The sequence below is a fragment of the Nocardia sp. NPDC051981 genome (assembly GCF_040680715.1).
Lineage (GTDB): Bacteria > Actinomycetota > Actinomycetes > Mycobacteriales > Mycobacteriaceae > Nocardia.
Genome location: NZ_JBFAXK010000009.1, coordinates 57,517 through 114,675 on the forward strand (window position 1 = coordinate 57,517; position 57,159 = coordinate 114,675).

The 57,159-nt window shown below is 68.9% G+C and carries 52 protein-coding genes and 1 pseudogene (2 of these 53 cut by a window edge); 24 read left to right on the forward strand and 29 right to left on the reverse strand.

From position 1 onward, the window contains the following. Window positions 1–118 carry the 3' end of a hypothetical protein gene (locus AB0L60_RS18010; protein ID WP_364614743.1) on the forward strand. Its footprint begins 632 nt before the window's first position, so the window shows 118 of its 750 coding nt (coding positions 633–750); its start codon lies beyond the left edge, outside the window; the stop codon is at window positions 116–118. 6 nt (window positions 119–124) lie between these two features. Here AB0L60_RS18010 and AB0L60_RS18015 read toward each other — a convergent pair whose 3' ends face one another. After that, window positions 125–781: a methyltransferase domain-containing protein gene (locus AB0L60_RS18015; protein ID WP_364614746.1), complete on the reverse strand. Its 657-nt coding sequence runs from the start codon at window positions 779–781 to the stop codon at window positions 125–127. 75 nt (window positions 782–856) lie between these two features. Between AB0L60_RS18015 and AB0L60_RS18020 the strand changes: the two genes are divergently transcribed. Beyond that, complete coding sequence (locus tag AB0L60_RS18020) at window positions 857–1,972, forward strand: alcohol dehydrogenase catalytic domain-containing protein (protein ID WP_364614749.1); 1,116 nt, start codon at window positions 857–859, stop codon at window positions 1,970–1,972. A gap of 21 nt (window positions 1,973–1,993) precedes the next feature. On the opposite strand, the gene AB0L60_RS18025 is transcribed toward AB0L60_RS18020, so the two are convergent. From AB0L60_RS18025 to AB0L60_RS18040, 4 genes are all read right to left on the reverse strand, one after another. Then, window positions 1,994–5,233, reverse strand: coding sequence for a protein kinase (locus tag AB0L60_RS18025; RefSeq protein ID WP_364614752.1), 3,240 nt, complete (start codon window positions 5,231–5,233; stop codon window positions 1,994–1,996). A gap of 171 nt (window positions 5,234–5,404) precedes the next feature. Further along, window positions 5,405–6,151, reverse strand: a complete 747-nt coding sequence (locus tag AB0L60_RS18030) for a hypothetical protein (protein WP_364614755.1) — start codon at window positions 6,149–6,151, stop codon at window positions 5,405–5,407. A 73-nt stretch (window positions 6,152–6,224) separates the two neighbouring features. Beyond that, the gene (locus tag AB0L60_RS18035) at window positions 6,225–7,142 is read right to left on the reverse strand and encodes an MFS transporter (RefSeq protein WP_364614758.1); all 918 of its coding nucleotides are present in this window, start codon (window positions 7,140–7,142) and stop codon (window positions 6,225–6,227) included. Continuing rightward, a complete protein-coding gene (locus tag AB0L60_RS18040; RefSeq protein WP_364614761.1) occupies window positions 7,142–7,360 on the reverse strand; it encodes a hypothetical protein in 219 nt (72 codons plus the stop codon). The genes AB0L60_RS18035 and AB0L60_RS18040 overlap by 1 nt, the downstream gene beginning before the upstream one ends. Window positions 7,361–7,511: 151 nt before the next feature. Here AB0L60_RS18040 and dapB point away from each other — a divergent pair, with 151 nt between their 5' ends. The 3 genes from dapB to AB0L60_RS18055 all read left to right on the forward strand — a co-directional run bounded on the left by dapB (window position 7,512) and on the right by AB0L60_RS18055 (window position 9,458). Next, window positions 7,512–8,252, forward strand: coding sequence for a 4-hydroxy-tetrahydrodipicolinate reductase (gene dapB, locus AB0L60_RS18045; RefSeq protein ID WP_364615245.1), 741 nt, complete (start codon window positions 7,512–7,514; stop codon window positions 8,250–8,252). Window positions 8,253–8,314: 62 nt separating this feature from the next. Beyond that, complete coding sequence (locus tag AB0L60_RS18050; protein WP_364615248.1) at window positions 8,315–8,755, forward strand: hypothetical protein; 441 nt, start codon at window positions 8,315–8,317, stop codon at window positions 8,753–8,755. Window positions 8,756–8,810: 55 nt separating this feature from the next. Continuing rightward, window positions 8,811–9,458: a hypothetical protein gene (locus AB0L60_RS18055; protein WP_364614764.1), complete on the forward strand. Its 648-nt coding sequence runs from the start codon at window positions 8,811–8,813 to the stop codon at window positions 9,456–9,458. Window positions 9,459–9,719: 261 nt separating this feature from the next. On the opposite strand, the gene puuE is transcribed toward AB0L60_RS18055, so the two are convergent. From puuE to AB0L60_RS18085, 6 genes are all read right to left on the reverse strand, one after another. Then, entirely contained in the window at window positions 9,720–10,637 is a 918-nt protein-coding gene (gene puuE / locus AB0L60_RS18060; protein WP_364614767.1) for an allantoinase PuuE, read from the reverse strand. Further along, window positions 10,634–11,665, reverse strand: a complete 1,032-nt coding sequence (alc, locus tag AB0L60_RS18065) for an allantoicase (protein WP_364614770.1) — start codon at window positions 11,663–11,665, stop codon at window positions 10,634–10,636. Before alc ends, puuE begins: the two co-directional genes overlap by 4 nt. Continuing rightward, complete coding sequence (locus AB0L60_RS18070) at window positions 11,662–12,876, reverse strand: aldolase/citrate lyase family protein (RefSeq protein WP_364614773.1); 1,215 nt, start codon at window positions 12,874–12,876, stop codon at window positions 11,662–11,664. Before AB0L60_RS18070 ends, alc begins: the two co-directional genes overlap by 4 nt. Beyond that, complete coding sequence (locus AB0L60_RS18075) at window positions 12,873–13,619, reverse strand: aspartate/glutamate racemase family protein (RefSeq protein ID WP_364614776.1); 747 nt, start codon at window positions 13,617–13,619, stop codon at window positions 12,873–12,875. Before AB0L60_RS18075 ends, AB0L60_RS18070 begins: the two co-directional genes overlap by 4 nt. Window positions 13,620–13,694: 75 nt before the next feature. Further along, on the reverse strand, window positions 13,695–14,402 hold the full coding sequence (locus AB0L60_RS18080; protein WP_364615251.1) for a GntR family transcriptional regulator: 708 nt from the start codon (window positions 14,400–14,402) through the stop codon (window positions 13,695–13,697). 115 nt (window positions 14,403–14,517) lie between these two features. After that, window positions 14,518–14,964 (reverse strand): MarR family transcriptional regulator, encoded by a 447-nt coding sequence (locus tag AB0L60_RS18085; protein WP_364614779.1) that lies wholly within the window; start codon window positions 14,962–14,964, stop codon window positions 14,518–14,520. Window positions 14,965–15,050: 86 nt separating this feature from the next. On the opposite strand from AB0L60_RS18085, the gene AB0L60_RS18090 reads away from it, so the two are divergent. From AB0L60_RS18090 to AB0L60_RS18100, 3 genes are all read left to right on the forward strand, one after another. After that, the gene (locus AB0L60_RS18090; protein WP_364614782.1) at window positions 15,051–16,535 is read left to right on the forward strand and encodes a DHA2 family efflux MFS transporter permease subunit; all 1,485 of its coding nucleotides are present in this window, start codon (window positions 15,051–15,053) and stop codon (window positions 16,533–16,535) included. 4 nt (window positions 16,536–16,539) lie between these two features. Continuing rightward, on the forward strand, window positions 16,540–17,124 hold the full coding sequence (locus AB0L60_RS18095; RefSeq protein WP_364614785.1) for a DUF6817 domain-containing protein: 585 nt from the start codon (window positions 16,540–16,542) through the stop codon (window positions 17,122–17,124). A gap of 194 nt (window positions 17,125–17,318) precedes the next feature. After that, entirely contained in the window at window positions 17,319–17,507 is a 189-nt protein-coding gene (locus AB0L60_RS18100; protein ID WP_364614788.1) for a hypothetical protein, read from the forward strand. A 144-nt stretch (window positions 17,508–17,651) separates the two neighbouring features. Here the strand turns inward: AB0L60_RS18100 and AB0L60_RS18105 are convergent, their stop codons facing one another. From AB0L60_RS18105 to AB0L60_RS18115, 3 genes are read right to left on the reverse strand one after another with little or no spacing between them, the layout of a single operon-like run. Then, window positions 17,652–18,656, reverse strand: coding sequence for a PHP domain-containing protein (locus AB0L60_RS18105; RefSeq protein ID WP_364614791.1), 1,005 nt, complete (start codon window positions 18,654–18,656; stop codon window positions 17,652–17,654). 40 nt (window positions 18,657–18,696) lie between these two features. Then, a complete protein-coding gene (locus AB0L60_RS18110) occupies window positions 18,697–18,984 on the reverse strand; it encodes a hypothetical protein (RefSeq protein WP_364614794.1) in 288 nt (95 codons plus the stop codon). Between the two features lie 42 nt (window positions 18,985–19,026). Next, window positions 19,027–19,227, reverse strand: coding sequence for a hypothetical protein (locus AB0L60_RS18115; RefSeq protein ID WP_364614797.1), 201 nt, complete (start codon window positions 19,225–19,227; stop codon window positions 19,027–19,029). An 84-nt stretch (window positions 19,228–19,311) separates the two neighbouring features. On the opposite strand from AB0L60_RS18115, the gene AB0L60_RS18120 reads away from it, so the two are divergent. Then, entirely contained in the window at window positions 19,312–19,791 is a 480-nt protein-coding gene (locus AB0L60_RS18120) for a DUF1992 domain-containing protein (RefSeq protein WP_364614800.1), read from the forward strand. A 395-nt stretch (window positions 19,792–20,186) separates the two neighbouring features. Here the strand turns inward: AB0L60_RS18120 and AB0L60_RS18125 are convergent, their stop codons facing one another. Beyond that, window positions 20,187–20,666, reverse strand: a complete 480-nt coding sequence (locus tag AB0L60_RS18125; RefSeq protein WP_364614803.1) for a MarR family transcriptional regulator — start codon at window positions 20,664–20,666, stop codon at window positions 20,187–20,189. Between the two features lie 178 nt (window positions 20,667–20,844). Between AB0L60_RS18125 and AB0L60_RS18130 the strand changes: the two genes are divergently transcribed. Continuing rightward, a complete protein-coding gene (locus tag AB0L60_RS18130; RefSeq protein ID WP_364614806.1) occupies window positions 20,845–21,687 on the forward strand; it encodes an NAD(P)H-binding protein in 843 nt (280 codons plus the stop codon). A 169-nt stretch (window positions 21,688–21,856) separates the two neighbouring features. On the opposite strand, the gene AB0L60_RS18135 is transcribed toward AB0L60_RS18130, so the two are convergent. Then, window positions 21,857–23,044: a cytochrome P450 gene (locus tag AB0L60_RS18135; protein ID WP_364614809.1), complete on the reverse strand. Its 1,188-nt coding sequence runs from the start codon at window positions 23,042–23,044 to the stop codon at window positions 21,857–21,859. 567 nt (window positions 23,045–23,611) lie between these two features. On the opposite strand from AB0L60_RS18135, the gene AB0L60_RS18140 reads away from it, so the two are divergent. The 4 genes from AB0L60_RS18140 to AB0L60_RS18155 all read left to right on the forward strand — a co-directional run bounded on the left by AB0L60_RS18140 (window position 23,612) and on the right by AB0L60_RS18155 (window position 27,158). Beyond that, entirely contained in the window at window positions 23,612–24,064 is a 453-nt protein-coding gene (locus tag AB0L60_RS18140; protein ID WP_354839343.1) for a flavodoxin family protein, read from the forward strand. Between the two features lie 76 nt (window positions 24,065–24,140). Next, the gene (locus AB0L60_RS18145) at window positions 24,141–24,839 is read left to right on the forward strand and encodes a response regulator transcription factor (protein ID WP_354839345.1); all 699 of its coding nucleotides are present in this window, start codon (window positions 24,141–24,143) and stop codon (window positions 24,837–24,839) included. Then, entirely contained in the window at window positions 24,836–26,125 is a 1,290-nt protein-coding gene (locus tag AB0L60_RS18150) for an ATP-binding protein (protein WP_364614814.1), read from the forward strand. Before AB0L60_RS18145 ends, AB0L60_RS18150 begins: the two co-directional genes overlap by 4 nt. Then, window positions 26,112–27,158 carry a hypothetical protein gene (locus AB0L60_RS18155; RefSeq protein ID WP_364614817.1) on the forward strand — a complete coding sequence of 349 codons (1,047 nt, stop codon included), beginning with the start codon at window positions 26,112–26,114 and terminating at the stop codon, window positions 27,156–27,158. Before AB0L60_RS18150 ends, AB0L60_RS18155 begins: the two co-directional genes overlap by 14 nt. A 29-nt stretch (window positions 27,159–27,187) precedes the next feature. Here the strand turns inward: AB0L60_RS18155 and AB0L60_RS18160 are convergent, their stop codons facing one another. Next, window positions 27,188–27,637: a hypothetical protein gene (locus AB0L60_RS18160; protein ID WP_364614820.1), complete on the reverse strand. Its 450-nt coding sequence runs from the start codon at window positions 27,635–27,637 to the stop codon at window positions 27,188–27,190. A 146-nt stretch (window positions 27,638–27,783) separates the two neighbouring features. On the opposite strand from AB0L60_RS18160, the gene dapA reads away from it, so the two are divergent. Together dapA and AB0L60_RS18170 are read left to right on the forward strand one after the other, a co-directional pair. Continuing rightward, a complete protein-coding gene (gene dapA, locus AB0L60_RS18165) occupies window positions 27,784–28,692 on the forward strand; it encodes a 4-hydroxy-tetrahydrodipicolinate synthase (protein ID WP_364614823.1) in 909 nt (302 codons plus the stop codon). Beyond that, a complete protein-coding gene (locus AB0L60_RS18170) occupies window positions 28,689–30,674 on the forward strand; it encodes a ribonuclease J (protein WP_364614826.1) in 1,986 nt (661 codons plus the stop codon). Before dapA ends, AB0L60_RS18170 begins: the two co-directional genes overlap by 4 nt. A gap of 187 nt (window positions 30,675–30,861) precedes the next feature. On the opposite strand, the gene AB0L60_RS18175 is transcribed toward AB0L60_RS18170, so the two are convergent. Continuing rightward, the gene (locus AB0L60_RS18175; RefSeq protein WP_364614829.1) at window positions 30,862–31,422 is read right to left on the reverse strand and encodes a hypothetical protein; all 561 of its coding nucleotides are present in this window, start codon (window positions 31,420–31,422) and stop codon (window positions 30,862–30,864) included. A gap of 37 nt (window positions 31,423–31,459) precedes the next feature. Next, entirely contained in the window at window positions 31,460–31,849 is a 390-nt protein-coding gene (locus AB0L60_RS18180) for a DUF4189 domain-containing protein (RefSeq protein WP_364614832.1), read from the reverse strand. Window positions 31,850–32,094: 245 nt separating this feature from the next. Between AB0L60_RS18180 and AB0L60_RS18185 the strand changes: the two genes are divergently transcribed. The 5 genes from AB0L60_RS18185 to AB0L60_RS18205 all read left to right on the forward strand — a co-directional run bounded on the left by AB0L60_RS18185 (window position 32,095) and on the right by AB0L60_RS18205 (window position 40,944). Further along, complete coding sequence (locus AB0L60_RS18185; RefSeq protein WP_364614835.1) at window positions 32,095–32,712, forward strand: TIGR03085 family metal-binding protein; 618 nt, start codon at window positions 32,095–32,097, stop codon at window positions 32,710–32,712. 126 nt (window positions 32,713–32,838) lie between these two features. After that, window positions 32,839–35,691 (forward strand): BTAD domain-containing putative transcriptional regulator, encoded by a 2,853-nt coding sequence (locus AB0L60_RS18190; protein WP_364614838.1) that lies wholly within the window; start codon window positions 32,839–32,841, stop codon window positions 35,689–35,691. 217 nt (window positions 35,692–35,908) lie between these two features. Next, the gene (locus AB0L60_RS18195) at window positions 35,909–38,509 is read left to right on the forward strand and encodes a DNA translocase FtsK (protein WP_364614841.1); all 2,601 of its coding nucleotides are present in this window, start codon (window positions 35,909–35,911) and stop codon (window positions 38,507–38,509) included. A gap of 214 nt (window positions 38,510–38,723) precedes the next feature. Next, window positions 38,724–39,530 (forward strand): class I SAM-dependent methyltransferase, encoded by an 807-nt coding sequence (locus tag AB0L60_RS18200; RefSeq protein WP_364614844.1) that lies wholly within the window; start codon window positions 38,724–38,726, stop codon window positions 39,528–39,530. A 184-nt stretch (window positions 39,531–39,714) separates the two neighbouring features. Beyond that, the gene (locus tag AB0L60_RS18205; RefSeq protein ID WP_364614847.1) at window positions 39,715–40,944 is read left to right on the forward strand and encodes an acyl-CoA dehydrogenase family protein; all 1,230 of its coding nucleotides are present in this window, start codon (window positions 39,715–39,717) and stop codon (window positions 40,942–40,944) included. An 8-nt stretch (window positions 40,945–40,952) separates the two neighbouring features. Here the strand turns inward: AB0L60_RS18205 and hutH are convergent, their stop codons facing one another. From hutH to hutU, 5 genes are all read right to left on the reverse strand, one after another. Continuing rightward, on the reverse strand, window positions 40,953–42,542 hold the full coding sequence (hutH, locus tag AB0L60_RS18210) for a histidine ammonia-lyase (RefSeq protein ID WP_364614850.1): 1,590 nt from the start codon (window positions 42,540–42,542) through the stop codon (window positions 40,953–40,955). 64 nt (window positions 42,543–42,606) lie between these two features. Beyond that, window positions 42,607–44,016: an amino acid permease gene (locus tag AB0L60_RS18215; RefSeq protein WP_364614853.1), complete on the reverse strand. Its 1,410-nt coding sequence runs from the start codon at window positions 44,014–44,016 to the stop codon at window positions 42,607–42,609. Between the two features lie 117 nt (window positions 44,017–44,133). After that, window positions 44,134–45,093, reverse strand: a complete 960-nt coding sequence (gene hutG / locus AB0L60_RS18220) for a formimidoylglutamase (RefSeq protein WP_364614855.1) — start codon at window positions 45,091–45,093, stop codon at window positions 44,134–44,136. After that, window positions 45,090–46,277 (reverse strand): imidazolonepropionase, encoded by a 1,188-nt coding sequence (gene hutI, locus AB0L60_RS18225; RefSeq protein WP_364614858.1) that lies wholly within the window; start codon window positions 46,275–46,277, stop codon window positions 45,090–45,092. The genes hutG and hutI overlap by 4 nt, the downstream gene beginning before the upstream one ends. Before the next feature lie 6 nt (window positions 46,278–46,283). Then, window positions 46,284–47,954 carry a urocanate hydratase gene (gene hutU, locus AB0L60_RS18230; protein ID WP_364614861.1) on the reverse strand — a complete coding sequence of 557 codons (1,671 nt, stop codon included), beginning with the start codon at window positions 47,952–47,954 and terminating at the stop codon, window positions 46,284–46,286. A 197-nt stretch (window positions 47,955–48,151) separates the two neighbouring features. Between hutU and hutC the strand changes: the two genes are divergently transcribed. Then, on the forward strand, window positions 48,152–48,907 hold the full coding sequence (hutC, locus tag AB0L60_RS18235; RefSeq protein WP_364615254.1) for a histidine utilization repressor: 756 nt from the start codon (window positions 48,152–48,154) through the stop codon (window positions 48,905–48,907). A gap of 4 nt (window positions 48,908–48,911) precedes the next feature. On the opposite strand, the pseudogene AB0L60_RS18240 reads toward hutC, so the two are convergent. Then, window positions 48,912–52,205: pseudogene (locus AB0L60_RS18240) on the reverse strand (NAD-glutamate dehydrogenase domain-containing protein); the annotation flags it as partial. Between the two features lie 134 nt (window positions 52,206–52,339). Further along, window positions 52,340–53,137 (reverse strand): IclR family transcriptional regulator, encoded by a 798-nt coding sequence (locus AB0L60_RS18245; RefSeq protein WP_364614864.1) that lies wholly within the window; start codon window positions 53,135–53,137, stop codon window positions 52,340–52,342. Between the two features lie 141 nt (window positions 53,138–53,278). Between AB0L60_RS18245 and AB0L60_RS18250 the strand changes: the two genes are divergently transcribed. Further along, window positions 53,279–53,701, forward strand: a complete 423-nt coding sequence (locus AB0L60_RS18250; RefSeq protein ID WP_364614867.1) for a hypothetical protein — start codon at window positions 53,279–53,281, stop codon at window positions 53,699–53,701. A gap of 63 nt (window positions 53,702–53,764) precedes the next feature. On the opposite strand, the gene AB0L60_RS18255 is transcribed toward AB0L60_RS18250, so the two are convergent. Then, a complete protein-coding gene (locus AB0L60_RS18255) occupies window positions 53,765–54,655 on the reverse strand; it encodes a DUF5995 family protein (protein WP_364614870.1) in 891 nt (296 codons plus the stop codon). A gap of 117 nt (window positions 54,656–54,772) precedes the next feature. Between AB0L60_RS18255 and AB0L60_RS18260 the strand changes: the two genes are divergently transcribed. Beyond that, a complete protein-coding gene (locus AB0L60_RS18260; protein ID WP_364614873.1) occupies window positions 54,773–55,258 on the forward strand; it encodes a peptidylprolyl isomerase in 486 nt (161 codons plus the stop codon). A 108-nt stretch (window positions 55,259–55,366) separates the two neighbouring features. On the opposite strand, the gene AB0L60_RS18265 is transcribed toward AB0L60_RS18260, so the two are convergent. Both AB0L60_RS18265 and AB0L60_RS18270 read right to left on the reverse strand, forming a co-directional pair. Then, on the reverse strand, window positions 55,367–56,434 hold the full coding sequence (locus tag AB0L60_RS18265; protein ID WP_364614876.1) for an acyl-CoA desaturase: 1,068 nt from the start codon (window positions 56,432–56,434) through the stop codon (window positions 55,367–55,369). 397 nt (window positions 56,435–56,831) lie between these two features. Then, a protein-coding gene (locus tag AB0L60_RS18270) for an NAD(P)/FAD-dependent oxidoreductase (protein ID WP_364614879.1) crosses the window boundary here: on the reverse strand, window positions 56,832–57,159 show its final stretch. The gene runs 1,136 nt beyond the window's last position; 328 of the gene's 1,464 nt are visible here — the last part of the coding sequence; its start codon lies off the right edge, out of view — the gene reads right to left on this strand; it ends in the stop codon at window positions 56,832–56,834.

The window sequence follows — 57,159 nt, forward strand, 5'->3', positions numbered from 1 at the left end:
CGAGGGCACCACCTCGGGTGCGGGCTGTCCGCGCGACGGCCGTGGCGCGGTCTGGGTGGTCTGGAACAAACTCGAGCTCACCGTGTGCTTCCGCGGCGGCGACGACCCGGGCAAGTGAGCGCGATTACGGCGCGCGCCGTCCGACGGTGATGAGGTCGGGGATCAGCCACGACGGCAGCGGCCGGGTGATCTTGCGCTGATCGACGACCTCGAATCCGGCGTGCTGCAGCAGTTTCCGGGTCTCGCGCGGTGAGGGCGCGTGGGCCGGGAAGCGCGGGCTGCGTGTGAGCCGCTGAATGGGACGTGAGGTCGGGCCGGAGGGATGCATGGTCGCGATGGCGACGAGCCCGCCGGGGGCCAGCACCCGATGGAATTCGCGCAGCGCGACCGGGTGATCGAAGAAGTGGAAGGCGCTGGTGCTCACGACCGCGTCCAGTTCGCCCGCGGCGAAGGGCAGATGCTCGGCGGCGGCCTGCCGCCACTGCACGGCGGCGGAGCGGGCGCGGGCCTGGGCCAGCATGCCCGGCGAGGCATCCACGCCGTAGACGGCCTCGGGGCGCAGTTCACGCTGGATGCGGGCGGTGAGAATGCCGGTGCCGCAGCCGATGTCGGCAATGCGGCGCGATCCGGCGGTGCGGAGTTCGGCGAGGACCTGATCCTGCGGCGGGCGGTAGACGACGTGCTGCAGGGCGGCGATGTCGTAGGCGCGGGCGACGTTGCCGAAGAACTGCGTCACCACCTGATTGCAGGCTCGATTGCCGATGGTCAGCGATGTGCTCATGGATGCTCCTGTCCGGCCTCCATGGAAGCAGATTTCGCACTGTCTGGGAAGGTGCGATGGAGTAGCGTCGGGCGCATGAGGATTCGTGGTGCCGTCCTGGAACGTATCGGAGCCCAGACGCCCTTCGCCGACTCGAAGCCGATCACCATCAGCGAGCTGGAGCTGGGCGAACCCGGACCCGGCGAACTGCTCGTCAAGATCGAGGCGGCCGGGCTGTGCCACTCGGATCTGTCCGTGGTCGACGGCAACCGGGTGCGGCCGGTGCCGATGCTGCTGGGCCACGAGGCATCCGGCCGCATCGAGGCGGTCGGCCCCGGCGAGAGCGACCTGCGCGTCGGTCAGCGGGTCGTCATGACCTTCCTGCCCCGCTGCGGCGAGTGCGCCGGCTGCGCCACCGACGGCCGCACCCCCTGCGAACCCGGCAGCCTCGCCAACAACACGGGCGAATTGCTGGCCGGCGGAAGGCGATTGCTGCGTGACGGCGCGGAAGTCCATCACCACCTGGGTGTTTCGGCCTTCGCCACGCACGCCGTCGTGGACCGCCGCTCGGTGGTTCCGGTCGACGACGATGTCCCACCCGAGGTGGCCGCCGTCCTCGGCTGCGCCGTCCTCACCGGCGGTGGCGCCCTGCTGAATTCGGCGAAGCCCGGTCCCGCGGACCGCATCATGGTCGTCGGCCTCGGCGGCGTCGGCATGGCCGCGGTGCTCGTGGCAGCGGCGCTGCGGGCCGGCACCGACCGCGAAGTCATCGCGGTCGACACCGTCCCCGACAAACTGAAGACCGCCCTGGAACTCGGCGCCACCGCCGCCTACACCCCCCAGCAAATCGCCGCCGACAACATCCAGGCCGAGGCGGTCATCGAAGCCACGGGCAACATCCGAGCCTTCGAAACCGCCGTAGCCGCAACAGCTCCCGGCGGCGTCACCGTCACCGTAGGCCTCCCCGCCCCTGACGCCCGCGCCTCCATCTCCCCCCTCGCCCTGGTCGCCCAGGGCCGCGCCATCATCGGCAGCTACCTCGGCTCCGCCGTCCCCGCCCGCGACATCCCCGAATTCGTCCGCATGTGGCGCGCGGGCAACCTCCCCGTCGAACGCCTCGTCTCCTCCCACATCCGCCTCGAAGACATCAACCACGCCATGGACGAACTGGCCGCCGGCCACGCCCTCCGCCAGGTGATCCTCTTCGACTGACCCGCCCGATCCCTGCGCAGTTCAGAGTTCGGCCTGCTCCGCGGCCCATGCCGCGATCTGTGCGCGCGAGGTGAACCCCAGTTTGGTCAGGATATGTTCCACGTGTGCGTTGGCGGTGCGTGGTGAAATCACCAGCCGGGCCGCGATCGCCCGGTTGGTCAGGCCGTCCGCGACGAGATCGGCGACCTGGCGTTCACGCTTGGTCAGTTTTACCCCGGAACGGAGGGGCGCCGCGGCCGCTTCGGCTTGCTCGCCGAGCGCGAAGCCCACTGCGGCATCGAAACTCAGTGCGGCGCCTTCCTGATGGGCCGCCTCGAAGGCACGCGCGCCGAGCGTCTCGCGACTGCGGCGGGTGAATTCCTCGTGGTAGACGAGCATATTGGGCAACATCGAGATGGAACTGCCACCGATGCGGCTGAGCGTATCGGCGGCGCCCAGCAGGGTAGCGGCGCGGCGGGCATCGCGCTGCTCGGTCGCGATCCACGCCAGCGCCTCCAGACAGATGGTGGCGACGACCGGATCGGACACCAGCCGGGCCGCTCGAATTCCCTCCTGCAACAGAGAGGTGGCGCGATCGGGCTCACCCGTTCGCCACACGGCGAATCCCATTGCCCACAGCACCCACGATCGATACACCGTCTCACCGGCGGATTCGGTGATCGCGAGCGCCTTCTCGAGGCCTGCGAGAGCCCGCGGGATATCGCCCTGTTGGGCGTAAACCCAGCCGAGCGAAATCTGGGCGTCCAGCTGCGATTTGAGGTCACCGGATGCCTCGTAGATGTCGATGGCATCGGCCAGCAGGGCGGTACCCGCGTCAGCCGGATTGTCCGCTCCGCCCGTGAGGAAATAATTTCCCTTGGCGTGGGCGAGCAGGGCCGCTACGAGTGGGTCCGCCGTCTGATCGGCCAGTGCCTCGAGTTGCGCCACGTGCTCGGCGGCGGCCGGTAGGTCACCCTGCAGGACGGCCATCGTGGCGGCCCCGCAGCGAGCCTTGGCCCGCCCCAGCGGCGGTGCATCGGTCGATTGGGCCAGCGCGCGCTCGTACCAGCGGCGTCCCTCGCTGAGCCGCCCACGCAAGGTCCAGAACATGTACAGGGCGGTGACGATCCGCAACGCGGTGTCGCCCGACTCGGACAGACTGAATTCCAGCGCGTTTCGCAGATTCGGCAGCTCCCGCTCCAACCGGGCAATCCACTGGAGCTGGTGCGGGCCGATCCATTCCGCTTCCACCTGGAGTGCCAGCCGCATACACCAATCCCGATGCCGTCGAACGTATTCCGGGTATCTCCCGCTGTCCTCGGCCTGCTCCCTGCCGTATTCCTGAACGGTCTCGAGCATCCGGAAGCGGACCGTGCCCTCGGTTTCCTCGCGGATCAGGATCGACTTGTCCACCAGTGCGGACAAGGTGTCGAGCAATTGCGTTTCGGTCATCTCACCGCCGCACATCTGCTCTACCGCATCGAGCTCGAAAGTGCCTGCGAACACCGACAGTTGGTCCCACAACCGCTGCTCGGCCGGTGTGCACAGGTCATAGCTCCAGTCGATGCACCACCGCAGGGTCTGCTGCCGCATCGGGGCACCACGACTCCCGCGAGTCAACAGCGCATAGCGGTCGTCGAGCCGGGTCAGGATCTGCTCGGGAGACATGGTGCGGAGCCGGGCCGCGGCCAGCTCGATCGCCAATGGCAGCCCGTCGAGTCGAGTGCAGATCCCGGCCACACTGTGCATGGAGTTATCGGTTACCTCGAAGCCCGGCACGGCCTCGGCGGCTCGCTCGGCGAACAATGTCACCGCGTCGTGGCGGGTCACCGTGCGCAGCCCGGGTTTGCTCGCCATATCGGGAATCCCCAAGGGCGGCACCACGAACACCGCTTCCCCGCTGACGCCGAGTGCCTCGCGGCTGGTCGCCAGAATCCGCACGTCCGGGCAGGTCCGGAGCAGCGATTCGGTCAGCGCCGCGGCCGCTTCGATCACGTGCTCGCAGTTGTCCAGTATCAGCAGCAGATTGCGCTCGGACAAGAACTCCAGCAGCACCTCGAGCGTCGGCCGGGCACTCTGGTTTCGCAGACCGAGTGCGGTGGCCACGACATCGACCAGAAGTGTTTCATCGCGCAGATCACTCAACTCGATCAGCCGCGCACCGTCGGTGAAATTTCGCTGCACCTTGTCGGCGACCTGCAGCGCGAGCCGTGACTTGCCGACCCCGCCGATACCGGTCAGCGTCACCAGACGTGACCCCGCCAGCAGGTTCTTGATTTCGGTCAGCTGGATCCGCCGGTCGACGAAGCTGCTCAGCTCGATCGGCAGGTTCCCGGTACGGCTCCCCGCCGCGGGCACCGGCGTGACGACCGATGCGGGCTCGGCTGCCGGTTCGGGCGGCAGCGTCATCGCATCGACCCGGAAACCGTGATCGCGCTCTACCTGGCGTAGTTGCTCGCCCAACTCCGCGGCGGTGGGGCGGTCGCGTGGTTCGCGGGACATGGCCGCCGCGATCACCGCGGAGACGTCGTCGGGAATTCCTTGCCTCCGCAGATCCGGTACCGGTTGCTGGGTGATTCGCAGGAATTGCGCGACGACCTCCTCGCCGCTGCGGCGTTCGTAGGCCGCATGCCCGGTCAGCGCGCAGAACAGTGTGGCGCCCAGCCCGTACACATCCGAGGCCCGGCTCGGGGCGTCACCACCGAGGACCTCCGGTGCGGTGAACGCCGGCGACCCGGTGATCGTACCGGTCGCGGTTTGGAATCCACCGGTGATGTGGGCGATCCCGAAATCGGTCAACGCGGGCTCACCGTAGTCGGTGAGCAGGATGTTTCCCGGCTTGATATCGCGGTGCAGCACCCCGGCCCGATGCGCGGTTTCCAGCGCCCCGGCGATTTTCACCCCCAGGTGCAGCACCTCTGCCAGCGACAACGGGCCGTCGCGGCGCAGGCGCGCATCGAGGGACCCGCGAGCGTGATAGGGCATGACCAGGTACGGATGACCACTCGCGGTCTCACCGACCTCGAGCATGTCGACGATATTCGGGTGCCCGGTCAGCCGCCCCATCGCACGCTGCTCGCGAAAGAAACGCTCCCGATTCTCCTCCAGCTCGCCGGTCAGCACCTTCACCGCGACCGTGCGACCCGCAGCCGGCTGAGTGCAGCGGAACACCTCCCCGAAACCGCCCCGCCCGATCTCCTCGGCCTCCTCGAAACCCGCAGCACGCAACTCCGTGACGACATCGACATCACGCTGCGTCATGAACAGATCTCTCTCGACCATCGGCCACTCGTGATCTCCCCACCGGGCACCAGCCACAATATCCCGAGTGGTCTGTTCTCCGCACGCTGTTCGCCGTCTGGCGGAGGCGGCCTTCCTACCGTCGGCCGTACCCGGGGCGGCGGCCGACGGTTTCGGGGACTGTCTGGGTTGTTACTTGCCGGGGTTGGCGGCCTATGCGGGGTCTTTGCAGTAGGCGAGGTCGGGCGGGCAGGGAGCAAGGATCGTGGAGAAGTACTGGATCGCGGAGAACAGTGTGATGGGCCCGCCGGCGACGACGAGTCCGGCCATCGTTCCGACGGCACCGAGGGTGGCGGCACCCAGGACGCAGCCCGCGATGGTGGCGCCGACGAAGGGGACGAGCAGTGCCATGACGGGACTGGTGAGCACGGCACCGGCGGCCGCACCGACCAGACACCCGACGCCCGCGCCGAGTACAGCGCCCAGGACCGCGCTGACGGCGGCTCCGATGGCTGCGCGCTGGGCGAACACGCCGAGGGCTTGGTTGTCACGGGGAGTGAAGGATTCGGCGATCTGGGTGGCGGCCCGATCGGTGGTGATGGTCTGGCCGGGGGTGACGGCCTGCGCGGCCGGCACGGGTTGTCCGGCGGTCTTGTCGGGGGTGAGCGTTACTGTGCCACCGTTGATTCGGGCGGCGATCGGGTAGGCGGTGTTGTCGATGCGGTAGGTGAGCGGGATCGCGGCGACCGGCCGGTCGGTGGGATCGGTGAGGACGAGTTGGTCTCCGGCGAGCTTCAAGGCTCCGCCGCTGATGGTCAGCAGCGCGGCATCGCCTTGACGCGTGACTTCGTAATGGACGTCGGCATTTTCGGCGTGGCCGGGTTGCGGGGCGGCGTTGGCGGTCGCGGCGGTCAGCGCGAGGGCGGTCGCGGCGAGCACGGCGGTGGTGGTTTTCCTCATCGGGTGTTTTCCTCGGTTCATCGGTGTACTTCCATCGTGGAAGGCTTTGTGCGCGAGACCAGTTCGTTGATGGTCAGGCGGCCGGACGGCTCGTTTCCAAGCGGGCGAGGCTGCGCAGTCCGGCCGGGTAGGCGTATCTGCCCACGGCCAGGGCGGCGATGGCGCCGATATACGCGAGCGGAACCAGGCGCAGCGCGGCGGCGAGCCCGTAACGGTCGGCGAGCAGGCCCACGACCAGCGGCCCGAGGGCGAGTCCGAAGATGTTGTTGGCCAAGGTCACCGTGGCGAGAGCGGTCGCCCGCAGGCTGGCGTGGGTGAGGCTGGCGACCATCGAGGTCGTCGCTCCCGCCGATCCGGCGGCGGTCACCGCTCCCAGCGCCAGGATGGTCAGTTGGCCGGTGCCGGTGCCGAGGCTGAAAGCGATGGTGAGCAGGGCCAGCGAGACCGCGCAGTAGACCAGTGCGCTGCTCCATTGACGTATCGGGTGCTGTCGGCCGACGCGGTCGGTGACGATGCCGCACACAATCATTCCGGTCCCGATAAGCAGTACATATCCCGCGGCCACAAGTCCGGCGCGGTCGGTGGGCATGGAATAGGAGCGGTTGAAGAAGCTCGGCAGCCAGGCCATCAGCACGGCCGCGACGAACAGTTGCAGACCGCCGCCGACATAGGCGCACCACACCGACACCGATGAGAACAGGCTCGAGAGCGGTGCCCGCACGGCGCCGCCGGTCGGCGTGGCGGCCGCTTCGTCGGTCGCCGGTGATTCGGCGAAAGTGTGTCGGCGCAAAGCGGATTCGGTGACCACCATGCGGAACGCGCCGACCAGCAGCAGCCCGAGACCGGCCATCAGGGCGAAGGTCCCGCGCCAGCCGATGTGCGCGGCGACGACGCCGCCCAGCGCGACACCCACGACCGCCCCGAAGGAGCCGCCCGCCAGGAACGCCCCGCTCAGGGAGGCGCGCAGGTGCGGGGCGAACACCGCCAGCATCACCGCGGCGCCGACGCTGCCATCACTTCGCCTGGTCGCCGCCTTCCGGTGGCGCGAACGAAATCGAACCGCCGACCTTGGAGAATCATCTCCGGGACCGCTTCGCGCAGGCGGCTCAGCATCTCGTTGAACATGAATACCTGCGATCCCTGACCCCGGTCGGCGAATCCACCGCCGAGCAAGCGCGCGCCATCATCGAAACACTGCTGCCCACCCACGGCAACACCACGTCTACAAGCTGACCGGCTACACCGGCTAGCCCACCGACCTGACGACCGCCAGCCCTGCGTTCCGGCGTGTCTCCGACCCGATAGGCTCGACCCGTTGCTGATTGGGCGGAGTGAAGGAGACCAGGTGACCACGAACCGGATCCGGGTGGGTGTGCTGGGTGCGCGCGGCAAGGTCGGGCAGGCCATTTGTGCCGGGGTCGAGGCGGCCGCGGATCTGGAGCTGGTGGCGCAGGTCGACAAGGGCGACTCGCTGGAGGCGTTCACGGCCGCCGGAACCGAGGTCGTGGTCGACTTCACGCACCCGGATGTGGTGATGCCCAATCTGAAGTGGCTGGTGGAGAACGGGATTCACGCCGTGGTCGGCACCACCGGCTTCGACGCCGAGCGGCTGGACCAGGTGAAGGGCTGGCTGGCCGCCAAGCCCGAGGTCGGGGTGCTGATCGCGCCGAACTTCGCCATCGGCGCCGTGCTGAGCATGCGGTTCGCCGAGCAGGCCGCGCGCTTCTTCGACTCGGTCGAGGTCATCGAGCTGCACCATCCGAACAAGGCGGACGCGCCATCGGGCACCGCCTTCCGGACCGCCGCGCTCATCGCCGCGGCCCGGGAGAAGGCGGGTGTGGGCCGCAGCCCCGACGCCACCAGCCAGGAGCTGGAGGGTGCGCGCGGCGCGGACGTGGACGGCGTACGGGTGCACTCGGTGCGGCTGGCCGGACTGGTCGCGCACCAGGAGGTGCTGTTCGGCACGCAGGGGGAGACGCTGACCATCCGCCACGATTCGCTCGACCGCACCTCCTTCGTGCCCGGTGTGCTGCTGGGCGTGCGCAAGACGCCGCTGCGCCCCGGTCTCACCGTGGGCATCGACCCGCTGCTCGACCTGTGAGCGCGCCCGCCGCGAATCCCGCCGACGGCAACGGCCGCGAGGTCTTCAAGCGGGTCGGTTTCATCGCGGCCCTGGTGGTGGTGCTCGGGTTCTACTTCGTGCTGCTGGGCCGGATCGGGATCGACCTGATCGCCACCGGTAAGCCGGCCGCGGTGGGCCTGGGCATCGGCGTGTTCATCCTGCCGGTGCTGGGCGTGTGGATCGTGGCGACCAGTGTCCGCGCCGCCTTCGCGCACCAGCACCTGGCCCGCCGCATGCACGAGGAGGGCGGCGAGCTGGATGTCTCCGATCTGCCGCGCCGCCCGTCCGGACGTATCGAAAAGGCTGCTGCCGATGCGCTTTTCGAGCAGGTGAAGCAGGAATTCGAGGCGGACCCGCAGAACTGGCGTACCAACTACCGCGCCGCCCGCGCCTACGATTACGCCGGCGACCGCACCCGCGCACGCGAAATGATGAAGCGCGCAGTGGAATTGGAGCGTGGGGACCGGCCCGGGGCACGGTAGCCGCGATTTCGCAGGAAACCTGCCGGTAGGTTGCGACCGGGGTAAAGTCCGCCCGGTGAGGTTCAAGGTGGGTTATGCGCTGGCGATAGCCTGCGCAACGATGGGGTCGCCTGCGGTGGGGTCGGCGATGGCACGCGCGGACGACGCGCCGTCCTGCATCGAGTCGGAGAACGACTACAAACTGGAGTGGCAGGTCAGCTGGTCGATCTACGAGGCCGAGCAGCAGAATCCGGCCGACGGCCGATCGGTGACCGAGGTGGATCTGCCGGTCACCATCGCCGCGCCGCTGGACAAGGTGTGGGACGTGTACACCGATGTCCGCAACGGTATCGGCCGCCACTCGTTCCTGAAGGACATCATCGTCCACCGCACCTGCGATGACGGTGACACGCAGATCGCGGATTTCACCGCGCTCGAGGACATTCCGATGGGCCCGGTCACCTTCCCTGGGCACACCCAGGCCGAGCAGCGCCTGCACCCGGACGAGCACTACTACACCACCGACAGCTGGGACGTCCCGAACGTGACCACCCACCAGCTGATCACCTTCACCGACAACGGCGACGGCACCACCACCGTCAACGAGCATCTGACCTTCGTCGCCGACGCGGCCCTGATCGACTTCACCGCCGACAACGGGGTGGCCGCGCACCAGGCGACGCAGGAGGGCATCAAGCGTGATATCGAAAGCGGCGCGCTCTGAGGCGGTTTCGCCCGACAGCAGCGAACCGGTGATATCGCCCGGCATGCAAATACGGCCCGGAACCTGTTGGTTCCGGGCCGTATTCGTGGTGCCGCCGACGCGTCCGGTGGTACCCCACACCGGAAGGGAGATCCGGGCACCCGTGACGGGCGGGTCCCCGGTGGAGAGTCGGTGTGCGGTTCCGGCCGCACCGGCGTTCCCGGTACCGGGGTGATCGCGCAATCACCCCGGGCCACAGTGGTTTTCGGGTTCGCCGTGCCGTCAGGACGCGGGATGCACCGTGCGCCAGTGCTCGGCGATGTCGATGCGCCGCGCCAGCCACACCTTCTCGTGTGACTGCACGTAATCCAGGAAGCGCTCCAGCGCCTTGGCCCGCGCCGGCTTGCCGATGATGCGGCAGTGCAGGCCGACCGACAGCATCTTCGGCGCACCCGCCGCGCCCTCGGCGTAGAGCACGTCGAAGGCGTCCTTCAGATAGGTGAAGAACTCCTCGCCGTTGGCGAATCCGGCGGGGGAGGAGAAGCGCATGTCATTGGATTCGAGCGTGTACGGCAACACGAGGTGATCCTGGCCGGAGACCTTCACCCAGTAGGGGAGATCGTCTGCGTAGGAATCGGAGTCGTAGACGAAGCCGCCGTGCTCCACCACCAGCTCGCGGGTCTGCGGCGAATCGCGCCCGGTGTACCAGCCCTTGGGCGCCTCACCGAAGAGCTTGGTGATGATGCGCACCGCCTCTTCCATGTGCGCGCGCTCGGTCTCGGCATCCACCATCTGGTAGGAGATCCAGCGCAGACCGTGCGAGCAGATGTCGTAGCCATTGCGCTTGAACGCCGCGACGGCCTCCGGATTGCGTTCCAGCGCCCGTGCCACCCCGAAGATGGTCAGCGGAATATCGCGGGATTCGAACAGCCGCAGCACCCGCCAGAGTCCGGCGCGGGAGCCGTACTCGTAGATGGTCTCCATCGACATGTGCCGATTCGGGAACGCCGCTGCCGGAACGATATCCGACAGGAACGTTTCCGAGGCCTCGTCGCCGTCGAGGACATTGTTCTCGCCGCCCTCCTCGTAGTTGAGGACGAAGTTGACCGCGATGTTCGCCTCACCCGGCCACTGCGGGTGCGGCGGATTGGGGCCGTAGCCCACCATGTCCCGCGGGTAGTTCAGATCGAAATCGCTCATGCCAGGTCATTTTCCAGCTCCGCGCGCAGTCGCGCCCGAGCTTCGTCGGTCAGGGTGCCGAAGAGCCGCAGCCGGGCCAGGCCGCCGTCGGGGAAGGCGTCCAGGCGCACCTGCACGACCGCCGCGTCCGCGTCGATCAGGAAGCGGTGGCGGGTGTCCGGCTGCAGGCGGGTGCGGCCCAGCAGTTCGACCTCGGTGCCGTCGGCGCGAATGCCGGTGAGGGCGCCCGCGCCCGGGCTGTTGAACAGGAAGTAGGAGGTGTCGATCTCGGCGGCGGTGATCACGCCCTCGGCGGCCAGCTGCACCAGCACCCAGTCGTTGGTGTTCTTGTCCCGGCGGCGCGCGGTCTCCCAGCCGTCGCCCATGCTGCGGGCGCGGCCCGGCATGAGCACGTTCTGCGGGTGCGAGAAGAAGCGGTTGGAGCAGTCGGCGACCAGGCCGCCGTTCTCCACCGCGGCCAGGTCGAACGGGCCGGACTCCAGCCAGGCCAGGTCGGGCTTGGCGACGCCGTGCACGCGCAGGCGGGCGATGCCGCCGTCGGGGAACATACGCAGCCGCACGTGGGTCCAGCGCTTGGGGGAGTCCACGGCGAACGGGTTCTGCGAATCGCCGGACACCTTGGCGCGCTCGACGATCGTGGTCCAGCCCTCGGCGGCGACCAGCTCGTCCGCCGACGGATTGCCTTCCACCGCAATGGCTTCCACCGACACCTCGGGCGGGTAGTTGCCCTTGAACCAGGCGGTGTCCACCACGACGCCCTTGATCACGCCGGGCACGCCCAGACGGACGATCGCGGTGTCGCAGTCGTCGCCGGCCGGGTGGTCGCCCTCGGCGCTGCGGCGGCGGCGGGTCTCCCAGCCGTCGTACACCTGGCCCTTGTGGCCGAAGGTGGCGGGGGAGTAGGTGGCCTGCTCGGGCCGGATCAGGTTCTCCTTCTCGGCGAAGGACTCGTCGTTCGCCCACAGCACGGCGCCACCCAGGGTGCGCACGGCCAGATCGGGAAGCAGCGTGAAATCAACGTCGCTCATAGCGCCGGAATCTTCCTCTCTCGCAATTGATGCAATACCTCGACAGTGGCTTTGGGGGCGATCGCGGTGACCTCGGCGGGTTCGAAGGCGCCGCACTCCAGTCCGCGCAGCACCACGGTCGCCAGTGCCTGCGCGGTGGCCGGTTCGTCCATCACCGCGCCGCCCTGGCGATCCAGGTAGCGGCCGATGCGCGGGGCGGCGATGCCCAGGCCCTCGCGGAAGAACGCGAAGGTGGCCAGCCAGCGGGTGACCAGGTGGCCCGCGCCCATGTCCCAGCCCTGGTAGTAGCCGCGCTCGAGCGAGCGGGTGACCAGGCGGAAGTGCCGCGACACCGCCGCGCGCACCTCCGCGTCGGTGCCGATCGGCAGCACCTGGGTGGAGCCGTCGCACACCCACACCCCGGTGGTGGCGGCCGCGGCCTGCATGACCGCCTTGGCGTGGTCGGCGACCGGGTGCTCCAGCGACTGGAATTTCGGGGCGATACCGCAGGCGGCGCTGTAATCGTAAGTGCCGTAGTGCAATCCGGTGCAGCGTCCGGCCGAGCGCTGGATCAGCTGGGCGACCGGGGCGGTGCCGTCGGCGGCGATGATGGCCTGCGGGCTCTCGATCTGCAGCTCGAACCGCAGCGATCCGGCGGCCAGCCCGTGGGCCGATTCGATGGCGTCGCACAGCTGCACGGTGAGATCGGCCTGCTCGACATGGCGGATCTTCGGCACGGTGAACACGAAGCCCTCGGGCACGCCGCCCGCGCCCTCGAGGACCTTCTCCAGGGTGCGCACGGCGCGCGCCCACTCCAGCGTGGTGAGGCCCTTCATGCGGATGCCGCGCGAGGACACTTGGGCCGTAAGAGCTTTCAGCACCGCGCCCGCGTGCAGGGCGTCGCGGTCCTCGACCTCGTCGCCACGGGTGCCGTAGCCGTCTTCGAAGTCCAGCCGCAGGTCCTGGATGGGGCGTTCGCTCAGGGTCCGGAAAACCCGTGCGACGGTGTCCTCACCGGCCAGCCCGACCAGCAGCTCCCGCTGGCTCTCGGCGAGTTCCAGTGCGGCCGTGCCCCATTGGGCGGGCAGGTCGATCGAGGCGTCCGCGCCGGAGGCGTACGCGGTGTGCACCGGCTGGCCCGGGCGATCGCCCGGATAGAGCCGCAGCAGTTCCGAATCCACAGCCCGCAAACGGGATTCGATCCCGTTCCATGTCTCCGGTGGCAGCGTCACGCCTGAGCCTCCTGTTCTTCGATGCCGAAATCGGCGAGCAATCCCACATACGTCTTCGGTAGTGGGGCCGCGAATTCCCCGCGGCCGGACTTACGCAACTTCATGGTGACCAGCGACTGCACGGTCAGCGTGGCGGCGGCGACGCCGTCCACCACGGGCACCCCGACCTCCTCGGTCAGGTACTCGCACAGATCCGCCATCCCCGCGCAGCCGAGCACGATGGCGTCCGAGTTGTCGGCCAGCACCGCCTCGCGGCAGGCGTCGGCGATGATCTTGCGCGCCTCGGGATCCTCGAGTTCGAGCACCGGGACCTCGCAAGCGTGCACGTTCGCGCAGAACCGTTCCATCCCATAGCGTTCCGCCAGCTCCCAGGCCCGGCCGGCGGTGCGGCCGAGGGTGGTGACGACGCTGAATTTCCGGCCCAGATGGCTGGCCGCCTGCATGGCCGCCTCGGCGATGCCGATCACCGGGCCGCGCGCCAGCTCGCGTGCAGCGTCCAGGCCGGGATCGCCGAAACAGGCGATGACGTAGCCGTCCACGCCCTCGGTCTCGCCGCGCGCGATCTCGGCCAGCAGGCCGGGCACGGCCAGCGCCTCGTCGTAGTGGCTCTCGATGGAGGCCGGGCCCATGTCGGGGTTGACGGCGTCGACCACCGTGCCGGGCGCGGCGACCAGGCGCGCGCTGTCCCCGATGAGCGCCGTCATCGCGGCGGTGGTGTTGGGATTGATGACCCGGATCCGCATGGATCCACGCTATCGAAGAGAAATGGCTCCGGCGTTGCTTGAACCGTATATGTTCGAAAGCCCCAGGCTCAGGGGTTATATATCTTCTTCACCTGCGGGTTCGGCGAACAAACCGGTGTCGGTGGGCAGGTGTGAGAGGACGCCGTTCAAGCGTGCGTGGTGCCCCTCGGTGGCCGTCAGCAATGCTTCAGCATCCCTCGCGAGGAAGGCCTGCAGCTGCTTGCTGTGGTCGGCGTGCAGCACCACGCGATCCATGGTCGACACATGCACCATCGGCTGCACGGGTTCGGTGATGTTCCAGGCGTATTCGAGCATGTGCACCACGCGCGGCATGCCCGACGGGCGCACCAGGGCCAGGTGGAAGTTGCGGGTCTCGCGGTGATAGGCGACCGCGTTCTCGGTGAGCACCGCCTGCTCGAGGCGGGCGTGGATCTCGCGGGCCAGATCATGATCGGCCTCGGTGGCATTGTGCACGGCCGCGGCCAGTGCGGCGGACTCCAGGCGCTCGCGCACGATGTACAGCTCGCGCAGCTCGTCGGCGGTCAGCATGGTGACCTGGTAGCCGAAGTTGGGCCGGTGCTCGACCAGGCCCTCGCCGATCAGGGTCTGCAGCGACTCGCGGACCGGGATGGCGCTCACGGTGAATTCGCGTGCGATCTCGCCCAGGGGCAAACCGGTGCCGGGCGGCAGGTTTCCCTCCAGGATCAGTCGGCGCAATTCGCCGAGAATCTCCTGCTGGGAGTAGCCGCGGCGGGCGTCCAGCGGCGGGTTGAGCTGGGGCAAACGGGGTAGACGGGGGCGAGAAGGCACGGACCCAACCCTAGCCCTACGCGTAACCGGGCTCACAGCCGTCACCGCTTGTGAGCCATTTCGCGGCGGTTGCCCGGCCGCGTGTGGGTCAGCTCTCGTCGGTGTCGTAACCCAGGGCCTTGAGCGAAAGCCGGTGCAGGGTATCTCTTTCCGCCGGGGTCAGGCGGGCGAGCAGCACATCGGTGGCGGCGGCGATTTTCGCATCGGTCTCCGCGCGGACCCGATTGCCGGCGGTGGTGATAGCCAGTCGGTATTTCCGGCGGTCGTGCGGATCGCGGGTGCGGGTGACCAGACCGGCCTTCTCGAGGCTGTCGATCAGCCGCACTACTTCGCTGCGGTCGATCTCCAGGACGTTGGCCATCTCCTGCTGGGAGATCTCACTGCTCTCGGCGAGGTAGGTGAGCACCCAGTGCTCGCGCAGGGGTGTCCCGAGGTGGGCGTGCATCGCCTTGTGCAGTTTGCCCAGTGCGTAGGTCGGGTGGCGCAGCAGGCTCGGGGGGTGGGCCTCGGCCGGGGCGGAAGGTTCTTCGGGCACCCGCTGATTATATCTATTGTTGAGTTCCTCAATCATTGATACTGTCTGCAATTGAGTTGCTCATCAACTATTGAAGGAGAGGTCCGATGACGCAAATGCGTTCGGACACCAGGACATCCGGTGCCGGGGGAGCGCCCGCCCGGGCTCCCGTACCCGCCGATTCCGACAAGATCCCCGCGCATGTCTGGCGCACCGCCGGCGTGGTGGTGTTCGGCGCGGTCATGGGCATGCTGGACACCTCGCTGGTCAATATCGGGCTGCACACCATCGGTGCGGATCTGGGTGCGTCGCTGGCCACGATCCAGTGGGTGGCGAGCGGATACCTGCTGGCCCTCGGTGTTTCGCTCACCGTGTGCGGCTGGCTGGCGCGGCGGGTCGGCGTGACCCGGCTGTGGATGGGGGCGCTGGTCGCCTTCACCCTGACCTCGGCGGCGTGCGCCTTCGCACCGACCGCGGGGTGGCTGATCGGAATGCGCGTCCTGCAAGGACTTGCGGCGGGACTCATGATCCCGGCCGGCCAGACCATCCTGGGTCAGGCGGCCGGGCCGCAGCGCATGGGCCGGGTCATGGGTGTGGTCGGCATCGCGGTGGTGGGCGCGCCCGCCATCGGTCCGACCATCGGCGGGCTCATGCTGGCGCACTGGAGCTGGGAGTGGTTGTTCCTCATCAACATTCCGTTCGGGCTGGCCGGATTGGCGCTGGGGCTGCGGTATCTGCCACGGACCAGCGGGGTGGCGACACAGCCGCTCGACGTGATCGGACTGGTGCTCGCGGGCGGCGGCGTATCCGCGGTGGTGTACGGGTTGTCCGAGGTCGGGACCACAGGGTCGGTGACCTCGCCGTCGGTGTGGCTGCCCGTCGTGCTCGGGCTCGCGGGCCTGGCCGGATTCATCACCCGGGCGCTGCGCGGTGAACGGCCGCTGCTGGACATCCGGATGTTCGGCAACCACGCCTTCCGGGCCGCCACCAGCGCCAGCTTCTTCGCGGGCGGCGCCATGTTCGGCGTGATGGTGTTGCTGCCCTTGTACTTCCAGGTGCTGCACGGGACCGGGCTCATTCGCACCGGCGTCGATCTGCTCAGCTACGGCCTGGGCGGCATCATCATGCTGCCGCTGGGCGGACGGCTGACCGACCGGTTCGGCGGCGGCCGGGTCGCGGTGCTCGGCAACCTCGCCATCGCCGGCGCCGTGCTGCCGCTCGCGTTCCTGCCGGTCGCCGCGAACGGAATCCTCATCCAATTCCTGCTGTTCGCGGCGGGTATGGCTACCGGGGTCGGTGCCATGCCGCTGGTTTCGGCGGCGTATGCGGCCGTCCGGCACGAGCAGCTGCCCGACGCCACGGCCTTCGTGAACATCGTGCAGCGGGTGGGCGGCGCCGTCGCGGTGGCGCTGGTGGCGGTAATCCTCTCCCGCGCAACGTCATCCGGCTGGGCACCGGTGTCCGGCTACCACCTCGCCTTCGGGGTCCTCGCCGCCCTCTCGGTGGCGGCCTCCGCGGCGTCTCTTGTCCTGTACCGGCTGCAGCGGCGGGTGAAAGCGGCTGCCGCCGAACCGGTTCCCGCGCGACAATGAACGGGTGAACGAGCCGGAATCCCTCGCATCCAGCAGGAACCGCGTCGAGCGGTTCCTGCGGGATCGCGGCACGGAGACCATCGACCATCCCGGCGGGACGCTGCTCGCTCACCTGGGCCGGGTCGCCGACACGCTCGCGGCGTGGGGACATGACGGCGATCTCCAGCTCGCCGGCCTGGCCCACGCCGTGTACGGCACCGACGGATTCAATGTCTCGCTCGTCGAATTATCCGATCGCGCAACGGTTGTCGAGTTGGTCGGCGCCCGCGCCGAGGGGTGGATCTATCAGTACGCCGCCTGTGATCGCGGAACGGTCTATCCCCGTGTCGACGCGGATCCGGTGCGGTTCCGGGACCGCTTCACCGGCGGCGAATTCGAACCCTCCGAGCCCGATTTCCGGGCCTTTCTGGAGCTGACGGTCGCCAACGAGCTGGATGTGCTGGCGCAAAATGCCGAACTGGCAGCGAAATACAGCGCGGGGCTCTACGAGCTCTTCGCGCGCGTTCGCTCCCACCTCTCGCCGTCCGCCTGGTCCGCTTGCGAAGGTCAGCTGGCGCCCTTCCTCGGCCGGGGTGGTCGCGCCAGCTAGATTCGAGTCAATCGAGTCGGCTGTCATCGAACCCCGATCCGAAGGAGCGGCATGCGAGCAGCGATTGTCTTCCCAGTACTGGCTGCCCGCTTCTGACCGCCTGCGGCGTCACCTCCGACACGACCGCACCGACGGCGGAATCTCCTGGGAGGCTGGTCTCACAGCGATCGCTCGGCAATCTCGATCCCGCCCTGATGGCCGCGATGTTCTCGGCCACCTGCATCCGCTATCGATCCACCTCCCCGACCGGGAAACCGATCGAGGTATCGGGCGCGGTCTTCCTCCCCACCGGCGACGCCCCCGCCACCGTCATACCCCAGTGGTCGTCCTGGATCGACGGCCTGTTCGTCAACAAGCCTTTTCAGCCCACCTGCCCCCACTGACCCGGCGAGTTCTGTCACCGCGGGGATTCGGCCGAAGTCCCGTGCTCGGAGCGCCCCGATCTTGATCCTGGGGTGGTGCGAGCCGGCGGATTCGATTGTCGGGTGGGGGATCGGGGCGATCCTGACGGCCGATGGTCCTCGCACTCAGGAACCGGCCCAGCTCAGCAGCTTCTCGAGGGGCCAGGTGTTGATGATGCGGTCGGCGGGGACTCCGTTGTCGAGGGCGCGCTGGGCGCCGTAGCCGAGGAAGTCGAGTTGGCCGGGGGCGTGGGCGTCGGTGTCGACGGAGAAGTGGCAACCCAGATCGAGGGCCAGGTTCAGGAGGCGGGTGGGTGGGTCGCGGCGTTCGGGGCGGGAGTTGATCTCGACGGCCACGCCGTGGTCGCGGCAGGCGGAAAAGACCTGTTCGGCATCGAATTTCGATTCCGGGCGGGTGCCGCGGTTGCCTTCGACGAGGCGGCCGGTGCAGTGGCCGAGGACGGTGGCCCGGCCGCCGGATACGGCCCGCACCATGCGGCGGGTCATGGCGGCGGCGTCCATCTTCAGCTTGGAATGGACGCTGGCGACCACGATGTCGAGGCGGTCGAGCAGTTCGGGTTCCTGGTCGAGCGCGCCGTCGTCGAGGATGTCGACCTCGATGCCGGTGAGAATGCGCATGGGCGCGAACCGGTCGCGGAGCTCGTCGATGACATCCAGTTGCTGCCGCAGCCGATCCGGTGAGAGCCCGTTGGCGACGGTCAGTCGCGGTGAATGGTCGGTGAGTGCGCAGTATTCGTGCCCCAGCGCCTGCGCGGTGGCCATCATCTCCGTGATGGACGCCGATCCGTCCGACCAGTTCGAATGCACGTGCAGGTCGCCCTTCAGCGCGGCCCGCACCTCGCCGCCCCCGAGATCCTTTGCGGCGGTCCGCAATTGGATCAGCGTGTCCGGCTCCCGTCCGGCCCACGCCTGCGCGATCACCGCCGCCGTCTTCGGCCCTATCCCCGGCAGCGACTGCCAGTCGCCGGCCCGCCCCAGCCGTTCCCGCTTGGTATCGTCGAGCCCCTCCATGATGTCGGCGGCATTGCGATAGGCCATCACCCGCCGGGAATCCTCCCGGGCCCGGTCCTTGAAGAACGCGATCATCCGCAACGCGACGACAGGATCCATGCCCTTCAGTGTGCCCGCGGACCCAGCGAAGTGGTCGCGGTTACGCGTGTGTGGTGCGGCGCAGCAGGACGGCTGAACCCGCCGCGACCACCAGACCGCCGACGATGAGGAAGCCGTCCGTCGAATCGCGCAGGGATCGTTGCTCGTTGAAGGTCCTGACCACCTGCCGGCCTTTGACGGTGTCGTGGCATTCCTGCCCGGGTTCGAGGGTGTGTCCGGAGCATTCCAGGGGCAGGAACAGCCGGACGATTCCGGCGATCAGCAGCACCAGGCCGACGGCGATTCCGATGGTGTGGGCGATTCTGAGTGAGCGCCGGGTGGGCCGCATGGCATTCCTCGAGCATGGGCACTGCGGTCCGCAGCGCGTGGATCAGGCTTCTGGAAGCGTAGAGGGCGTGGTCGCCAGGCGCAGCCAGGTGCCGGACAGCCACCGCTCGTAACCGTCCGGGTCCATGCCGAGGGTGCGGACCATGAGATTGTAGGTGTCGGCCCGGCCGAGCGGGCCGGCGGTGGCGATGACCGGGGCGGCGCGTTCCTCCTCGAAGACTCGATCCGCTACTTCTACGACCATCCGCTCGAGCGGACCCGGCGCCGGAAGGGATCTCGCGATCGCGCGCTCACCCGGCTGTTCCGCGGTGATCGGTAGGATCGGGTCATGACCGAGCGCAAACCGCCCGGGCTCTCCTGCGAATCGTGGATCGACAAACAGGTCCGCGAGGCCACGGAGCGGGGCGAATTCGACAACCTGAAGGGCGCGGGCCAGCCCATCCCGCCCGGCGCCGCCGACGAAGACTGGTGGCTCCGCAACTATCTGAAGCGCGAGGGCCTGGGCGGAGATGCCCTCCTCCCCGAATCGATCATTCTCCGCCGGGAACGCGAACGAATCCAGGAAACCGTCCGGGACATGTTCTCCGAGAGGGAAGTTCGCGAAACAGTGGCGTCCCTCAACGACCGCATAGTCCACTACCTCCGCATGCCGACCGGCCCCCACGTCCCGGTCGGCCCCCTGAAGGTCGACGACGTCATCGAAACCTGGCGCGCCGAACGCAAATCCGCCCGCCCACCCCGCACCCCAACCCCGCCTCCACCCGCCGCAACCGAACGGCCATGGTGGCGACGACTTTTCAGAACCTGAGCCTTCGTGGACGGACTGCTGGTCCTGGTGAACTGCCTCTCGGGCGCAGGCAAAACCACCCTGGGCACCGCCCTCGCCCGATCCCTCGACGTCTGTTCCTGTCCAAGGACACCATCAAGAAAGCCTTGGTCACGTACCTCGGAAATCGCTCCGCCCCAACAGAACTCGGCGGAATCGCCGTGGACGCCATCTGGTCCCCGGCCAAGCAATCCCAGCCGCCGTCGTCATCGACTCCTGGTGGTTCAAACCCCGCGACCTGAACTTTGCCCGCTCGGGACCCCGACCCACGGCTACGTCATCGCTGCCGACCGGACTCGGGCCGGGCAGCCACTGCCGAACGTGCCGGGTATCGTTGTCGCCGTTGGGATTCCGTTTAGTGCGACGGTGGGCGGTGGTTACTGGAGTCCGCGGCCGGAGTCGTGGCCTGCGATGGCGCTGCGGCGGAGGAATTCCGCGATGAGCTGGAGTTGTTCGGTCGTGTAGTCGGCGCAGATGTCGTCCAGTGAGCTGTTCATGCCCGACAGTAGGTGGTAGAGCTCGCCGAGGCGGTCGGGGAGGGTGCGGACCATGACCGAGCGCCGGTCGGTGGCGGCGCGTTCGCGGACGATCCAGCCGCCGCGCTCCAGCCGGTCGAGGATGCCGGTGAGGGTGGCGGGGTGCAGTCCCGCGGCGCGGGCCAGGGCGGTGGGGCTGATGGGGCCCTCGCTGTTGATCACGTCGAGGCAGTCGACGTCGACATCGCGCAGTTCCAGGCGCACCCCGACCTGACGGTTGAGCATGGCCAGATTGCTGCGCAGTCCGCGCATCGCGCCCTTGATATCGCCTGCGGCGCGCCGCCGCAGCCGGGCTTCTTCGCGATCCGCCGCCGCACTCACCACGCCTCCCATCGGCTCGTATGAGCTTCGTACCTTACGTCACCCGTAGTTGGTGCTGGATGGGCCGTGACCTGCGATTGTGCGAACAAGTAAGTGATCCAGCTCACCTTGTATTACGAAACTCATAGCATCTAGGCTTTGAATTATATGAATTCCGTACAAAAGATTGGGGTTCACGATGATCGTCATCACCGGTGCGACGGGAGTCGTCGGCCGCGAAACCATCCAGCTCCTACTGGAATCCGGGCAGCAGGTGACCGCTGTCAGCCGGGATCCGCGGCGGGCGGCGCTGCCCGCGAATGTGCGCGTGGTCGGCGGGGATCCCTCGGACCCGCGCTCGCTGGGTCCGGTGTGGGACGGCGCGGAAGCGGTGCTGATCAGCCCGCGTGCGGTCGGAGCGGCGGCGGGTGACCTGCTGGCCGCGGCCGCCGACGCGGGCGTGCGCCGCGCTGTGGTCATCTCGGCGCTGACGGTGCAGTACCCGGCGGGAGAACCGCGCTTCGCCGACGGATTCCGCGCCGCGGAACAGGCCGCGCGGGACTCCGGCCTGGAGTGGACGGCCTTGCGCTGCGCGGACTTCGACGCCAATGCGCTGGCCTGGGCCCCGCAGATTCGCGCCACCGGAACCGTCCGCGGTGCGTACGCCGCCGCGGCCACCTCGCCGATCCATCAGCGCGATATCGCCGCCGTCGCGGTTCGCGCGCTCACCGAAGCCGGCCATGGCGGACTGTCTTACGTCCTCACCGGCCCGGAGTCACTCGACCAACGCGACAAGGTCCACATCCTGGGCAAGGCCCTCGGCACCGACCTGTCGTTCGCCGAAGTCGTGCCGGACCAGGTGCGGGCCGCGCTACTGGCTCAGGGCCTGCCCGAGGAGGTTCCGGACCGGCTGCTCGGCTCGCTCGCCGACTATGCCCGCACCCCCGGCCCCACCACCGGCACCGTCGCGGAATTGCTGGGCCGGCCCGCGCTCACCTTCGCGCAGTGGGCCGAGGAGAACACCTCCGCATTCCAGAACTGAAGGGATCCACCGATGTCCGTCGACTCCTCGTCGAATTCCGAACTCATCGACTTCACGCCGATTGCGCGTGTGCGGTAACCGGCCGAGGTCCTCTCCCCTGGTCGGCATCCTGAATCGCGTGGCGTTCCAACCCCTTTACCGCCGCAGCCGCCTGTGGTGACAGGGGTGCTCACGGGGCTGGGACGGCCAGTGGCAGGGCGGGCGGGAAGACCACCGGGACCGCGGCGGGTGCGCGGTGGAATGCGCTCGGCCGCCATTCGAGTTGGTCTGTGGGCATGGCCAATTCGATCTCGGGTAGCGCGTCCAGCAGTTGGTCCAGTGCCTCCTGCACGATGACCAGGGTCACGGATTGGGCTGGGCACGACCGTGATCCAGCGCCCCACGCCAGATGCGAGCGGTTGCCGATGCGGTCGCCCGCCACCGCCGGGTCGGAATTGCATCCGGTCGAACTGATGATGACCGGGTGGTCGGCCGGCAACCACACGTTCTCGACCAGCTGCGGCTGACGGGGATAGCGGGCGCAGGAGTTGGCCAGCGGGGGATTGACGAACAGCACCTCGTCGATCGCGTCCCGCACGGTCAACGCACCGGCGAGCAGATCATCGTGGAACTGCTTGTCCGTCAACATCAACAGCACCGTGTTGACGATCAGATTCCAGGTGGGTTCGCTACCGCGGGCATAGAGGACCGCGAGCTGCGCCACGATCTCGGCGTCGTCGAGCCCGGCCGGGTGTGAGATGAGCCGCGAGATCACGTCCGTGCCGGGTTCGCGCCGCTTGGCGGAGACCGCTTCCAGCAGGTCTCCGGTCAGGCGCTGGTTGTAGCGGTCCGAGGTTTCCTCGTCGGGGGCGTCGCGCAGGACGGCCATCGCGTCGAACACCCGCTCGCCGACCTCCGGGGACAGGCCGAGCAGATTGTTGACCACCCGGACGGTCAGCGGCACCGCGAATTGGTCGAGCAGGTCGGCCTTTCCCGCACTGCAGAATTCGTTGATCAACGGCACCGCGGCGGCCTCGACCTCGCGCCGCAAGGTGAAGAGATCGACGGCGCGCAGCGTCTCGAGGTACGCGGGCCGATAGCGCGTGCGGTGCTCCTCCTCAGCGCCGGAACCGATCGTCCCCCACTCCATGATCGGCAGGACGGGACAGTTCTCGGGGAGACTCGACTCCCAGGCTCTCGGATCGGCGGGAAAACGGTCCGGATCACTCAAAATGCGCAGTGCCGCACGGTATCCGATCACCAGCGTCGCCGAAACTCCCGCCGCCACTTCGACCGGGACGAGGTGGCCGTGCGCGCGCCGCATCCGGTCGTACGCGGTGCGGGGGTCGGCGGTGAACTCGGGCGAATACAGCCTCATGCGGCCTCGAACATGTCAGTTACCAAGGTGTAGCTCCCATGGACGGATGAAATGCGACCAGTTCCACGACCCTCGGTGCAACGATCACACAGGATCGAGAACGGTCGGTATTGCTACTGGAATGCTGGTGGCGCGTATCCGCTTGCCGGGCAATCTGATACATCGATGCCGTCTTCAGTTCGCCAGCAGCACTCCAGTTTCGAGTCAATGATCAGCGTTCACTCCCCGGACACATCCATCAGCGAGATTTGTTTCGCTGGAACATGTTTCGGTGATGCGGGAATCCTACCGCAATCCTCGATGAAGTCGCGGCGAACCCGAGGTCGAGGGTTGCGTCCGTCATCGCCCCCGGTCACGGCCGCCGCCGCGGCCAATTGCCGAGGCGCGGGAACATGAACTCCGACACCGGCTCGGCCGCAACGGCTTAGGCGTTCAGACCAATGTTGCAGCGCGTTCACCACTATGTGAACTACAAACTTTCGCGGTCTCGACCGACGCGCGGATCGGGGCCGCCGCCAGACGGCCGAGGGGCCAGGCTGGGCGGCGCAGGAGGGTTAGGCTCGGGACGTGCCGACTCTGTTGATCATTCATCACACGCCGTCGCCGTTCATGCAGGAAATGTTCGAGGCGGTGGTGGCCGGCGCCACGGATCCCGAGATCGAAGGGGTCGACGTCGTACGGCGGGCCGCCCTGGGCGTGACGGCGAGTGATGTGCTCGCGGCGGACGGGTACCTGCTGGGGACGCCCGCGAATCTCGGCTATATGAGCGGAGCGCTCAAGCACGCATTCGACACCTTCTATTACCCGTGCCTGGATTCGACCCGGGGCCGGCCCTACGGGCTGTACATCCACGGGAATCAAGGGACCGAGGGGGCCGAACGGAGTGTCGAGAGCGCGACGACCGGACTCGGCTGGGAGAAAGCGGCCGCGCCGGTGATCGTGTTGGGGAAGCCGGAGAAGGCGGAGATCGAGCGCTGCTGGGAATTGGGGGCCACCATCGCCGCACAGCTGATGGGGTGAGCCCCCGATTTCTGGTGGCTGACACATTCGGCGGCTCGCCCGTCATACTCGAGTGGGCGTTCTCGGGGAACGTCACTTGGGAGTGTGGGAAGAGGTGACGGCCGCCGTGGAGGCGCAAGAGTCGGGGATACGCCGCATCGGGCTGGTCGAGGACCATGAGTCGGTGGCAATCGGGTTGTCGGCGATGCTGGCCCCGGAAGCCGATCTGGAATTGGTGATCACGGCCGGGACCGTGGCGGAATTGCTGTCGGCGGGGCCGCGATTGGATCTGGTGGTGCTGGATCTGCGGCTCGCGGACGGGTCCTCGCCGGATGACAATGTGCGGGCGCTGCGGGCGCGGGGGATCGAGGTGCTGGTGTTCACCGGGGCGGACAATCCGTTCCTGGTGCGGTCGGCCGCCCGGGCGGGCGTGCTGGGTGTGGTGCGCAAGTCCGAGGACATGCCGACGGTGGTCGCGGCGGTACGCCGTGCCGCGCACGGCGAACAGGTGGTGACCACGGACTGGGCCGCCGCCATCGACGGCGACCCGCAGCTGTCCGATGTCGGGTTGAGCCCGCGCCAGCAGCAGGTGCTGCAGCTGTACGCGTCGGGGGAGAAGGCCTCGCGGGTCGCCCGCATGACCGGCCTGTCCGAGCAGACCGTCAACGACTATCTGGGCCGCATCCGGCAGAAGTACGCCGACGCCGGCCGCCCGGCCCCCACCAAGACCGATCTGTACAAGCGGGCCGTCGAGGACGGGTGGCTGCCCGTTCCCGAGCGGAATCCGCGGACATGACGGCCTCGGGCACCCTGGAATCCCCGGCCGCGCCCCGGCCGATGCCGTCCCTCGCGGCATTCACCCAGCGCCTGCGTGCCCGCCTCAGCATGCGGGAGGACCCGGCCACCGCCGCCTACGACCGCATCATGCGGCGGCTGGGCATCTCCATCGGCATCGCCGGCATCATCGTCGGCGGCGTCGAACTGCCGGAGGTGGCCGAACAGGGCCGCTACGCGCCGGCCTGGTGGACGGTGACCGCGGTGGTGCTGGCCTTCGGCTGGTATCCGATCATCGCCGTGGTGTCGGCGGTGTCGGGTCCGCGGGCCATCCGCTTCGTCTGCGGCTGTGCGGCACTGAGTTTCCTGGGCGCCCTGGCCTCCATCCCGTTCGGGCTGGAAATTCACACCGTGGACGCCACCACGGTGTGGCCGTACCGGGTGACCGCGCTGGCGGTCACCGCGGCGGTGCTGGCCTGGTCCAGCCGGGTGACCGTGATCTATCTGCTGGCCGCCGCGACCTCGGCGGCGCTGGCCACCGTGTATACGCTCAGCTCGGTCACCCCCCAGCATGTGACCGAGAACTTCCTGCGCTCAGCGGGTTTGGCGGCCCTGTTCGTCTGGTGCGGCACCGCCGCCACCGGCGCCGCGGCCCGGGTCGACCGCGAATCCGCCATCACCAGCCGCCGCGCCGCCGCCCAGGCCGCCGCCCAGTCCCGCGACCGGGAGCGCGCCCGCTTCGCCGCCCTCATCCACGACGCCGTGCTCTCCACCCTGCTCGAGGCGTCCCGGGCCGGCACCAAATCCGATGTGCTGCAACGCCAGGCCGAACGCACCCTGGAGCAGCTCGACGAATGCCGCGGTGCCCAGCGCGATCCCGATCTGCTCGACGCCCGCTCGGCGGTGCTGTTCCTGCGGGCCGCGGTGCAGGAGATCAATCCGAGCGTCCGCTTCGCCACCCGCACCTGGCCCGGCTACGACGACCTGCGCATGCCCGTGCACTCGGCCAGCACCATTGCCGCCGCGCTCACCGAGGCGGTGCGAAACAGCCTGCGCCACGCCGCCGTTCCGGGCCGGGAGGTGCGCCGCACCGTCACCGCCACGGTCAGCGCGGGCAGCATTCGCATCGTCTTCAGCGATGACGGCGCGGGTTTCGACCTGGCCGCCGTCTCCGCCGACCGCCTCGGCATCTCCATGAGCATCCTGGGCCGCATGCGCCAGCTGGCCGGCGGCTCGGCGTTCGTGGAATCCCAGCAGGGGGAGGGCACCACCGTGACACTGGTATGGGGTGGCGATGGCTCACGCTGACAGCTCCGGTATCGACCTGGAACCCCGGTTCGGGCTGCGCGATCTGCTCGGATTGCGCGGCAGCACCGCCTGGCTGTTCCTGCTCATCCTCGAGGCCGTCATCGCGTTGTACATGATGCGCAATTTCGGCCAATCACCGCCGTGGGCTGCCTTCGCGAGTCTGGTGCTCATGCTCAGTGCGGGCGCGCTGGTCACTGCGATTCCGGTGGACCCGCTGCCGATTCCGGTGGCGTTGTACGCGGCCGCCGCACCGCCGGTCGCCACCGCCCTGACGGTCATGACGCCCACCCACGATCTGCCGAACGAGTCGGTGTGGTCGGCCTTTGCCTCGTCCTATGTCCTCGCGGTCCTGGTGTTGCGCGGGCGGATTCGCACCGCGTGGCTCGGTGTCATCGCCGTCGCGACGGTGCTGGTGGTCCTCGGCCTGGGCTCGCATCTGCGACCCGGCACCCTGGTCGGCTCGCTGGTTCCGGTCGGCACCGTCACCGCCATCTCGGTGTTCACCGCGGTCATGCGCCCCATGCAGCGGTCACTGCGCATCCTGCGCGAGGACGCCATGATGCGGGCCGCGGCCGAGGCCACCATGGCCGCCGCGGACAGTGAGCGCACGCGTCAGCTCGCCCGCCTGGACCGGGTGGCCCGGCCGATCCTGGAACGCATCGCCGACGGCGCGGAGCTGACCGCCGCCGAACGTGAGGAATGCCGGCTGCTGGAAGCCGAACTCCGTGACGGCCTGCGCGCACCGCAGCTGGTCACCGACGAGCTCAGCGGCGCGGCCCGGGGTGCGCGGGCGCGTGGCGTGGAGGTGGTGCTCCTCGACGACGGCGGTTTCGCGGGCGTCCCCGAATGGGTGCGCAAGCGCGTGATCGATGCCGCCACAAGGGAACTCGACGCCATCAACGCCGGCCGCATCACGGTCCGGGTGCTGCCGCTGGGCCGTCACGTACTGGCCACGGTGCTGGCCACGGCCCCCGACGAGGATCGCCGCACCGAGATCGACACTGACGGCAAGGTCACGACCATCACCGATTGATCGGTCACGGGGCGTCACCGATCGATCGGTCAGGGGGCGTCGCAGCGGCCCGGGCCACCCCGTTTCATCTGGTCGCGCAGCGCGGACTGAACGGTGGTCGACAGCCACGAGTTCAGCGACTGCCCGCTCTGCGCGGCCGCCTCCTCGGCACGGGCTTTGATCTGCTCCACCAGCCGCAGTGTCACCCGGCTGATGTCGCCGGTGACCTCGTCGAAGGTGGGGTGTTCCTCCTCGCCCGCGGTCTTGCGCACGTCGATGTGGGCGTCGGTCCCGTCGACCGACACGTGCACCGTGCGGTCGGGGAGGGTCGCGCTCACCTCGGCGGCCAGTTCCGAGAGCGCGGCCAGCAGGACCAGCCGGGCGGAGTTCTCGGTGGCGGCGGCCAGGGCGGCGGCCGTAGCCTGGGTTTTCTCATCGCCGAGTGCCGCGGCGGCAATCAGGTTCTCGTGTAGCTGGGCGGTGTATTTGTTGAGATCCATGACACCAGTGTGACGTCGTCATTGACGTCATTCAAGGAAACTTCTGACGCCAGAAGTGGTCGCTTGACGCGAATCGCCATCGCGCCGGGCACGGTTCGGGTATAACGATGCAAATCCCGTTCCGGCGAGGCTGTAGCCTTCTGACTATGACGAACGGTGAATCGACGCGAACCGAGCTGCACGCGTCCGGCACAGTAGGTGTCGCGATGGTGACCCCCTTTACCGCCGAAGGCAAGCTCGACGTCGATGCCGGTGTCGCGCTGGCCGCCCGCCTGATCGACGATGGCGTCGATCTGCTCGCCATCTCCGGCACCACCGGGGAATCGCCGACCACCACCGAGTCCGAGAAGTTCGATCTGCTGCGCGCCGTCGTGGACGCCGTGGGCGACCGTGCCACCGTCATCGCGGGCGCCGGCACCTACGACACCGCGCACAGCATCGAACTGGCCCGCAACGCGCAGCGCGCGGGCGCGCACGGCCTGCTGGTCGTCACCCCGTACTACTCGCGTCCCAGCCAGGACGGCCTGTTCGCCCACTTCACCGCTGTCGCGGACGCGACCGACCTGCCGGTCACCCTCTACGACATTCCGCCGCGCTCAGTGGTTCCCATCGCCACCGACACGATTCGCCGGCTCGCCGAGCACCCGCGCATCGTCGCGGTCAAGGACGCCAAGGGCGACCTGGGCGCCGGCGCCGAGCTGATCGCGGAGACCGGGCTCTCCTTCTACTCCGGCGACGATGTGCTCAACCTGCCGTGGCTGTCGGTCGGCGCGACCGGATTCATCAGCGTCATCGGCCATCTCGTGCCGGACCGCCTGCGCGCGTTGATCGACGCCTACCGCGCCGGCGACGTGCAGCGGGCCCGGGAGATCAATGTGAGCATGGCCCCGCTGAACCGGGCGATGGCCCGCCTCGGCGGCGTCGCCATGACCAAGGGGTCGTTGCGCCTGCTCGGCATCGAGACCGGGGAACCACGGCTGCCACAACTCATGCCGACCAAGGATCAACTCGACGAACTCGCGGTGGACCTGCGCGCGGCCGGGGTGATTGCATGACCGGCCCCGCTCGTCGCCCCCGCCGTACCGCCAGCCGCGCCGCCGGTGCGCCCTCCCCGGCTCCGGAGACTCCCGTGCAGCCCGCGCCGGCTCCGGCCCAGGCGGAACCCGCCGCGCAGGCGAGCACCGCCGCCGCGCCGCAGGAATCGGTGAAAGCCGCCGCCCCGCGCACGGAATCGGCTGCGGCCGAACCGGTTCGGGAGCGCGGCAGCCGTGGCGGCCGCGGCGGTGACCGCACCCGACGCGGCGGCAGCCGGTCCCGGCAGGGCGGCCGCGATCGCGAGCCGGCCCCGGCCCCGCGCGACCCGCACGCGATGGGCACCCCGCCCAAGGCGCCCAAGGGTGGCCTGCGGGTGTTCGCGCTCGGCGGCATCGGTGAAATCGGCCGCAACATGACCGTTTTCGAGTACAACGGCAAGCTGCTGATCGTCGACTGCGGTGTGCTGTTCCCGGAGGATCAGCAGCCCGGCGTCGACCTGATCCTGCCCGACTTCGGTCCGATCGAGAACCGCATGGACGATATCGTCGCGGTCATCCTCACCCACGGTCACGAGGACCACATCGGCGCGGTGCCGTTCCTGCTCCGCCTGCGGCGCGATATTCCGGTCATCGGCGCGAAGTTCACCCTCGCGCTGGTGGCGGCCAAGTGCCGCGAACATCGGTTGCAGCCCAACCTCATCGAGGTCACCGAGGGCGAGCGCACCCAGCACGGCGCGTTCGACTGCGAGTACTTCGCGGTCAACCACTCGATCCCGGACGCCATCGCGGTGGCCGTCCGCACGCCCGCGGGCATCGCGCTGCACACCGGTGACATCAAGCTGGATCAGCTGCCGCTCGACGGCCGCCTCACCGACCTGGCCGGTTTCTCCCGCCTCGGCGACGAGGGCGTGGATCTGTTCCTGGTCGACTCCACCAATGCCGAGGTGCCGGGCTTCGTGACGCCCGAACGCGAGATCGGCCCGGTGCTCGACAATGTGATCGGCAAGGCCAAGGGCCGGGTCATCGTGGCCTCCTTCGCTTCTCACGTGCACCGCATCCAGCAGGTGGTGGACGTGGCGCAGCGCTACGACCGCCGGGTGTGCTTCGTGGGCCGGTCCATGGTCCGCAATATGCAGATCGCGCAGGACCTCGGCTACCTGGACATCCCGGACGGCCTGGTGGTCGACCTGGATCAGGCCGCCAACCTGCCGGTGCACAAGCTGGTGCTGATCTCCACCGGCTCGCAGGGCGAGCCGCTGTCGGCGCTGTCGCGCATGGCGCGCGGCGACCACCGCCAGATCAATATCCGCCCGGACGATCTGGTGGTGCTGGCCTCCTCGCTGATCCCCGGCAACGAGAACGCGGTCTTCGCGGTCGTGAACGGCCTGGCCCGCCTGGGCGCCACGGTCGTCACCCAGCAGAACGCGAAAGTCCATGTGTCCGGCCACGCTTCGGCGGGCGAGCTGCTCTACCTCTACAACGCGGTCCGCCCCACCAACGCCATGCCCGTGCACGGCGAGTGGCGGCACCTGCGCGCCAACGGCGCGCTCGCGGTGGCCACCGGCGTGCCCGAGGAGCGGGTCATTCTGGCCGAGAACGGCGTGGTGGTGGACCTGGTGGACGGCATCGCCACCATCTCTGGCCGCGTCCCGGTCGGCCAGGTCTACGTGGACGGTCTGTCGGTCGGCGACGTCGGCGAGTCCACCCTCTCCGACCGCCTGGTTCTCGGCGAGGGCGGCTTCATCTCCATCAATGTCGCCGTCGACTCGGCGACCGGAAAGGCCGTCAGCACACCGGAGGTCAGCGGCCGCGGCTTCTCCGACGACCCCGAGGCGCTCTCCGGCGCTCAGGAACTCGTCGAGAACGAACTGCACCGCCTGGCGGTCGAGGGTGTCACCGACACCCACCGCATCGCCCAGTCCGTCCGCCGCGTGGTGGGCCGCTGGGTGGCCGAGACCTACCGCCGCCGCCCGATGATCGTCCCGACGGTCATCGGCGTCTGACCCGGCGGGCAACCGAAAACCCAACCGCCCGAGCAGCATTCCGCTGCTCGGGCGGTTTCGCTTGTCGCACGGCCGAATCCGCTGCGAACACAGCTCCGCCCCCGACGGCTCTGCTGTCGGGGGCGGCAAAACTGGGCGGGTCTCCCGCCAGAGGGTCCTCCGCCTGGGGCGGGAACTACACGAGTTTCTACTTGTCCTGGCAGGCGGCCGAATCGAGCTTCGCGGCCTTGACGATGCTGCAGGCGTAGTTGTGGTCGATCTTCCAGTCGCTGCCGTCGGCGACGAAGGAGACCGTGGCGTTCTGGACCGGCTTGCCGTCGATGGTGACGTCGGCGTCGGCCTTGAGCTTGCCGTTCGCCGGGTCGCCGACGTTGGTGATCTTGATGGTGACGTTGTTGGCCTTGGCGGCGTCGACCAGCTTCTGGGCCAGCTGCGGGTCGAGGGCGGCGTCCTCGATCCAGTCGGTCTTGGTCTTGGAGTCGATGGACGGGTCGAACGCCTTGGTGACCTTGTCGTTCAGTTCCTGCACGCTCGGCTTGGGCAGATCCGCGACCGTGGTCGGGGCGGGGGCCGCGCCGGTGATCTTGCCGTCGCCCTCGGTGCTGCCGTCGAACTTGCCGGCCGGAGCGGCCGCGGAGGTGGTGGACGCGGCCTTGGTGCTGTCATCGGACTTGCTGCAGGCCACCAGGCCGAAGGCCGAGGTGGCCAGCATCAGCGCGGCGGTCGCGCGAAAGATGGTGTGCTTCAACGAAATTCTCCCCGTTGTTTTGGAATGGCGCCGTGGATTAGAGCTCGTAGCCCGTGGTGCAGTTCCAGTGAATGATGGTGGCGTCGCCGGAGTTCCGGCCCAGCGCCTGGCTCTTGGCCGCGCTGCGCGAGGAGGCCGCGCCGAAGGTGTAGTAGCCGTCGCGCGACGAGTAGGCGATCGCGCCGCAGCCGTTCGCGAAGCGCGCCACGATGTGGCAGTCGGCCTGGGGGCACGAGCTCATGGCGGCGTTCTGCGCCGAGGGGCTGTCGGAATAGTCGTAGGAGTAGCCGATATGACCCGTCGACGGCGACAGCGCGATGGCGCCGTAGTAGTAGTCCTGGTAGGCATTGGCCGGAGCCGCGGTCGCGGCCAGCAGGGAGCCCGCGGCCGCGGCCATCACGGCTGCGCCGCTGACAATCTTCTTCAAAGTGTTGCCCTTCTTGTGCTTTCGGATCCACGACCCTATGGACCGAGGGATCAAGCTACCGATACGGAAAGGTTGACGCCAACCCGGATCTGTGTTTGTGCGGTGTCCTCGAGCGTGGCGTTGCGGCCGGTCGCACTGGCACAACCGGAAGCCGCGATCACGATCAACTGTCGTCCTTATGAAGGACCGGGTGGTTCCCTTAACGCCGTTGTGCGCAATCCGACACCCCGACTAAGGTTCCCCTTATGACTTTGGCTCAACGGGAGCGCCAGGCCCTGGTTCAGGCGATGGCCGAAGCCGGCCCGGACGCGCCCACCCTGTGCGGTGACTGGACGGCCCGAGACCTGGCCGCGCACTTGGTCGTCCGGGAACGCCGCCCCGACGCCGCCCCCGGCATCCTGCTGAAGCCCTTCGCCTCCTATCTGGACAGGGTGCAGCGCAAGGTCACTCAACGCCCGTTCGCCGACCTGCTCGACGAGGTGCGCAGCGGCCCGCCGCTCCTCCTGCGCCCGGTCGACTCGCTGATGAACACCACCGAGATGTTCGTCCACCACGAGGACGTTCGCCGCGCCGCGCCCGGCTGGGAGCCGCGCACGCTGTCCGCCGCCGATGAGAACCAGCTCTGGAAGGTGCTGACGGGCTTGGCGCGCATGTCATATCGCAAATCGCCGGTTACGGTCGCGCTCTCCACGCCCGACGGCCGCCGCACCGTCGCCCGTCAGGCCGGTGACCGCACCGTGGTGCTGGCCGGGCCGCCCTCGGAGCTGCTGCTGCATGCCTTCGGCCGCAATGCCGTTCGGCTCGAGGCCACCGGCGCCCCGGACGACGTGGCACTGGTGCACGCCCTCGACCGCAGCGTCTGACCCGTCCGCCGTCGCGACCGCCCGCCCGGCGGGAGTGGCAGCGCGCCCACCGGTCATGAAACGATCACGCGTCGAGCGGTAGCTTGCGTCCTCGGCAGCGGCCCGTGTGTGATGAGGTGGTAGGCAATGTCTTGGCAACTGGCGGTTCTCGGACCGGTCGAGTTGACGGCCGATGGCGTGCCGATTCCGCCCATGCCGCCCAAACAGCAGGCGGCGCTGGCCATGCTGGCGTGTGCGCGCGGGCGCACGGTGTCGGTCGAGGAGCTGGTGGACGGGATCTGGGGTGCCGAACGGCCGAGCTCGGCGGTGGGTGCGCTCCGGAATTACGCGTGGGCGCTGCGCAAGCATCTGGCCGTGCAGCAGTCCGTGTTGCTGTCGTCGGAAGCGCGCGGCTATCGCCTGGACGGGCCGCTGCATCTGGATGTCGACCGCATCGACCGGTTGCGCGGCGAGGCGGCCGAGGCGCGCACGGCCGGCTGCCTGGAGACGGCCGACGTCGCGCTGCGTGACGCGCTGGGCGCGTGGCGCGGTGATCCGCTGACCGGCGTGCCCGGGCCGTGGGCCGCGGCCGAACGTGCGCGGCTGCGGCGGCTGCACCGCGTCCTCACCGAGGATCTCCTCGAGCTCACCGTGCAACGCGGCGACTTCTCGCACGCCATGGCCGAATTGGCCGCGCTCATCACCGGGGATCCGCACAGCGAGCGGCTGCGCGGGCTCATGATGACGGCCCTCTACCGGGCGGGCCGCCGCACCGAGGCGCTCGAGGAATACCAGCGTGTTCGCAGGTTGCTGGTGGCCGAGCAGGGCATCGAGCCGGGTCCGGCACTGGCGGAGCTGCACCGCCAGATCCTGGCCGACGAGCTGCCCACCGTGGCAGCGGAGACCGCGCCGATCGCCGTCGTCGCGCCCCGGCCGGCCCAATTGCCGCCCGACACAGCCGATTTCACCGGCCGGCACGATCTGGTGCGGGAGCTGTGCGCAGTGCTCGGCGCGACCCGGCCGATCGTGGCGATCTCCGGGATGGGCGGGGTCGGGAAGACAGCGCTGGCTCTGCATGTGGCACACCGGATCCGGGACCTGTACCCCGACGGCCAGCTGTACGTGGACCTGTTCGGCGCGGGCGCGACGCCGGCCGAACCCGAACACGTGCTGGGCGCCTTCCTGCGCGCGCTGGGCGTGGCGCAGAAGGAGATTCCGGTCGGTGTCGCCGAGCGGGCCGCGCTGTTCCGGTCCGCCAGTAGCGGCCGCCGCCTGCTGATCGTGCTCGACAATGCCTGCGACGCAGCGCAGGTCGCGCCGCTGCTGCCGGGGGACTCCGGCTGTGCGGTGCTGGTGACGGCGCGCCGCCCGCTCACCGCCCTCCCCGGTGTGCGGTCCGCGGCGCTGACGGTGCTCGAACCCGAGGAGGCCGTCACCCTGTTCACCCGCATCGTCGGCGCGGTGCGAGTGGCGGCCGAACCCGAGGCGGTGCGCCGCATCGTGGAACTGTGCGGTCTGCTGCCCATGGCGGTGCGCATCGTGGCCGCGCGGGTGGCGGCCCGGCCGCAGTGGACGGTGGTCTCGGAGGCGGACCGGCTCGCGGCCGAACGCCATGACCTGGACCGCTTCCGGGCCGGGGACCTGGCGCTGACGGCCGCCTTCCGCGCGGGCTACGAGCAACTGCCGCCGGACACGGCGCGCGCCTTCCGGCTGCTCGCCGTCGCCGATCTGCCCGAGCTCTCGCTGGCCGCCACCGCCGCGGTCCTCGACACCGTCGAATCGGTGGCCGAGGACCTGTGCGAAGAGCTGGTGGACCGCGGCATGCTGGAATCGGTCGGCCGGGGCCGCTACCACTATCACGATCTGATGCGCCTGTTCGCGCTCGGCCGTCCCGACCGCGAGCGCGAACTCGATGTCACCGCCCGCCTGCTCGACTATTACCTGGCCACCATGAAAACCGTGCTGCGCGTCCGGCATCCGGGTCTGCGGCTGCGTCTCGCACCCACCGGGCACCCCGGCACCCGCCTCGACGATCTGGATTCGACCCGCGACTTCCTCACCATCGAGCGCCGCAATCTGGCCGCCGTCTACCGGCTGGCGGTCGCGGGGACTCCCCGGCATCGGGTGCTGGCGGCGGACCTGGCGCTGACCGTCGCCGAGACGGGGCTGGCCTGTGACGCCACCGTCGACCTGGTCAAGGTCCTCGAAGAGCTGGTGCAGGCCATCACCTCCGACGGTGACATCGTGGCCGCCCGCCGGGCCCGGCTGGCGCTGGTCTTCGCGCTGGCCGCGGAACTGGAAGAGCCGCACGGGGCGGCCGTGCACGTGCGCGGGCTGCTCGCCGATGACGATCCGGATATCGATCCCTGGACCTCCGGAGCGATTCAGGGCTTCGCGGGCGTGCTCGCCCTGCACGACGGCGACCCGGCCCGCGCCACAACGCATTTCGCGACCGCCCTCACCTACTATCGACGCGCCGACAGCTCCGAGTGTGTCCGTGTCGCGTATTCGCTGCTCGCCCGGGCCTACTCGGCGGCCGGCCGCAACCGCGACTCCCTGGCCGCCGCGGCCCGGGCGGTGGTCGGCGACAACGAGTCGGGGGTGCGCCGCAATGTGGTGTGGGGCCTGACCGAGGCCGCCTGGATTCTCAGCAGCGAGGGCGACGCCGACCGTGGCGCCCGCCTTTTCGATGCCGCCCTGGTCACCGCCCGCCGCTTCGGCAACACCCGCTTCGAATCGGTGATCCACGCCCGCGCCGCCCGTGCCGACCTGGCCGCCGGCCGCTACGCTCAGGCCGCCGACCACGCCGAACGCGCCGAGGCCACCCGGATCTCGGCCGGGGGCGCCGCCCACACCCACAACCTGCTGGTCCGCTACACGGCCCTGCGCCGCCTGGGCCGCACCCTCGACGCCGCCGAGTGCTACCGCACCGCGAGCACCCACATCCCCGACTTCGACACCGCCCTCACCACCTGGACCGCCCTCCCCGCGACTCGCTGATCCAGCCCCGCTGCAGGCCGTGGCGGTTTTCCGGCGCGCGAATGGGCCGGTACCAGCCCGGGCGCGCCGTAGTGTGACGGGTGGTTTCGGGACGCTTCGAGGCGGGTGATCCCGCCGTCGGCGCGGGTTTTTGGTTGTGAGCGCCACAGTTTCTGATTCGGGTGGGCCGGGTGTTGCGGATGGTCCGGGTGGTGCTGTTGCGGCTAGCCTGGGACGCATGGCAGGTAAGGCCCGCACCGGAACGTCACGTTCGCGAGCGGCGGCTACGCGGGGGCAGGCTCCTGCACAGGCCCGCGCTCGCAGCCCACGCACCCCCGCGAAGGGGCGCGGGGGAGCGGGACGGAAGGCGCCGGCGCGGCGGCCCGCTCCGCGGCGCGGGTCGAATACCGCACCGCTGGCGGTGGTTCGGCGGGGCGTCACCAGCGGCTGGACCATGATGGCGCGGGGGCTGGGCGCGACGACGCGGGCGGTCAGCCGGGCCGGGGAGATCGAGCACGGGCATCGGCGCGATGGGATCGCGCTGGGGCTGGTGGCTTTCGCCTTCGTGATCGCGGCGGCCGTGTGGATGTCGGCGGGCGGTCCGGTCGGGCACTGGGTGGATGCCGTGGTGCGCGCGGTGGCCGGATCCGCCTCGGCGGCACTGCCGTTCGTGGCGGTGGCCATCGCGGTGATTCTGATGCGGACCGAGCCGCAGCCGGAGATCCGGCCCCGGCTGGTGCTGGGCGGTCTGCTGGCCGGTTTGCCGGTGCTGGGTCTGTGGCATCTGGCGGCGGGTTCGCCGTCCGACGCGCACGGTCGCGCGCACGCCGCCGGATTCGTCGGCTATGTGGTGGGCGGTCCGCTGGGTAAGGGGCTGAGCGCCTTCCTGGCGGTGCCATTGCTCATGCTGGCCATCGGTTTCGGGCTGCTGCTGATCACCGGCACCCAGGTGCGGGATGTGCCCGCGCGGCTGCGGGAGATCTTCGGCACTGGCGCGGGCGGCGACGAATACGAGAGCTACTCCGAGGAACGCGGCCTCTACGACCCCGACAGCTATGACGTTGACGGCTTCCCGATGCACCGGCCCGAGGTGCGCAAGCGCCGTGGCCGCACGCCGTCGGAGAACTATCCGACCGACGAGTTCTCAGGTTCCGACGCGGTCACCGAGATCATCGGCGAGCCGCCGCTGCAGGACGCCAAGGACATCGCCGCGCCGGAGGAAAAGCCGAAGCCCAAGCCGCGCAAGGCCATCGCGAAGGTCGTCGACCAGACTCCGCCGCCGCCGGAGCCGCAGCAGCTGGAGTTCGTCACCGACCGCGAGGTGGACGGCGATTACACGCTGCCGTCGCTGTCGCTGCTCACCGATGGCGATCCGCCGAAGAAGCGCAGTGCGGCAAACGAATCCATGATCGAGGCCATCACCGAGGTGCTGGTGCAGTTCAAGATCGATGCCGCGGTCACCGGTTTCGTGCGCGGCCCGACGGTCACCCGCTACGAGGTGGAGCTGGGTCCCGGCGTGAAGGTCGAGAAGATCACCGCCCTGGCCCGCAACATCGCCTACGCGGTGGCGACCGAGAATGTCCGTCTGCTGGCGCCGATTCCGGGCAAGTCGGCCGTCGGCATCGAGGTGCCTAACGCGGACCGCGAACTGGTGCGCCTGGCCGACGTGCTGAAGGCCTCGACCACCCGCAACGACCATCATCCGCTGGTGATCGGTCTGGGCAAGAACATCGAGGGCGAGTTCGTGGCGGCCAACCTGGCCAAGATGCCGCATCTGCTGGTGGCCGGTTCGACCGGTTCGGGTAAGTCCAGCTTCGTCAACTCCATGCTGGTCTCGCTGCTGTGCCGGGCCACCCCCGATGAGGTCCGCATGATCCTCATCGACCCCAAGATGGTGGAACTGACGCCCTACGAGGGCATTCCGCACCTGATCACGCCCATCATCACCCAGCCCAAGAAGGCCGCGGCGGCGCTGGCCTGGCTGGTGGAGGAGATGGAGCAGCGGTATCAGGACATGCAGGCCAACAAGGTTCGCCATATCGACGACTTCAACCGGAAGGTGAAGTCCGGCCAGATCACCGCGCCGCTGGGCAGCGAAAGGGTCTACCGCCCTTACCCGTACATCCTGGCCATCGTGGACGAGCTCGCCGACCTCATGATGACCGCGCCGCGTGATGTCGAGGACGCGATTGTCCGCATCACCCAGAAGGCCCGTGCCGCAGGCATTCACCTGGTGCTGGCCACCCAGCGGCCCTCGGTGGACGTGGTCACCGGTCTGATCAAGACGAATGTCCCGTCCCGCCTGGCCTTCGCGACCTCGTCGCTGACCGACTCGCGCGTCATCCTGGACCAGCCGGGTGCGGAGAAGCTCATCGGCATGGGTGACGGCCTGTTCCTGCCGATGGGCGCAAGCAAACCGACCCGTCTGCAGGGCGCCTTCATCTCCGACGAGGAGATCGCCGCCGTCGTCGACTTCGCCAAGACCCAGGCCGAACCCGACTACCAGGAGGGCGTCACCGCCGCCAAGGCCGGCGAGAAGAAGGACGTCGACCCCGATATCGGCGACGACCTCGACCTCCTCCTGCAGGCCATCGAACTGGTCGTCACCTCCCAATTCGGTTCCACCTCCATGCTGCAACGCAAACTCCGCGTCGGCTTCGCCAAGGCCGGCCGCCTCATGGACCTGATGGAAACCCGTGGCGTCGTGGGCCCGTCGGAAGGCTCCAAGGCCCGAGATGTCCTCATCAAACCCGACGAACTAGACGGCCTCCTCTGGACCATACGAGGCGGCGACGGCGCGCCGCCCGCCTCGGATGATGCTGAGCCCGAGGGCCTTTAGCCGCTCGCTCCCCGAGCGCGCGGGCCTGGCGGCCCTGCGTCCTCCGGGAACATTTGTCCAATCCACCGGCACGCCTCGGCCGGGATAGTGCACGTATGACTGTTTCCGGCAACAACTTACGCGCCGCCGCGGAGCTGATTCGGCCACTGCCGCTCATCACGGCACCCCCTCTCCGCCTTCATTGCGAAACACGCACTGCGGGAAGGAAAGGCAGATGACCCAAGCCGCACTGACAGGCGTGCCCGAGACAGCGTTGTGGACGCTGCGCAACCGGGCCGAGGAGGCGCTACGCTCGGATTCCGGCTACGCCGACGACGAGGCGGTCCGGCTCTACCGTGCACTGGCCGGGGAGGACTTCGAGCGCTTCGGGCCACCCAGCCAGGTCCACCCGTTGCGCGCGATGGTGATCGACGAGATCATCGCCGAATTCCTCGCCACCCACCCCGGTGGACCGGTGGTCGCACTCGGCGAGGGGCTGCAAACAACATACTGGCGTCTGGGCGAACCCGCGGCCGCCTGGTTCTCCCTCGACCTACCGGAAATGGTTGCCGCCCAGCGGCGACTGTTACCGCCGGCCCCGGCGATCACCCGCCTGGCCCGCTCGGTGCTCGACCGGTCCTGGCTCGATGAAGTGCCATCCGGCCCCGCCGCGGTTACCGCCGAAGGTCTGTTCATGTACCTCCCGCCCGCCGAGGTCCACCTGCTGATCGCGGACCTGGCCGGACACTTCCCCGGCGGCATCCTCCTCTACGACTCCATCCCGCGCGTATTCAGCGCGCTGACGATGAAGGGAAGGGTGCGCCTCAGCGACCGCTGTGCCGCCCCACCGATGCCGTCCAGCCAGTCCCTCCGTCAGGCGCGCCGGCTGCCCACTCGAATTCCGGGAGTCGTTGCGTCCGAGGACCTCATCCCGCCGCCCGGGCGGGGCCGCTGGGCCTCCCCACTGCTGCGCCGGGTCGCGACTGCCCCGGTCGTGCGCGCGCTGCGCCCCTCCCTCACCCTGCTCCGATTCTCGGAGTGAGCCATCTCGCGGGGGAACTTCCGCCCAAACCCGAGCGATGTCACTCGCACGGCGGCTGCGGCCGCGGCCATCACCACACCCAACCCGCCCGCCGAGCCGCCGGGCTGATCTCACCGGCGACCAAAGTAGAACGTGTTCTATATTCAGGGGTAACCGTTCCGGCGAGCCCTCGGGAGTTCACTTCATGTACCAGTGGTCCGACGAAGACCTGATGTTCCGCGATGCCCTGCGCGGATTCATCGACAAGGAGATCAAGCCCAACGTCGAGCAGCTGGAAAGTGGTGCGCTGCCGCCCTTCGACACCATCCGCAAGCTGTACGCGACCTTCGGCCTGGACGAGTTGGCTCGCGAAGGGCTGGAGAAGGCCTTTGCGCGGGAAGAGGGTGGCGCCGAGAGCAAGCCGGGCAAGTCCGGCGGTGGGTTCAGTGGATCGGGCAGCATGGGCGTGATCCTGAACAGTGAGCTCGCCGGCATCAGCCTGGGCCTGGTGGCCTCGATGGGCGTGAGCCTCGGCCTCACCGTCGGCACCATTCGCAGCCGTGGCACCCTGGCGCAGAAGAAGCGCTGGCTGCCCGAGCTGGTCACCTTCGAGAAGGTCGGCGCCTGGGCCATCACCGAACCCGATTCGGGCTCGGACGCTTTCGGCGGCATGAAATCCTACGTCCGCCGCGACGGCGAGGACTACATCCTCAACGGCCGGAAGACCTTCATCACCAACGGCCCGTACGCGGATGTCACCGTCGTCTACGCCAAGCTCGACGAGGAGGACGGCACCGACCGCCGCGACCGCAAGGTGCTCACCTTCGTGCTCGACAAGGGCATGCCGGGCTTCACCCAGAGCGCCGCCTTCAAGAAGATGGGCATGAACTCCTCGCCCACCGGCGAACTGTTCTTCGACAATGTCCGCATCACCCCCGACCGGCTGCTCGGCGAAACCGAGAATCCGGCCAAGGGCGACGGAAAGGACAGTGCCAAGGAGTCTTTCGCCGCCGAGCGCATCGGCATCGCCTCGCTGGCGTTGGGCATCATCAACGAATGCCACCGGCTCAGCGTCGATTACGCCAAGTCTCGCAAGCTGTGGGGCAAGGAGATCGCCCAGTTCCAGCTCATCCAGCTCAAGCTGGCCGAGATGGAGATCGCGCGAATCAATGTGCAGAACATGGTGTTCAACGCCATCGAGCGCACCGCCGCGGGCGAGAAGGTCTCCCTCGCCGAGGCCTCGGCCATGAAGCTGTACTCCTCGCGCGCGGCCACCGAGGTCGCCATGGAGGCCGTGCAGCTCTTCGGCGGCAACGGCTACATGGCCGAGTACAAGGTGGAGCAGCTCGCCCGCGACGCCAAGTCGCTCATGATCTACGCGGGCAGCAACGAAATTCAGGTCACCCACATCGCCAAGGGCCTGCTCGGCGGGTAGCCCCGCACTCAGGACAGCGGGCCCACCACGGATTCGGCGCCGGCCAGCAGCTCGCCCGAGGCCGCCAGCTGCACGACCGCTTCGATCTCCGGTGCCAGGTAGCGGTCGGCGCCCGGTCCCTCGACCACCGCACGAATCCGGTCGCGGACCGCGGCGGTCGCGGGGGACGGTTCCAGCGGGGCCCGCAGATCCAGGGCGCGGGCCGCGGTGAGGGCCTCGATGGCCAGCACCCGGGTCAGGCCGTCGATGGCGCGACGCAGCTTGCGAGCCGCCGACCACCCCATCGACACGTGGTCCTCCTGCATCGCCGAGGAGGGGATCGAGTCCACGCTCGCGGGCGCGGCCAGGCGCTTGAGCTCGGAGACGATCGCGGCCTGGGTGTACTGGGCGATCATGTGACCGCTGTCGACGCCGGGATCGTCGGCCAGGAACGGCGGCAGGCCGTGGTTGCGGGCCCGGTCCAGGAAGCGGTCGGTGCGGCGTTCGCTGATGCTGGCCACATCGGCGACGACGATGGCCAGGAAGTCCAGCACGTAGGCCACGGGCGCGCCGTGGAAGTTGCCGTTGGACTCCACCCGGCCGTCGAGGGTGACCACCGGATTGTCCACGGCGCTGGACAGTTCGTAGGACGCGATCCGTTCGGCGTGCGCGAGGGTGTCGCGCGCGCCGCCCGCGACCTGCGGGGCACAGCGCAGCGAGTAGGCGTCCTGCACCACCGTGCAGTCGGGGGTCGCGTGGCTGGCCACGATGCCCGAACCCTGCAGCAGCCGAACCATATTCGAGGCGGCGAGCGCCTGACCCGGCTGCGGGCGCAGGGCCTGCAGGTCGGTGGCGAACACCTTGTCGGTGCCGAGCAGGCCCTCGACGCTCATCGACGCGGTCACGTCGGCCAGGCGGAAGAGCCGGCGCAGGTCGTGGCAGGCCAGCACGAGCATGCCGAGCATTCCGTCGGTGCCGTTGATCAGCGCCAGGCCCTCCTTCTCCGCGAACACCACCGGCTCGAGGCCGGCCGCGGCCAGCGCCTGCGCGGCCGGCATGAGCGTGCCGTCCGCATCGCGGACCATGCCCTCACCCATCACCGCGAGGGCGACGTGCGACAGGGGAGCCAGGTCGCCGGAACAACCGAGGCTGCCGTACTCGTGCACGACCGGCGTGATCCCCGCCGACAGCAACCCGGCGTACGCCTGGGCGACCTCGACGCGCACGCCGGTCCGGCCGGTCGCCAGCGTGGACAGCCGCAGCAGCATGAGGGCACGGATCACCTCACGCTCGACCTCGGGCCCCGAACCGGCCGCGTGCGAGCGAACCAGGCTGCGCTGCAACTGAGTTCGCAGTTCCAGCGGAATGTGCCGGGTGGCCAGGGCGCCGAAACCGGTCGATACGCCATAGACCGGCTTCGGGTCGGCCGCCAGCGCCTCGATCCGGGTGCGGCTCGCCGAGATCACGGTGAGCGCGTCCTCCGACAGCCGCACGGTGGCATTGCCACGGGCGACCCGGACCACGTCCTCGGGGGTGAGGGCGCCGACGCCGACGACGACTTCGGTGTCGGATGCCGCCGCGGCGTGCTGTTCGGAAAGTCGGAGGGTGTTCGCGTTCATCGTGTTGTTGTCCAATCCAATCTGCGGTCAGGGACGAGCTCTGTGCTCGGGAAGAGCTGTGCGGTCAGGGAAGAGCGATTTCGGGCGCCGGGTCCGTGAGGGCCGCCGGTGCGGGTTGCGTCGCGGGCCGGACCCACAGCCGATAGGCGGCGGTGAGCAGGACCAGCCACACGGCTCCGACGATGAGCGCCACCCGGGTGTCGGCGTCGAAGGCGAGCAGGACGATCACGAAGGTCAGGCCCGCGATGGCGAAGATCGGCAGGTACGGCCACAGCGGCACCGGGAACTTCAGCGCGGCGGCCTCTTCCGCGCTCATCTGCCGGCGCGAGCGGAAGTGGGACACCAGGATCATCAGCCAGACGAAGACCGTGGCGAAGGTGGCGATGGAGGCGATGACCACGAAGACCCGGTCCGGGATCAGGTAGTTGAGCATCACGCCGACCAGCAGGGCCGACACCATGATCACGACGGTCATCCACGGCACACCGTTGCGCGAGACCCGCCGCATCACGGCCGGGGCCTGCCCGCGCAGGGCCATGCCGTACATCATCCGGCCCGCGCCGAAGATATTGCTGTTGATGGCCGACAGCGCGGCCGTGATCACCACGACGTTCAGCACGGTCGCCGCCGATCCCAGGCCCAGGCTCTTGAAGATCTGCACGAACGGGCTGCCCTCGTCGCCGATCTGGTTCCAGGGCGTGACGGCCATGATCACGGTCAGGGTCAGGACGTAGAACAGCATGATCCGTGCGGGGACGGTGTTGATCGCCCGCGGAATCGTCCGCTCGGGATTCTCCGCCTCGCCCGCGGTGACGCCGATGATCTCCGAACCGCCGAACGCGAACATGACGATCGCGAAGCACCCGAGGAAGCCGCCCACGCCATTGGCGAAGAATCCGCCTCCGGCGTGCAGGTTGGATAGGCCGGTGCTGGTGTCATGGATGCCGAATCCCCAGATCAGCACGGCGGTTCCGCCCGCGATCATGGCGATGATCGCGACCACCTTGATCAGGCTGAACCAGAACTCGAGCTCGCCGAACACCTTGACGTTGAGCAGGTTGATCGCGCCGATGAAGAAGACGATCGCCAGCACCCAGATCCACCGGGGGACATCCGGGAACCAGAACCCCATGTAGACACCGAAGGCGGTGGTGTCGGCCAGCAGCACGATGACCATCTCGAAGATGTAGGTCCAGCCGGTCATGAACCCGGCCAGTGGACCGATGTGCTGGCTGGCGTACTCACCGAACGACCCGGACACCGGGTTGCGGACCGCCATTTCGCCCAGCGCCCGCAGCACGATGAAGATCACGGCGCCGCCGATCAGGTAGGCCAGCAGCACCGAAGGGCCGGCCTGTTTGATCGCCTCGGCCGACCCGTAGAAGAGGCCGGTGCCGATGGCCGAACCGAGTGCGATGAACCGGATGTGGCGGGCGGTCAGACCCCGGGTCAGGGTCGAGGAGATGTCTTTCACGGATCGGACTCCCTGGTGTTGTTCATAACGCAGCCCGACAGGGATTGTGAGTGCGTTCACATATGTATAGGGCTGTCTATACAACTGTGTCAAGAGTGGGTAGTTACACAACGGCAACTAATCTAGACGGCCGCCGCGCCGAGTCACGATCCGGTGGATCAGCCGAGCGGCGGTGCGCGCGGTCCGGTGGTCGATATCGAGCTCCGGATTCAGCTCCGCCACATCCAGCAGCGCCAGCTTGCCGCTGCCCGCGACCAGGTCACACACCCGCTCGATCACCTCGAGCGGCACGCCGTACGCGGCCGGGGCGCTGACGCCCGGCGCGACCGGTGCAGGGAGCACATCCAGGTCAATGGTCAGATACACGACATCGACGGTGGCCAGGAACTCCTCGACGAAACCCCGCACCCCGGGCATATCCGCCGCGGTGCAGTCCTCGTCGAGCCGATAGCGCACTCCCAGCGTCGCGGCCGTGTCGAACAGTGCCACGGTATTGCTCGGCTGCGAGATGCCGAGAACCGCATAGTTGAGCACCCGCCCGGCTGTCGCCTCATCCTCGGCCATCTGCCGGAACGGGGTCCCGGAACTGGGCGTCGAGTCGGCGCGCAGATCGAAATGGGCATCGAGGTTGAGCACGCCCAGTCGCGCACCGGCCGCGACCGCGGCCCCGGCGGCGATGCCGAGATAGCTGGCGTAGGCCACCTCGTGCCCGCCGCCGAGCACCGTCACGAAATGCCCGCTGTCGAGCAATTCGGTCACCACCGTGCCCAGCCGCCGCTGCCCGGATTCGAGATCCCCGTCCTCGACCGCGACGTCACCGGCGTCCATGACGCGTGCCGGGCGGGGTAGCGCCATGGACGACAGTGCCTGCCGCAGGGCGGCCGGGCCGGCGGCAGCTCCGGTCCGCCCCTTGTTGCGGCGGACCCCCTCATCGCTGCGGAATCCGACCAGAACGCTTGCCCCGGGCGGGGTTTCGGGGGTGAACGGGGATATCGCGCTGTGCCAGCGCAGGTGTGCCGGGCCCGGGCCGTCGTCGCGACCGGACCAGGGTGCGGGCGGATGATCGACAGCGGTCACAGCCGGTGCCCGTCCTTCCAGATCTCGCGCACCAGCGCCACTCCCGGCCGGTACGCCAGATACAGGTGCGAGGGTGCGTCCAGTGCGATCAGATCGGCGCGCGCGCCGACCCGGATGTGCCCGATGTCGTTGCGCCGCAACGCCGCCGCGCCGCCCGCGGTCGCCGCCCACACGGCTTCGTCGGGGCTCATGTGCATTTCGCGTACGGCCAATGCGATGCAGAACGGAATGCTCGTGGTGTAGCAGGTGCCCGGATTGCAGTCGGCGGCCAGGGCGACGGTCACGCCCGCGTCGAGCAGGGCCCGCGCGTCGGGATATTTGTTGCGCGTGGAGAAGTCGGCCCCCGGCAGCAGGGTGGCGACCGTGCTGCTCGCCGCCAGCGCGTCGATGTCCTCGCGGGTGGTGTAGGTGACGTGATCGACCGAGGCCGCCCCCAGCTCCGCCGCCAGCTGGACGCCGGCGCCGTAGCTGAGCTGGTTGCCGTGCACTCGCGGCGTCAGCCCCGCCGCGATACCGGCCTCGAGCACGGCACGCGACTGGTCGGCGTCGAAGGCGCCCTCCTCGCAGAAGACGTCGATCCAGCCGGCGTGCGAGGCGCACGCGGGAATCATCTCGTCGATGACCAGCCGCACGTAATCGTCGGTGCGCCCGGCGAATTCCGGCGGCGTGACATGCGCCGCCAGCAGAGTCGTCTCCGACGTGTGCCGGCCGGCGATCTCGAGGCTCCGCAACTCGTCGGCAACGGTCTGCCCGTAGCCCGACTTCGTTTCGATCGTGGTGGTTCCGGTCCGCAGGGCCTCGGCGACCAGCCGGGCGACATTGGCGCTCAGCGCCGTGTCGGTGGCCGCCCGGGTCGCGGCGATGGTCGTCCGGATGCCGCCCGCGCTGTACGGCGCGCCCGTCATGCGGGCCGCGAATTCCTCCGACCGCTCGCCGCCGAACACCAGATGCGCATGGCTGTCGACGAATCCGGGCAGGGCGGCGCGGCCTTCCAGGTCCACCCGGGTGTCGGCGCTGCCCTCGGGCAGGCGCGTCCGCGGGCCGACCCACTGGATCAGGCCGTCGCCGAGCACCACCGCCGCATCCCGGATCACGCCGAGCGGGCCCGCGCCGATCTCGGGATCATTGGTCACCAGGGCGCCGATATTGTCGATGACCGTCCACTGCCCGGATTCGTTGTGCATGTGAGTTCAGTTCTCCTGCATCGGGATTCGGACGCCGCGCGTGGCGGCGACATCGGCCGCGTGCTGGTAGCCGGCATCGACGTGGCGGATCACGCCCATGGCGGGATCGTTGGACAGCACCCGCTCGAGCTTGCGGGCGGCCAGTTCGGTGCCGTCGGCGATGCACACCTGGCCGGCGTGGATGGAACGGCCCATGCCCACTCCACCGCCGTGGTGGATCGATACCCATGATGCCCCGGACGCGGTGTTGACCAGGGCATTGAGCAGCGGCCAGTCGGCGATGGCGTCGGAGCCGTCGGCCATGGCCTCGGTCTCGCGGTAGGGGGAGGCCACCGAACCGGAGTCCAGGTGGTCACGGCCGATGGCGACCGGCGCGGACAGTTCACCGGAGGCGACCATCTCGTTGAACTTCAGTCCCGCCCGGTGGCGTTCGCCGTAGCCGAGCCAGCAGATGCGCGCGGGCAGGCCCTCGAAGTGAACCTTCTCCCCGGCCATGGTGATCCAGCGCTCGAGGTGCTCGTTCTCCGGGAACAGCTCGAGGATGGCCTGGTCGGTGGCGGCGATGTCCTTCGGGTCGCCGGACAGGGCGGCCCAGCGGAACGGGCCCAGGCCCTCTTCGAACAGCGGCCGGATGTAGGCGGGCACGAATCCCGGGAATTCGAAGGCCCGCTCGTAGCCGCCCTTGCGCGCCTCGTCGCGGATGGAGTTGCCGTAGTCGAACACCTCGGCGCCGGCGTCCTGGAAGCCGACCATGGCCTCGACGTGAGCGGCCATGGACTTGCGGGCCTCGGTGGTGAACCAGGCGGGATCCTCGGCGGCGCGGCGGTGCCAGTCGGCCACGTCGACGCCGATCGGCAGGTAGGACAGCGGGTCGTGGGCTGAGGTCTGGTCGGTCACGATGTCGATCGGCGCGCCCATGGCGAGCAGGCGCGGGAAGATCTCCGCGGCATTGCCGACCACGCCGATGGACAGCGGTTCCCGCGCGTCGCGCTGCTGGACGGCCAGTTCCAATGCGGCTTCGAGGCTTTCGGCCTTGGTGTCGAGGTAGCCGTGCGCGATGCGGCGATCGATGCGGGTGACGTCGACGTCGACGCACAGCGCCACGCCGTCGTTCATGGTCACCGCGAGCGGCTGCGCGCCGCCCATGCCGCCGACGCCGGCGGTCAGGGTGATGGTTCCGGCGAGGGTGCCGCCGAAACGCTTGCGCGCCACCGCGCCGAAGGTCTCGTAGGTGCCCTGGAGGATGCCCTGGCTGCCGATGTAGATCCACGAACCCGCGGTCATCTGGCCGTACATCATGAGGCCCTCGGCCTCGAGCTTGCGGAACTGCTCCCAGTTGGCCCAGTCGCCGACGAGGTTGGAGTTGGCCAGCAGGACGCGCGGCGCCCATTCGCTGGTCCGCATCACGCCGACCGGCTTGCCGGACTGAACCAGCAGCGTCTCATCGTCTTTCAGGGTGGTCAGCGTGCGCACGATGGCGTCGTAGGCATCCCAGCTGCGGGCGGCGCGGCCGGTGCCGCCGTAGACGACCAGATCGTCGGGACGCTCAGCGACCTCGGGGTCGAGGTTGTTCATCAGCATGCGCAGGGCGCCCTCCTGCTGCCAGCCGAGGCAGTTCAGTTCGGTGCCGCGCGGCGCACGGACCGGGCGGGGGCCGGACGTGGGGTTGGTGGTCATCGGGACTCCTGTGTATGGGCTGATCGTGACGCCCATAACACCCCGGATTCGACGCCTGGAACAGCGTCGGCGCGAGAGATTCTCGGATCCGAGACACCTGACCGCTGCGGGGCGCCGCCGGAGCGCCGATACACTTGGGCCCGAACGGGCGGGTGTCCACCGATGGGCAGGATGTGGAACAGGTGACGAATGTGGCGATGGACGAGGTGGATATCGCGTCGCTGTATCGGGCTCGCGGCCCTGGAGCAGCCCCGGCGTATCAGCGCGTCAAGGATCTGATCACCGAGCAGATCGTCTCGGGGCGCTGGCGGGAGGGCGAGCTGCTGCCGTCGGAGAATCAGCTGGTCGGTGCACTGGGCCTGTCGCGCATGACGATCAATCGCGCGCTGCGGGAGCTGAGCGCGGACGGTCTGGTAGTCCGGCTGACCGGTGTCGGCACGTTCGTGGCCGAGCGGAAGGTCAGTTCGGCGCTGGTCGAGGTGCGCAATATCGCCGACGAGATCGGGGATCGGGGCCACCGGCATCGGGCCGAGGTGGTGTCGCTGGAGCAGCGCCCGGCGGATTCGGTGATCGCGCAGGATCTCGGTATCGCCGAGGGCAGCCCCGTATTCCATTCGAAGCTGGTGCATTTCGAGGATGGACTGCCCATCCAACTCGAGGATCGCTTCGTGAATCCCGAGTTCGCGCCGCGCTATCTGGAACAGGACTTCACGACCACGACACCCAACACGTACCTGGTGTCGGTGGCTCCGCTCGGTCGTGGCGAGCATGTGGTGGAGGCGGTGCTGCCGACCCCCGACGAGTGCGCCCTGCTCGGGCTCGCCGAGTCGGAGCCGTGCCTGCTGATCCGCCGTCGTACGTGGTCGGAGGACCGGCTGGTCAGTTCGGCACGGCTGCTGCATCCCGGTTCCCGCTACCGGCTCGCGGGAACCTTCGACGCGCAGACTTCCTGAGGGGTTACCCCGTGCGGACCAGGCCGCGGATCTGACGCACCGCCACGGACATGGCGGCGACGTCGGCGGCCGGGCTCTCGAGGATTTCGGTGAGGGTGGAGCTGGTCCGGTGGATGCGGGTGGCGTTGCGGGTCGCCCACCGGGCGATGGTGTCGGCGGGCGGCTCGGCCGGATCGGGCCGGTCCGCCAGCAGTGCCAGGCACAGCAGGCGCAGGGATCCGTACAGGTCGTCGCGCAGGGCCAGGCGGGCCATCGAACCCCAGCGGTCCTCGGTGGACAGTCGCGAAACCGATTGCAGCAGGCGCACTGTGCCCAGATGCTGGCTCAGCGCGTAGTACAGCCCGGCCACGTCGGCCACCTCGTGACCGCCCGCGTCGGCGACCTCGATGATGTCGAGCAACCCGAACTGGTCGAGCAGCAGGTGCACCCGCGCGGCCAGCTCGTGCGGCACCCCGGCGTCGATCGAGTCCGCGATGCGGCCATGCAGGTCCGCCAGTTCACGGTCGCGCAGCCATTCCGGGACCAGGTGTGCGTGTGCCGCCAGCCGCGGGGCGAATCTGCCGGTCTCGGTGGCGATGTCGAGTGGCTGCGGGCGGTTGGCCAGCAGCCAGCGCACCGCTCGGTCGAGCACCCGCTGCGTGGTGCGGACGAGCCCGTTGGTGACCGCCGCCGGCAGTCCGCTGGCGGCGATGTCGTCCCAGAGGCGGTGCAGCCCGAAGACGCGGGTGGCGACGAGATAGCCGCGCACCACGTCCGGCCCGCCGGCCGCGGAGTCCTCGGCCAGCCGGAAGACGACACTGATTCCGCCGTGGTCGATCACATCGTTGGCGAGCTGTGTCGCCACGATCTCGCGGTGCAGCGGGTGCTCGGACACGCTGTCGCCGAAACGTTCTCGCAGTGAGGCGGGGAAGTAGGCGAGCAGATGATCGTGCATCGCGGGGTCGTCGGGCAGGTCGCCGGCGAGCAGTTCGTCCTTGATCGCGAGTTTGGCGTGCGCCAGCAGGGTCGCCAGTTCCGGGGAGGTCAGACCGCGGCCGCTGTCGGCGCGGCGGGTGAGTTCGTTCTCGTCGGGCAGTGCCTCCAGGGCCCGGACCAGTCCGCGCCGGGCCTCCAGCTGCGCGATCATGCGGGCGTGCACGCCGATGCGGGCGGCCGCGTCGGCCCGGCTCACGCCCAGGACCCGGTTCTGGGAACGGTTGTCCCGCAGGACGATCCGGCCGACCTCGCCGGTCATGTCGGCCAGCAGGCGGTCGCGTTCGGCCCGGTCCACCCGGCCCGCCGACATCATGCCGTCCAGCAGAATCTTGATGTTCACTTCGTGGTCGGAGCAGTCGACCCCGGCCGAGTTGTCCAGGGCGTCGGTGTTGATTCTGCCTCCGCCGCAGGCGTATTCGATGCGGCCGCGCGCGGTGAATCCGAGGTTGCCACCCTCGCCGACCACGGTGGCCCGCACGTCGGCGGCGTTCACCCGCACGCCGTCATTGGCCTTGTCGCCGACGTCGGCATGTGATTCGGCGGCGGCCTTGACGTAGGTACCCACGCCGCCGTTCCACAGCAGGTCGACGGGTGCGCGCAGGATCGCGCGGATGACCTCGTTCGGTGGCGCCGCCGTGACCGACTCCGGAAGCCCCAGTGCGGCACGGATTTCGGGGCTGAGGGGCACCGATTTCGCCGATCGCGGCCACACCCCGCCGCCGGCGCTGATGACGGCGGGATCGTAGTCCGCCCAGGAGGAGCGGGGCAGTTCGAACAGTCGCCGGCGTTCGGCGTAGGAGACCGCTGCCCGCGGCTGCGGGTCGAGGAAGATGTGCCGGTGGTCGAACGCGGCGACCAGCCTGATGTGCTCACTGAGCAGCATGCCGTTGCCGAAGACGTCGCCGCTCATATCGCCGATCCCGGCCACCGTGAAGTCGGCCGTGCCGGTGTCGCGGCCCATTTCGTGGAAGTGGCGTTCGACACTCTCCCACGCGCCGCGGGCGGTGATGCCCATCGCCTTGTGGTCGTAGCCGACCGATCCGCCCGAGGCGAACGCGTCGCCGAGCCAGAAGCCGTAGCCCGCCGCGACATCGTTGGCGATATCGGAGAAGGTCGCGGTGCCCTTGTCCGCGGCCACCACCAGGTAGGTGTCGTCACCGTCGTGGCGGACGACGTCGCGAGCCGGGAGCACGGCTCCCGTGGCCGCGTCGATATTGTCGGTGACGTCGAGCAGGCCGGCGATGAACTGCCGGTAGCAGGCGATGCCCTCGGCCAGGTGGGCGGCGCGGTCGGCCGCGTCGTCGCCGGTGGGCCGCGGCGGTTGTCTGACGACGAATCCGCCCTTGGCGCCGACCGGCACGATGACGGCGTTCTTCACCGCCTGCGCCTTGACCAGTCCGAGGACCTCGGTGCGCAGGTCCTCCTTGCGGTCCGACCAGCGCAGGCCGCCGCGCGCCACCGCGCCGAACCGCAGATGCACGCCCTCGACCCGGGGCGAGTAGACGAAGATCTCGAATCGTGGCCTGGGATGGGGGAGTTCGTCGATTCGCTGCGGGTCCAGCTTGATCGACAGTGCCGTCGCCTTGCCGTCGCGCACGAAGTAGTTGGTGCGCAGCGTGTTTCGGACCAGCGTGGTGAGGGCGCGCAGAATGCGGTCCGCTTCGAGCCCGACGACCCGGCCGATGGCGTCGTTGAGCCGGTCGGTCACGTCGGCCTCGGCGGCTGCGGAGTGCCCGTCCGGCGCGAACCGCGCATGGAACAGGTCCGTCAGCAGCCGCGCGGATTCGGGATGTGCGGCAAGAACTTCGGCGATCCGTTCCGGGCTGTACGGGAATCCGCTCTGCCGCAGGTACTTCGCGTACGCCCGCAATACCGACACCGGGCGCCAGGCCAATCCGGCGCCCAGCACCAGGCGGTTGAAGGTGTCGCTCTCGGCGTCGCCCCGCCAGGCGGCGGCGAAGGCTTCGGTGAAGCGGGTGTGCGTGCCGTCGTCGGACGCCGGTTCGCTGTCGAAGGCCAGGCCGAAGTCGTATATCCAGCATTGGTTTCCGGCCGAATCGTCGACCGGGTAGGTGCGTTCGTCCAGGACTTCCACGCCGAGGGACTGGATGACCGGCAGGATGCGGCTGAGCGAGACGGCCGCGCCGGCGATGTAGAGCGTGAGCCGCAACCGTCCGCGCGCCCGTCCGGTGGGTGGGTGCAGGGCCACGTCGCACGAATCGGGGTGCAGCGTTTCGATGCGGGCGATGTCGGCGGCGGCCCGGCCGGGGTCGAAATCGTGTTTGTACCACTCGGGCAGGGACCGGGAGTACGCCTTCGCCAGGGTGTGGTCTGCCATGCGTGCGTAGAGGTTGTCGTCCCAGTCCTGCGTCATTGTCGGAAATCTCCCCGGTGCGGCGGTTGTATATACAACAACATACAACTGCTGTGAGGGGCCTCACAAGCAGGGGTGCCGAGTCACCGCGCTACCGGTGCCTGACCCGCGATTCGCGAGGTCAGACGCTCCGCACCCCACCGCAGGGCCTGGCCCACCACCTCCGGCTCGGGATAGGACAGCGTGCGCCACGTGGTGCTGAGGGCCGCGACCGGACGGCTGTTGTGGTCGAACACAGCCGTGCCGACCGACCGCAGGCCCGCCGTCACCAGTTCCACCTCCTCGGCCCAGCCGCGGGCGCGGATCTGTTCCAGGTCCCGGCGCAGCTCGGTCAAGGTCCGGGGTCCGCGCCCGGTGCGGGTGATGAAGTCGGAACGCTTGGCGTACAAGGCTTTCACCTGGGCATCGGGCAGCGAGGCGAGAATCGCCCGCCCGTTCGCGGTCAGATGGGACGGCAGCCGAACCCCGATATCGGTGATCAGCGAGACCTCCGCGGCCGGACCGGAGCCGGGGCGTTCCTTGAGCAGGTAGACGGTCTCGTTGCCGTGCAGGATGCCCAGATGCACGGCTTGCCCGAGCTGTCTGGCCAGCTGGTGCAGAATCGGCTGAGCCAGCCGTTCCAGCGGTTCGTGGCGCAGGTAGGCCGAACCGATCTCGAAGGATGTCACGCCCAGTCCGTAGGCCTGTTCGCCCGGCACGTACACCACGAATCCGCGGTCCACCAGCACCGACAGAATGTGGTAGACCGATGAGCGCGGCAGCCCCAGGTCGCGGGCGAGCGCCGCGGCCCGGACCGGGCCCGGACCCTGGGCCAATCGGACGAGGATGTCGAGCGCCCGACCGACCGCCGGCGACGTGGTCGAAACCGAAGATTGGGCCATGCCCCGGATTCTGCCAGCGACGCCGAATCGGCAGTGGCGTCGGCGAAGTGGGTCTCGGGCAATCCGCTCCGATCACAACAGTGAAGCGTTATCGTTTCTCATTGCTCACGCTGTCGTGAGCGATACGTGAGGAGCACAACCATGAAGAATTCCCGCCGAGCCGGAATCGGCGCGACGGCGTTCGGCGCCGCGGCCGCCGTCGCCGCCCTGACCGCCCCCGATGCGAGCGCGCTGGTCACCGGAATCACGGTCAGCGGCAGCCAGGTCTGCGTCAACCAGGCCACCACCGTCACCGTCGCCGTCACCGCGACCTCGTTCCTGTTCGACGTGTCGCTGACCGACAACGACACCCAGGTCGGCAACTCCAAGGTGTCCAACAGCCAGGCCACCTTCAGCTGGAGGCCCACCACCACCGGTTCCCACACGCTCAAGGCGACGCAGGAGGTGGTCAGCACCAAGACCACCACCGTGAACGTCGTCGACTGCACCCCGTCGGGTGGCGGCTCCGGCTCCTCCGCGTCCAACCCCCTCGCTGGACTCCTCAGCAGCCTCTCGGCCCAGTGAGCCGATAGCGCGCGCCAGGCGAAAGCCACTGCCTCGCAGTGTCTTTCGCCTCGCTATGCGATCTCAGATTCCGTTGAACCGGGCCAGGATGTCGAACGCGCGTTCCGCGGTCTGTCGCTCCAGCTCGATCTCCGCGGCCGTCGCCGTCGTCAGCGTGGGATTCGCGAGGGCGAGCCCGTTGGCGAAGATCGTCACATTGGCCCCGAGGTCGGCGGCGACCAGCAGCGGCTTGGTGGCGACGCCCTGGCCCAGCATCTGATCGAGTCCTTCGCCAAAGAAGTAGAACCGCCACAGCGGGCCCATGTTCGCCTGGTAGATCCGGTCGGTCCGCTCGGTGATGACATCGCCGGTCTGGGCGATGCTGGCCACGATCTTGAAATAGTCCCCGGCGTCGGCCGGTGTCGACCTCGCCTCGGCGACCGCCCGTGGCAGATCGACGATCAGATGCGCGTTGTAGCCGGCGAGCGCGACCCGGCCGGGTGAGGCCGCGCAGTCCGCGGCGAGCGCGAAGTAGTTGGCCCAGTGCGGTTCCGGCGTGCCGCCGCCGAACTCGGCATGCACATTGTCGAGGAACCGGCGCAGCAGATCGAAGCTGACCCGGTGCGCGTACTCCGGGTCGGCGAACGCTCGCGGATCGCGCTGCAGCGGCAGCACCGCCTGCTGCTCGACGACGTCCAGACCGGTGGCGAAGCTGCCCCTGCGGTCCGCGTGCTGCTCGAGGATCTGCGTGATCAGGTGGTCGCGGGACACGGCGTCCTCGAGCCGCGCCAGTTCGTCGTCGCCGGCGAGCGTGCCGGTATCGGCGAGCCGGGCGATCTCGTCGTTCTCGGCGGCGGACAGGGTGGTCGCGCATTCCGGTGTGGACGGTGGTGCGGCGAGTGCGGTCGCGGGCGCGACCACTGCGGTGGCGGAAACGGACAGCGCGGCAACGAAATGCCAAAATGCATCGGGCACGATGGGGTTCTTAGCAGTGGCGGCCCGCGAGCGCCCGGCGGACACGCCGAGCAGGCGCCGGAAAGTTGACGGGATACATTTGCGCGGTCCGGATTCCTCTGTGAAAGGGTTACCGCCATGTCGATCGCCGCTGACAAGGTTGTCTCCATCGAATACACGCTGAAGGCCGATGACGGCGAGGTGCTGGACACTTCCGTCGGCGAGGCGCCGCTGGTGTACCTGCACGGCGCGGACAACATCGTGCCGGGCCTGGAGCAGGCCCTCGAGGGCAAGAGCACCGGCGACGAGCTGGTCGTCGTGGTGGAGCCCGAGGACGCCTACGGCGAGTACCTGGCCGAACTGGTCAGCGCCGTGCCCCGCGACATGTTCGAGGGTGTGGACGAGCTCGAGCCCGGAATGGAGTTCCACGCCGAGGCGCCGGACGGCGATTCGCAGATCGTCACCGTCCGCCAGGTCGACGGCGACGAGGTGACCATCGACGCCAACCATCCGCTGGCCGGTCAGCGCCTGCACTTCACCGTCAAGGTCGTCGACGTCCGCGACGCCAGCGAGGACGAACTCGCCCACGGCCACCCGCACGGCGAGGACGACCACGACCACTGAGACAGGCGCGCTGTCTGCCACGGTCACCCCGCGGTGTCCGCCGGCAGTCGCGAACCTGCCGCCGTGCCAGGGCCTCGTCCGGAAAGCGGCTGGATGGATCGGTCCACGCTATTCGGAGCGGGTGTGGCGGGCGACGGTGTTCAGGTGGCGGAGGGCTTGGCTGTAGGAGGTGAGGAGGGAAGTCTCGGCGTAGGGGATGGCGAGTTCGGCGCAGCAGGCTCGGACCAGGGGCTGGGCGCTGCGGAGGGCGGGTCGGGGCATGGAGGGGAAGAGGTGGTGTTCGATCTGGTAGTTGAGCCCGCCCAGCGCGAGGTCGATCAGGGGCCCGCCGCGTACGTTCCGGGAGGTCAGGACTTGCCGGCGGAGGAAGTCGGTGTTGTGGCCGGCGGGGAGAACGGTCATGCCTTTGTGATTGGGTGCGAAGGTGCAGCCCATGTAGAAACCGAACAGGCCCTGCTGTACAGCGATGAAGGCCAGCGCCTTGACCGGTGACAGCGCCAGGAAGACCGCGGTCGGGTAGGCGATCGCGTGTGCGGAGAGCAACGCGCCCTCCCGGATACGGTGTGGGATGGGCCATTTCAACACGGCGCGCACGCTCGAGTTGTGCAGGCTGCCCGCCTCGAGGAGCAGCATCGGGAAGAAGAGCCAGGCCTGGTAGCGGAAGACGAAGCGCCGCCAGCCTTTTCCGGTGACCGCTCGTTCGCCGGAGTGGGCCAGGATTCCCGCGACGTCGGGATCCGCGCCCTCGGTGTTGGGGTGCGCATGATGGCGGTTGTGATTACTGGTCCACCAGCCGATGCTCACCCCGGTGGCGAGATTGCCGACGATGAGCCCGTACAGATGGTTGGCCCGACGGGTTCGGAAGATCTGTCTGTGCCCGGCATCATGTCCGAGGAACGCCAGCTGCGCGAATACAGCGGCCAGGAAGACCGCGGTGCCCAGCTGCCACCACGAGTCGCCGATCACCCACATTGCCGCCCATCCGGCCGCGAAAGCCGTTGCGGTGAACGCGGTTTTCCACCCGTAATACCGCATTCGCCGGTCGAGCAGACCTGCCTGCCGTACCTGCCGCAACAAGGCCGCGTACTCACTGCCACGCGTCGGCGCGGATTCGGCCATCACCGGTGGCGAGATCTCCCGCACCGCCGGCCGGTCTCGTACCGTCTCGATTACCAAGGGTTCTGCACATCCTGCTGTCGTGGTGTCCAGCGATCGCTCCGCGAGCGCCCGCCGCCGCACGGGATTTCGAATTCGGCCCCGGGCCGCGCACGGCACCGCCGGCGGGCCCGCGCACCCGGCACCAGCGTGTCGCGCCGCGGCCACCATCAGGTGAACGAATATAAGAAGCACCAACACATCTGCATGACGATTTCGCGACCGCTCACGATCCAGCCGCCGAACGCCGACCGTCCGCTGCCTCGGGATCGACGTTCTTCTCGGGCAGGAAGATGACCAGAGTGGTGAAGATGCGTTTGTCGACGATCTTCACGACTCGCGCAGACGATTGTTCCGATCGATGAATTCCGCGTTCCGGACATGATCATGGTTCGGCCGGACAGCGGCCGGGTCTCGGTTACGGAGTACTCCTGGTCGTCGAGGTGGTGGTGTCCCGGTCCGGGAGCGGCCCGCGCAGCCGGCGCAGGGCCCGTTCGGCGGCGTTGACGCCGCACATGCCGTGTGCGCCGGGGCCGGGCGGGGTGGCCGCAGAGCACAGGTAGTGGCCGGGAATGCCGATATCGTAGGGCTGCAGAGTTTTCCGGGGACCGAAAAGCAGCTGGGGGATGTCCTTGGCGCCGGTCATGATGTTGCCGCCGACGAAGTTGGGATTCTCGTCGGCGAATCCGGCCGGGGAGCGGTGCGACAGGCCGACCACCCGCTCCCGGAATCCCGGCGCGAAGCGC

Coding starts and splice junctions, on each gene's coding strand:
- AB0L60_RS18020 (WP_364614749.1), top strand. CDS start 857: ATGAGGATTCGTGGTGCCGTCCTGGAACGTATCGGAGCCCAGACGCCC.
- AB0L60_RS18150 (WP_364614814.1), top strand. CDS start 24,836: ATGACGGCCTCGGGCACCCTGGAATCCCCGGCCGCGCCCCGGCCGATG.
- AB0L60_RS18250 (WP_364614867.1), top strand. CDS start 53,279: ATGAAGAATTCCCGCCGAGCCGGAATCGGCGCGACGGCGTTCGGCGCC.
- AB0L60_RS18135 (WP_364614809.1), bottom strand. CDS start 23,044: ATGAGGCTGTATTCGCCCGAGTTCACCGCCGACCCCCGCACCGCGTAC.
- AB0L60_RS18160 (WP_364614820.1), bottom strand. CDS start 27,637: ATGGATCTCAACAAATACACCGCCCAGCTACACGAGAACCTGATTGCC.
- AB0L60_RS18120 (WP_364614800.1), top strand. CDS start 19,312: ATGACCGAGCGCAAACCGCCCGGGCTCTCCTGCGAATCGTGGATCGAC.
- AB0L60_RS18195 (WP_364614841.1), top strand. CDS start 35,909: ATGGCAGGTAAGGCCCGCACCGGAACGTCACGTTCGCGAGCGGCGGCT.
- hutI (WP_364614858.1), bottom strand. CDS start 46,277: ATGCACAACGAATCCGGGCAGTGGACGGTCATCGACAATATCGGCGCC.
- AB0L60_RS18155 (WP_364614817.1), top strand. CDS start 26,112: ATGGCTCACGCTGACAGCTCCGGTATCGACCTGGAACCCCGGTTCGGG.
- AB0L60_RS18030 (WP_364614755.1), bottom strand. CDS start 6,151: ATGAGGAAAACCACCACCGCCGTGCTCGCCGCGACCGCCCTCGCGCTG.
- AB0L60_RS18245 (WP_364614864.1), bottom strand. CDS start 53,137: ATGGCCCAATCTTCGGTTTCGACCACGTCGCCGGCGGTCGGTCGGGCG.
- dapA (WP_364614823.1), top strand. CDS start 27,784: ATGACGAACGGTGAATCGACGCGAACCGAGCTGCACGCGTCCGGCACA.
- AB0L60_RS18035 (WP_364614758.1), bottom strand. CDS start 7,142: ATGCTGGCGGTGTTCGCCCCGCACCTGCGCGCCTCCCTGAGCGGGGCG.
- AB0L60_RS18100 (WP_364614788.1), top strand. CDS start 17,319: ATGGCCGCGATGTTCTCGGCCACCTGCATCCGCTATCGATCCACCTCC.
- AB0L60_RS18205 (WP_364614847.1), top strand. CDS start 39,715: ATGTACCAGTGGTCCGACGAAGACCTGATGTTCCGCGATGCCCTGCGC.
- AB0L60_RS18190 (WP_364614838.1), top strand. CDS start 32,839: ATGTCTTGGCAACTGGCGGTTCTCGGACCGGTCGAGTTGACGGCCGAT.
- hutH (WP_364614850.1), bottom strand. CDS start 42,542: ATGAACGCGAACACCCTCCGACTTTCCGAACAGCACGCCGCGGCGGCA.
- AB0L60_RS18200 (WP_364614844.1), top strand. CDS start 38,724: ATGACCCAAGCCGCACTGACAGGCGTGCCCGAGACAGCGTTGTGGACG.
- AB0L60_RS18260 (WP_364614873.1), top strand. CDS start 54,773: ATGTCGATCGCCGCTGACAAGGTTGTCTCCATCGAATACACGCTGAAG.
- hutU (WP_364614861.1), bottom strand. CDS start 47,954: ATGACCACCAACCCCACGTCCGGCCCCCGCCCGGTCCGTGCGCCGCGC.
- AB0L60_RS18090 (WP_364614782.1), top strand. CDS start 15,051: ATGACGCAAATGCGTTCGGACACCAGGACATCCGGTGCCGGGGGAGCG.
- AB0L60_RS18185 (WP_364614835.1), top strand. CDS start 32,095: ATGACTTTGGCTCAACGGGAGCGCCAGGCCCTGGTTCAGGCGATGGCC.
- AB0L60_RS18110 (WP_364614794.1), bottom strand. CDS start 18,984: ATGCGGCCCACCCGGCGCTCACTCAGAATCGCCCACACCATCGGAATC.
- alc (WP_364614770.1), bottom strand. CDS start 11,665: ATGAGCGACGTTGATTTCACGCTGCTTCCCGATCTGGCCGTGCGCACC.
- hutC (WP_364615254.1), top strand. CDS start 48,152: ATGGACGAGGTGGATATCGCGTCGCTGTATCGGGCTCGCGGCCCTGGA.
- AB0L60_RS18105 (WP_364614791.1), bottom strand. CDS start 18,656: ATGGATCCTGTCGTCGCGTTGCGGATGATCGCGTTCTTCAAGGACCGG.
- AB0L60_RS18025 (WP_364614752.1), bottom strand. CDS start 5,233: ATGGTCGAGAGAGATCTGTTCATGACGCAGCGTGATGTCGATGTCGTC.
- puuE (WP_364614767.1), bottom strand. CDS start 10,637: ATGAGCGATTTCGATCTGAACTACCCGCGGGACATGGTGGGCTACGGC.
- AB0L60_RS18130 (WP_364614806.1), top strand. CDS start 20,845: ATGATCGTCATCACCGGTGCGACGGGAGTCGTCGGCCGCGAAACCATC.
- AB0L60_RS18015 (WP_364614746.1), bottom strand. CDS start 781: ATGAGCACATCGCTGACCATCGGCAATCGAGCCTGCAATCAGGTGGTG.
- AB0L60_RS18170 (WP_364614826.1), top strand. CDS start 28,689: ATGACCGGCCCCGCTCGTCGCCCCCGCCGTACCGCCAGCCGCGCCGCC.
- AB0L60_RS18075 (WP_364614776.1), bottom strand. CDS start 13,619: ATGCGGATCCGGGTCATCAATCCCAACACCACCGCCGCGATGACGGCG.
- AB0L60_RS18115 (WP_364614797.1), bottom strand. CDS start 19,227: ATGGTCGTAGAAGTAGCGGATCGAGTCTTCGAGGAGGAACGCGCCGCC.